Below are 57,671 nucleotides of genomic sequence, written 5' to 3' on the forward strand. Positions count from 1 at the left end.
AGAGGTAGTTCAGTTGGTTAACTTTCTATTGGGAAGCTTAGCAGCCTATCACGCCGAGGGTCGTGCTGATGTTCGGAATGGTAAATCCCGTCCACTCCGCCATTTTTAGAAAGAAGCCTGAATCTAACGATTCAGGTTTTTTTTCGTCTGTAGGAAATAGTAACGATAGAGAGGTAGTTCAGTTGGTTAACTCTTTCTATTGGGAAGCTTAGCGGCCTATCACGCCGAGGGTCGTGCTGATGTTCGGAATGGTAAATCCCGTCCACTTCACATTTTTAGAAAGAAACCTGAATCTAACGATTCAGGTTTTTTTTCGTCTGTAGGAAATTACTTTAACTCATAGAGACCGGTGTGAAAAATTTCACGTTGTTGTTGGTCACTAATATCTTGACGATGTGACCGATAACGTGAAACAAAATAAGTAATGACGACAGAGAAAAGGGCGTAGGCAACCAGAAAAGTAATCGGAGAATGAATAATATTGGCTGAAAATACCCAAATAACACCCGTAACAGTAATTGCTAATTTAGTCAGTACGGCGACAACTAAAAAACTCATTGTATATTGTGGTCGACGGATGGCTTGGTAAGCAATGAAGTAGCTACAACTGACAGCGATAATCGCTAGTGTAAATCCAACTGAGAATGAATGAAAATGTTCACTAAATAAAATAGCTAGCGCAATCATGGTGATAGCAATGATGGCCTTTTTCATAATAACTCCTTACCTTACGCAGAAAGTTTTATTTGGTGAGATAAGCATGGACTTTAATTGGATAATTGTATGTGATGTGATGCATTTTTTGATTAATTGATAACAGTAATGATGTAAAGTGTGATTAATGATTGGTTATTGTTAACTGTGAGTTTGTAGAAATGTAACAAATAAAAGGGTAGCCAGAAGACTACCCTGTGGCAAAGATCATAACAACTGATCTGCACAATGTAACAGCTATAAGGCGTGTTACTAGGACTTAGCAATGAAAATAACTAACTGTTATATCGCAAGAAATTGCTTAAATTGTAATAAAACAGCTTCTGCTTGAGTTTGATCTTCCATCTCTACAAACAAACGTAGTAATGGTTCTGTGCCAGAGAAACGTGCAATCGCCCAGCCACCATTTTTAAAGTAAACCTTGGCGCCATCGGCGTAGCTGACTTTTTCGATTTCATAATCAAATTCAGGCAGTGATTTTTCGATATAAATTTTATTATAAAGACGCTCACGCTCTGCCGCTTTAAAGGTACAGTCACCTTCGGCGGTATAGGCATAACCAAAACGGCCATAAATTTCATCTAGTAACTCAGATAACTTTTTACCCGTTGAGCTGATCATTTCAACGAGTAAGCTTGATGCGAAGATGCCATCTTTACCCTTGATGTGACCACGAATAGTGAGGCCTCCAGAGCTTTCACCGCCAAGTAATGAGTCATCGGCTTCCATTTGAGAACTGATATGTTTAAAGCCAACCGGTACTTCAAATGATTTTTCACCATAAGCCGCAGCGACTTTATCAAGTAAATGGGTGGTGGCGATATTACGTACCACTGAACCTTTCCAGCCTTTGTATTCTAATAAGTAGTAATACAGCAGCAATAGCACTTCATTTGGATGAATAAAGTTACCTTTTTCATCAATGATGCCTAAACGGTCAGCATCGCCATCAGTGCCGATACCAATGTCATAGCCTTCTTGAGCGACTAGGTGTTTAAGACGATAAAGTGTTGCCGCACTTGGTGATGGCATTAAGCCGCCAAAGCCTGGGTTTTCACCATCGTTGATAACATCAACATCACAACGACCGGTAATTAATACTGTCTGGAGGGCATTTTTTGCAACACCAAACATTGGATCAATAAGAACACGTAAGTTAGCTTGTTTAATTGCTTCTAAATCAAGTAAGGCAATAACCGAGTCAACAAACTCGTTCATTGGGTTGATGATTTCAATTAATTTATCATGTTGTGCTTGTTCAAAATCAACATGTTTAACATCAGCGGCAGTTAGAACCGCTACTTGTTGCTCAATTTTTTGAGTAATGATTTCATCAGCATCACGTCCGCCTTCGATAAAGACTTTAATGCCGTTATAGTCCGCAGGGTTATGCGAGGCAGTAATACAAGCAGAGTAAGTTGCACCTGTTTGTTTGGCTTTAAACATCACAATGGGTGTTGGCACAAAGCGATTGATAAAACTACATTTAATATTATTTCCCGCTAATACTTCAGCAAACCATGTCGCGGCTTTATCTGATAAAAAGCGACGGTCATAGCCGATAATAAAACCATTTTCTGTTACTGATTCTGTGATCATGATGTTAGCAATAGCTTGCGCTACTAAACGTACATTAGCTTGAGTAAACTCTTCACCAATAAAGGCACGCCAACCACCGGTTCCAAATTGAATCATGGAGGAACTCCTTTTTCTCTCGCAAAATAAAATGGGGAGTATATTGACTCCCCGAAAAGTGATTAGCCCATTACTACCGTAACAGTATTCACAGAGCCTTCAGCTTGAGGGACAATTGCGCCCTCTACTGATTGACCGTTGATCATAATAGATTTGATGCCTTTGCTAATATGATCTGGGTTAGTAACGTTAATATGGTACGTTGCCCCACGCCATTCACGCGTGACTTCAAATCCTGGCCATTCAGTTGGAATACATGGATTAATAGTTAAACCATCAAAGCCTGTTTGAATACCTAGAATAAAGTTAGTCACGGCAAAGTAAGCCCAACCAGACGTACCTGTTAACCATGGGTGGTTTGCTCGACCATGATCTTGGTGATCACGACCCATGATAAATTGCACGTAAGAATAGGGTTCAGCCAGACGCGTTTCAATCATGTCGTTTTGGTTGTATGGGTTGAGTGCATCATAGAATTTCATTGCACGGTCGCCACGACCTAGTTTTGCTTCTGCTACCCATGCCCAAGGGTTTGGATGTGAGAAGATAGCGCCATTTTCTTTAACACCTTGGTATACACGGGTTACGAAACCAATGTCGTCGTTAGGGGTTGAGAATGATGGTGCATTAAGGTGTAAGCCAAACTCTGAGTAAAGGTTTTCATCAACCGCATCCATTGCTTGCTCACCACGATCTTGTGATGCCATGCCAGATAGAACGGCAAGAGTATTTGACTCAAGGTGAATACGACCTTCAGTTTGTTGCGCGGTACCAATCTTGTCGCCATTTTTGGTTAAACCACGAATGTACCAGCCACCTTCGTCATCCCATAAATGGGTTTCACAGGCTTCACGAACATTGGCAGCCATTTCAGTGTATTTTTCAATATCGGCTGTTTTACCTTGGTATTTAGCCAGTTGAATAAATTCTTGTAGTGCCCAGAAGTGAAGGAACGATACCATTGCTGATTCACCGCCACCTAAGTTTAGGCAGTCGTTCCAATCGGCACGTAGACCTTTACAGATACCCGTTTGGCCCACATATTTAGCGGAGAAATCAAGTGCTGCTTTCATGTGATCATAAACAGTTGCATCGCCACCATCAGCGAATGGGATCACTTCATCAAGGAAGCTTTCTTCTCCTGTTTCAGTGACATATTTACAGATAGTGGGTACTAGCCATAAGTGATCATCTGAACACGTATCATCAATACCGTGGATCTTATCGGCATCACTTGGGGTTGGAACAACCGTTGGTGATTTTGATGGTTTAACATCGGCCATTTCAGGATCGAACCAATCAGGATCAAATAGGTGTAAACCGTAACCTGCTTTAACTTGACCACGAAGCAGATCAACTAAGCGCTTACGTGTCATTGCTGGGTTTGAATGCGGTACTGAGATAGCATCTTGAGCGGTATCACGGTAACCAAGACCTGTACGGCCACCGACTTCGATAAATGAAGCAAAACGAGACCATACAACACATGTTTCAGCTTGATATAGCGTCCAAGTGTTGATCATGGTATCTAAGCCTTCGTTTGGCGAGGTAACCTTGAACTTGTTACAACGGCTTTCCCAGTGGTGTTTGATTTCAGCAAATGCAGCATCAACAACAGCGCTATCTTGGTATTTTTGACGTAGACGTTGGCCTTCGTTTTTACCAATACCTAGAATGTAGTTAAAGCGCACTTCTTCACCCGGTTGAAGGGTAAATTGCTTGTGCAGTGAACCACAATGGTTGTAACAGGTTTGCACGTGATTAGAACAACGGCCATTTTCAACCGCGATTGGGTTTGACTCATCACGGTATGCACCAATGAAAGTATCACGTTGACCATCATAGCTATCAGGGTCGAAACTTGATGCTAAGTAGTAGTAACCTTCTTTAGTGTTAGTGTTGTAGTAAAGATCGTATTCAATCACACCATTTTGGTAAGAAGTGCCCGCAGAGTAAAGGCTCATCTGATGGTTTTGGTTATCAGATTGAATGTGGCTGAAAGAGAATTCAACAAAAGAGAATGCACTAATAGTACGCACTTCATCTGTGGTGTTTTTCAGGACAACATCCCAAATTTCAGCATCTTCACCAATTGGCACGAATAAGGTTTTCTGAGCTGAAATGCCGTTGTATTCACACGCAAATTTTGAGTATGACAAGCCGTGACGCACTTCATATTTCGCTTCATCAAGACTTTTAGCGACTGGCTGCCATGAAATAGACCAGTAATCACCTGTCGCATCATCACGTAAATAAACATAGTGTCCTGGGCGATCAAATGTCGCGTTGGGACGGAATTTAGTAACGCGATTATATTCTGGTGACTTATAAAAAGAGTAACCACCTGCATTTTGTGAAATCACCGTACAGAACTTTTCGGTACCAAGGTAGTTCGTCCATGGTGCTGGGACATCAGGTCGAGTGATAACGTACTCTTTGTTGCTATTGTCAAAATAACCGTATTTCATTATTTCTAATCCTTAAAATATTCACTTTACTGTGTGCGTGGTTATTCACAGTGGCGGTAATTAATACCCGCCTTGTCTAGATAGTTAAGTTGACCTTTCAAGCGAGCTTTAAAGTCATCCCAGTTACGATGTTGTGGTTTGCTCCAGCAGATCTCCGATACCGCTAATAAGCGCGGATAAATCATATATTCAAATCGACTTTGGTTATTTATTAATTCTGACCAAAGTGCTGTTTGAATACCTAAAATGTGCTGTCGCTCAGAATTTTCCGCAGCGATCATGCTAAGTGGGTGATAATTGTAAACTTTATCCAGTGGTAATTTACCTGCCCAATCGACGCCTGCTTCATCTGCTGAGTAACCTTGGGCTAGATCGAGGTAGGTAGATTGTGCGGGTTGCATTACCACATCAAACCCATTTTTAACGCATTCAAGGCCTGCTTCTTCACTAAGCCAAGAATAAATTACGGTGTTTTTGCTGACTTTATTACCATGGGTCGCTTCTTCCCAACCCATCATCCGTTTGCCTTTTTCGCGTAATACTTGTTCAGCAAAACGTAATATATGCCCTTGGAGTTCCATGGGGTCGTGGTAGTTATTTTCGGCCATTAATTGTTGGCAAGCGGCACTGTCAGACCACACCCCTTTTGGTACTTCATCTGCGCCAATATGTACAAATGGGGCAGGGAATAGAGCACAAATTTCATCTAATACTGTTTGAATAAAGGTGTAAGTACCTGCCAATGCTGGTGATAAAACATTGTCAGGGTAGTTTTGAATGCTGCGATATACCGAATGATCATCAGGATCTTTTAATAGTTTAGGCAAGGATAAAATGGCGGCGCGGCAGTGACCGGGCATATCAATTTCAGGAATAATAGTGATACCGCGATCGCTGGCGTAAGCAATCACATCGCGAATGTCTTGCTTGGTATAGAAACCACCATAACGTTGATCAATATGACTAAATTGTGGGGCGATAATTTCATTAGGGCCACGCCATGCACCAATTTCTGTTAATTGAGGGTAGGCATCAATTTCAATACGCCAACCTTCATCATCAGTGAGATGCCAATGGAAAGTATTAAATTTATAACGCGCAAGATGATCTAATAGATGTTTAATACGATCGACGGGGTGAAAATGACGACCACAGTCAAGCATCATGCCACGATAGCCATAATGTGGCTTATCGGTGATTTCTACCATAGGCACGCAATAAGTCGCATTGGCGGTATGACTTGGACTGTTAGGTAACAATTGTAATAATGTTGAAGTCGCATGCACAAATCCTGTTGAGGAACTGGCTTGGATCCAAATATTATCGGTTTCGATCAATAACTGATAACCGTGTTCGATAATGTCATTACTGACTTGATAATGAATATTTCCCTGAGGGTGAATAGGCATTGTTTCATTAAAATGTTTTTTACATTCAGCACTTAACCAATTGATCGCCCCTTGTGCTAAAGCTGGCGGGGTTTCAATTGCGGTGGTTTGATTAAAAACGAATTCACCGTGAAGACGAGTTAACTGGTTAGGTTGTGGGATTAATGCAATATCACAACCGACGTTAGGTAATGGGGTACAGTAACGCTCGATCGACTCTTGATCTAAGTTAATCGCGGTGGTGTAAACTTTTAATGGCGTAATCTGATGCTGATCATTATCAAGTGCAATAAAGGCTTCACGAATACCATCATCATGAAGATTAAATGGCATGGTTTTCATGGTAAATTCAGTGTAAAAGTGCCCATTAGCCGCTAACGGCGGTAATTGTGATAGGCAACTGTAGCTACCTATTTGGCTAATATTACCCACAGATACGGAGGCCGGATCAATGCAGCGGCTTATAAAGAAATACAGTGACCATCCATGCAGTGCTTGGTCGGTTAAGTTATGTAAACTTAATGCATAGCGGCAATAGCCTTCATATTTTTCTATTACTGTAAAATCAAGACGATAAGTCATTTATACTTCCCTAACGTACAAATAAATTGTGATTGCTGCGCGCCATTGCAATGGCACCATCCATTGCATCACCTTGTGGTGTCGCTAGACGATGTTGCATTGGTGGGGTTAGCCATGCTTGAATACGTTCACCAATGCCTCCCATTAGGCAAATGTTGTGCGCGCCACGGAATATTAATGCTTGCATCCACATTTCAATATCAGCAGCTGTTTGTTGTAGCAGTGAGATAGCGAGTGGATCATTGCGTTCAGCAAAGCTAAAAATAGCCGGTGAAAATTGACCATAATCACAAGGTCGAGCGGTTTTTGACCAGCTAACAATGGCATCAATATCATGATCAAAATGGGTTAATACATGGTGGGCTAATTCTGTTTTTGGCACGATACCATCAACACTGAGTAGCACTTGTTGGATTAGGTGCAACCCCATCACGGCTCCACTACCTTGATCTGAAATAGGAAATTCACGTCCGCCGACAATATGTTGGTTGCCATTCAGCAGTAAAATGCCGCAAGAGCCAGTCCCTGCAATTAAAATCGCGCCATCTTTACCGCCCCAAGCCCCTAAACAAGCACCGTAAGCATCAGTATTTAATGTGATCGCGCCATAAGGGTGAGGTTGTTGCATGAAAGCATGCCAAGCTTGTTGTTGTTCCGCGCCAGCCAGTGCCAACCCGACAGACATCGTTGGATAATCAGCGGTAGTTAATTGTGCTTGTTGAGCTGCAAGGGTAATCGCTTGTTGAATTGATGCCATGGCGATGTCACTACCAAGCAAAATATTAGCGCTACCCGTTTTGGCTTCACCTAAAATACTGCCATCTAAATCACAAATACGAGCGCGACAAGAAGTGCCACCACCATCAATACCCACGAGATAACGATAAGGGAAATTAACCATGGTGACGTTCCTTAAATTGCAGCGTAGTAGCTAATAAATACCAACCACCATGAGGGATCCATTGCTCTCCCCAGCGCCAATTTTGTAACATGTCATCTTTTTGTGCTGCTGGATTAAAGGCAATATCTTGTTCGTTCTCAAAACCTGAAGTAATGCCATTACAAACACCGCCTTTAGCATTGCTAAAACCAAGCAGCGGAAGGTAATCGGGGTTATTGTGGCCATGTCCATCTAACATGCACATATCAAATGGATTTAAGCCTAAAATCCAATTCATTAACTGTTGGCCATAGTCCATTAGATGCTGTTTTAATTTAGGATCGGTGAGGTGATCTTGTGCCATAAATGCCATGCTTGCTAAAGAGGCGATTCGAGCATTTTCACCTTGCCACCAATAGCCTGATTCATTGTTATGGGCGACAAAGAAAGCGGTTTGTTTATCGCCATCAACAGCCTTAGTGTATTGGCGTGGATAGCCAAACGGGTTGTTAACTTCAGCGGTTAACGTTAATTCAAAAGTAAGCGCATTCACCAGTATTGGGTGTAATTGTTGCTGCTGTTTTGTTTCTGGCTCTGCGGTTAAATATTGCATTAAGGCAATCGCAGGTAAGCCTGCTTCTGCGGCATGGAAATAAGGACGGCTACCATCAGCGGTTGCTGACCAGTAGTGATTAATGTGTTGATCCGACATTTGACGTTGGCTTAAACGGTGCGCCCACTCACGCATTTCCGTTAAGTAACGATCCTGTAATGTAGTTCGGTAAAGCTCAACTGCGGCTAATAATGCGCAGTATTCATCAATGATATTTTCAGTACCATCATTGAGATAATTGATATTGTGTTGTTTTAAATGCCAATAGCCACGTTCTGCTGCTTGCAAATATGACTCACTTTGTACGTTGTCATTATGGGGAATACGGTTACAAGACGGTAAGGTTGTTATTCGAGCGGCTGCGGCTAATGCTGCAATTGCAACGCCCCCACCTTGGCGGAAACCGGCTTGGTAGTCATCTGTTTTGACGCCATCTTGGGTTGCATAAGCGCAGATATCACGTTGTGCTGGCGACTTGCTCCATTTATCAAATACTGTCATATAGAAGAAACCGTCATCACTTTGCATACGCATTAAAAAGTCAGCGCCAAATAACGCTTCTTCTAATAAACGTACGCGGGTGAAATCGGCAACATCAGGTTGATCTTCTGCGATTTCATAAGCTTTGAGCATGTTCCAAACAATCATCGGTATCTGCTGGGGATTAAGATAATTGGCGTAAGAAAGATGACTTAAATATTTACTAACATCACCTGATGCATCATACCAACCGCCATGAACATCAACTTGAGTCTCGCTATTGAGTAATCGCGCTTGGCTGTCTGCGTGATCATAAATGCCGCTACAACGTTGTGATTTGAAATAATGTAGAACATCACTGAAAGTACGTTGCATTAATAGGCCTTCAGCAATGCTGAAAACCGTTGATTCAATATTGGCGTAACGAATGCGATATTCGCCTGCATCTTGGCAAGCAGAAAAATCAATCTGGTAAATATTGCCTGTATGCCATTGTGCGGTGGTGCCACATGCTGTTATTGGCAGTTGCATAATAGTTTGGTTAGTATGATTGCACACTAATTCGGCTTGACCTGATAGTGTTTGAGAGGTTGTTTGTAATAAAGCGTGCTTTGTATTAAAGCGTTCATAACCAAGGTGATTAATTAACAGCTGCATAAGGCCTCCAATGTCGCTAATAAGTGATGGCTCCTTGTGGGAACCATCACTGAACGGCTGGTGCGACAAATAACATGGAAATAAAAGTAAAAGTGTTATTAGTGCTTAATTTTGTAGCTTAAGTTTTATTGCTTAGTTTTCGTATAAGTAACAACGGACAAAGTGGTTGTCAGATAACTGCGTTATTTCAGGTAATTTTTCGCGACATTTCTCTGTTACCTGCATACAACGACCCGCAAACGGGCACCCAAAACTATCAGGCGTCCATAATGGAATTTCACCTTTATTACCTTTAAGTTTGGTGTGAATTGATTTGCTTGGATCAGGTACCGCTGAAACTAATAACTGGGTGTATGGGTGTTGTGGGTTATGGATAATTTGTTCAGTATCACCCCATTCAACCATGTGACCGACATACATAACTGCAAGATCTTCAGCAATGTAACGTGCTGTTGCGATATCGTGTGTGATGTAAAGTAGCGCCATTTCACGCTCAAATTTCATCTCTTCCATCAGGTTAAGAACACCCGCACGAATGGAAACATCCAGCATTGAGGTTGGTTCATCAGCCAGTACCACTTCTGCGCCGACTGCGATATTACGGGCTAAGTTAACACGTTGGCGTTGACCACCAGAAAGCTGGTGGGGGAATTTTTCTGCTGTTGCTTTTGGCGGAATCAAACCCACTTGCTCAAGTAAGCTGTAAACGGTTTCTTCAAGCTCTTTTTTATTACCGGGTGAGACTTTATTGTGGATCAGTAATGGACGCGCAATATGATGAAAAATAGTATGAGTAGGGTTTAAAGATCCAAACGGATCTTGCCATACCATTTGTACCCCTTGACGGTATTTCATTAGATCATCACGACTAGTAATGGTCTGAATATCACGTCCATAATAATCAATTTGACCGCCGCTAGGGGCGTACATTTTAGCAATCATTTTAGCGGTGGTTGATTTACCAGAGCCTGATTCGCCAACCACAGCTAAGCCACGGCTTTTGTACATTTTGAAAGACACATCGTTAATTGCACGCATCTTTGATTTTTTAAGTGAGTTACTGTTTACCGAAAAATCTTTAATTAGATTTATGCCTTCGATAATCGGTGTTCCAACAGGCTTGCTCATAGTGTCTCCTAAATACTGCCTATAAATGCGATGTGTTGCTGCTAATTACCTGTATTGGTAAATAGGTGGCAGTTTGATAAACGTCCTGGTTCAATCTGGCTTAACTGGGTTGGGGTGCTAAAACAGGCTGGGTGGGTTTTTCCACAGCGAGCTTGAAAGCGACAACCTTGTGGTATTTCAAGTAAATTCAAAGGATTACCTGGGATACCTGTCAAGCGTGTTTTAGGGCCTGTTAATGGTGGGAATGAACTTCCCAAGCCTTCGGTATATGGGTGGAACGGTGTTTCAAGAATTTGCTTAGATGGTGCCACTTCAATTAATTCACCTGAGTACATGATGCCGATACGATCAGAGAACTCGACCATCAGTGATAAATCATGGGTGATAAATAAAATTGAGAAGCCAAACTCTTCTTTTAGTGCATAAATTTTTTGTAGAATTTCACGTTGTACGACTACGTCTAATGCTGTGGTTGGCTCATCCATGATGATCATCTTTGGATTAAGTGCTAGTGCAATGGCGATCACTAAACGTTGACGCATACCACCTGAGAATTGGTGCGGATAATCACGTAAACGGCTTGGGTGAATATCAACAATTTCTAATAATCCCTCAGCACGGCGAATAGCTTGCTTACGGTTCATATTGGTATGACGCATGATTACGTCACAAAATTGCTCTTCCATGGTTAATACGGGATTCAATGCGTTCATCGCGCTTTGGAATACCATTGACATTTCACTCCAACGGAAGGCTGACATTGCCATCTCCGTTTTCTTTAAAATATCGCCATGACCATCAAAAATCACTTCACCGCCGGTAATGAATGCTGGTGGCTTATGCAGGCGCATCAGGGAGAAAGCAATGGTTGATTTACCACAGCCAGATTCACCAGCAAGACCAAAAATTTCACCTTTACCAATGTCAAAACTGACATTGTTAACCGCACGGACATCACCTGCGTCTGTAATATAATCAACACATAAATTACGAATTGAGATTTGTGGATCGGTCATTATTTAGTCCCGCCTTCTAGTACTGGTTGAGGAATAATATCAACCTGTTGTGCTTGTTTTGCTGTTTCTTTTGCAAGGTTTTTCCAACGGCGCATGCCTTTATGTGAACGTAACTGCGGGTTAGCTATTTCATCAACCGCAAAGTTCAACATAGCAAGGCCAATCGCGATAAATATCAGTGCGATACAAGGCGCTAATACTTCCCACCAAGCGCCGACTAACATTGAAGATGATGTTTGAACGTTGTATAGCATCACACCCCAGCTAATGCCGTTTGGATCACCAAGGCCTAAGAATGAAAGCGTTGCTTCTACGTTAATGGCGTACATGACTGAACCGATGAAGCTTGCACCCACGATAGAGATAAGGTTAGGTAAAATTTCAACAAAGATAATACGGCTTGATGATTCACCTAATACTTCAGCGGCTTTTACAAACTCTTTTTCTCTAATCGATAAGGTTTGAGCGCGTACTACACGAGCACCCCATGCCCAGGAGGTGACAGCAATAACAATGGCAATGGTCAGTGGTCCTGCTTGACCAACGAAGGCTGCGATAACAAATAGAATTGGTAGCTGTGGCATTACCAACATAATGTTCATACATGCCGTGAGAATTTCATCAATACGGCCACCAAAGTAGCCCGCTGAAATACCGATAATCGTTGCTAAGAAACAGACTAATAGACCCGCACCAAAGCCAACAGCGAGTGAAGTACGTGCGCCATAAACAAGTTGAGACCAGATATCACGACCCATGCGTGATGTACCTAATACGTGATCGGCGTCTTTTGACATCAATAACGTACGATTATTAGTCGCTAAGTTTGTAGCAATCCAACCCTCTGGATTATCTTGTGCTGCTTTTACAATAAAAGCAGGGTATTCATGTGGATTGCCAGTTCTTTTATCTGGCTCATATTGCGTAATTAAGGGGGCAAATACAGCGGCTAGAATAAAGAGAATAATAATTCCGAGACCAAACATTGCTTTAGGGTTGCTAGAGAGTAATTTAAATAAGGCTTTCATGATTACTTGCCTCCTTTACGTAGACGAGGGTCTAACGCAACAATTAGGATGTCGGCCATAAAGTTAAAGAACAACATAAACATCGTCATAATCAGTAACTGACCTTGCAGTACTTGATAATCACGAGAATGGATAGCATTTAACATTACCGTTCCCAAACCTGGGTAGTTGAAAATCATTTCGATAATAAGCTGACCACCGATCGCCATACCTAGCGCCATAGATAATGCTGTCACACTTGGTAGCATTGCGTTACGTGCTGCGTAGTTGAATACCACCCGGTTTTCACTGAGGCCTTTTCCTTTAGCCATCGTGATGTAGTCTTCGTTTAACAGGTTAATCATGTTGTTACGCATACCAATTAGAAAGCCGCCAATTTGAATAATCGTGGCACAGAAAAGGGGTAGGGCTGCGTGATAAAGTATATCTTTATAGAATGCAAAACTGCTCCAGTCAGGAACAAGACCAGCAGTATATGCATTACCTGTTGGGAACCACTGTAAGCCAATTGCAAAGGTAAACATTACCAGCATTGCAATAACAACAGGCGGGACGGCTTGAATAACTAACATTCCTGGGGAGATAAAAGTATCGTAACTGCTGCCACGTTTCCACGCTGCAAAAATACCAAAGACTGAACCGACACAGAATGAAATAATAACGGCAGAACCCGCTAAAAATAGCGACCAACCAATTGCACCACCGAGTAAATCATTTACTGATAATGGGTAAAATTTAATTGAAGTACCAAGGTTCCACGTAAATACGTTTGCTATATACGTGTAGTATTGCTCATACCAAGGACCATCAACAAAACCTAATAGTTTCTGCATAGCAGCGATACGCTCAGGGGTAACCTGTGCGGTTGCGTTTGCGAACATCATGGTAACTGGGTCACCTGGCATCGCACGCGGAAGAATAAAGTTTAGCGTTGCCGCGAAAATTAGCGCGATAAAATAAAACGATAAACGACGTAAAAAGAATCCCATAACTCACACCTTACACATCCAGCTTGCCTTCCTGAGCTGAATTCAGGACGTAAAACCCCCTGACGCAAACGCCATACCTTTGATTGCAAAAAGGATTAGAGGGAAGAGGCGGTGCACAAGGCGTGCACCGCAAATTTAAGCAGAAATTATGCTTTTGGTTTTAGGTCTAGAACTTGAAGTAGACGCTCTTGAACACCAGCCCATACCATTGGACGGCCTTTAGGGTTCTTCTCGTTCCACCAACCAGTGAAGCGACCTTCATTGTATTGGAAGTTGTTAGCACCAGAAATGATTGGGATTGTTACTTGGTTCTCCGCAATGATTTTCTGAATGCTATGAGCAATCTTGATTTGCTCACCCTTATCAGCTGTTTTGTAGAAGCTGTCTAATAGCGAATCTAACTGTGCATTTTGGAAGTAATGCATAGCGAAACGTGGCATACCGTCACCTTTCTGTAGACGTGAGTTGTATGCACTGTCCCAGTATAAGTGTGGATCTGCACCGTGGAAGTAGTTAGTAAATGCTACATCGTAAGTGCCTTTTAGCATTGACTCGTTGTAAACAGCGAAATCAGGCGTACGTGCTTTAGCATTAATACCTGCTTCTTGAAGCTGCTCAACACCTAGCTGTACGGTGTTGTTAAAGTCAGTCCAACCGTTTGGTGATTGAACTTCAAGCTCAATTTTTTCACCTTTTGGTGACTCAACAAATCCGTCACCATCAAGGTCTTTAAAGCCCGCTTTGGTAAGAAGGTCTTTAGCGCCTTTGATGTTGTATGTATTGAAAGCTTTGTACTTATTATGTACCGCTTCGTCAGACCATGACTTGAAGCTATCACCTAGACCTGAAGCGTAATCGTTTGGTGTTCCCGCGCCGTAGAACGCGATGTCGATGATAGTTTGACGGTCAATTGCCATAGAGAATGCACGACGGAAATCAACATTATTGATGGCTTCGTTGTTACCCGCTTTTGGCGTTTTGTAGTTCAACATGAATGACATTGTGCCAGCAGCAGGATACCAGTATTTGTGGTTTGGATTTGCTGCAGCATAAGTGCTGTCGATATCAGGAATGAATGATGACGTCCAATCTAGCTCAGAATTAATGATCTTCGTTAGTAGTTGGTCGTTGTTTGCAATTTGAGGTACACGTAAACAATCAATGTCTAGATTTGCGTTATCCCAGTAGTTAGGGTTACGACATTGAACGTAAAGCTGAGGAGTAAATATCTCGATCTCTGTAAATGGACCAGTACCTACAGGGTTTTCGTTAGTGAACGTTGTAGGGTTCTTTACTTTGCTCCAAATATGCTTCGGAATAACAGGCACTTTAGATATTTCAAACGGTACGTTTGAGTTAGCTGCAGTTAGATCAAAGATAACCTTGTTACCATCTTGCTTAACTGATTTAACCCATTTGTTGATACCGATTTGGTCAAGTTCAGGCTTGTCTTTTACTAGCTCAAAAGAGTAAACAACATCTTCAGCTGTGAAGGCTTTACCGTCAGACCATTTCACGCCATCACGAATTTCAAATGTTACCTTCATTAGGTCATCAGACATGTAGTAGTCTTTTGCCAAACGCATAACAGGCTCGTTACCATGCATTTGGTTAAAGATAACCAATGGCTCATAAACGAACTCAGTTGTTGTACGAAGGTTTGTTGCTAAAAACGGGTTAAAGTTACGTACCATTGTAGGGTAAAAATCGGGCACGATTGTTAGCTGGCTTTTTTCTGATGCAGTAGCAACGGGTGCTGTAAAAGCGGTTGCTGCAGCAACGACTGCAAGTGCTAACTTAGTTTTGTTTATATTGGCAAGCATAGCTGTTCCTTACTCTTAGCTCTGTTTCACTAATGGAAATAAAAATGAGCTCCGTCATTGGAGCACTGTAAACCTACTTCACTGGAACTGAGTAACGCTGAACCATTGAATGGCCTTGTAGGTTCTCAGTGGCTTCAATATTGGCTGGATTGGTCTAATCGTCAACGTGGTCGCCCGTCAAAAACGTTAAAATTAATATATTTACCGTCAAAAACGTTAATTTTGCTGTTTTATATGATTGAGTATTTAGTAAATAGCGTGCTAAGTATCACAGATGAGAGGTGTTGTTACATTTCAAATGCTAGCGCTTACTATCTTTATATCCCTTTTTATATTGGTATTTCTTTCTGTAAAGAATAAGGTGTGATGTAACGCATATGATATTTTATGCTTATTTTTATGCGTAAAATTTGACGTGTTAGTTTGTTGTGATTCGGTTCTCATAAACTGAAAAAATTTATTCTGAGAGCTAAATAAAGGTATTTTTTGATGAATGTGATTCAATTTTAACCATTAATGAGAGTGTGGCATTGATCATTTATACGGATTTAACAGTGATTATTTTGAGTATTAAAAAAGTAATTATGGTTAATTGTTAGTGCGGATAATGTAGTAATCAGTACGTGGTGATTGTTTTTCTCATGATTATGTTCAGCTGTGTGGCCGTTATTTAATACGGTATCTTCAGGCGATAAAAAAGGCTCTTAGAGAGCCTTTTTAATGCAATGCTAGATGAGTGTCTTTATTTAATTATGACTAATAATGTGATGCAATTTATCGCGTATGACAACCAGTTCTTGGCGCGCTGTATTTGATTGTGGGCAGCGTTCTAATACGTAATCCATGGTATTTATTACGGTGCGCCAACGGGGTGTTTTAGGCAGTGTTTCAAGTTGAAGGTATTTATCTAAGGTGCGAGTTTGAAGGGTGCTGCGATCTAAATAAACACGCCATAAGCCACTTTCTTCGGCTAATTCAAACTTACTTTTGTGTGATTCAGCTTCCCAGAATACCAAGGTCGCTTTCATGGCATCGACTAATAATTGGCGAATTATTTCGGTTTTATTATGTTCACCATCACCTAATTTATCGGCTAAACGGGTGAATTCCCCTCCTAACTCTCGCAGTTGTTGAAGGTTATTTTTATCACCATTAAATGCAAATTCAGACAATACATCAATCGCATTTTCAAGCAGATTAATACGATGTTCAGCAGAGGGTCCTTGGCTATCAAAGACAAACATTTGTTTAAGGCCTGATTCAACGGGTAAGTTGATCACATCAGTCATTAACTGTTGTTTGTGATCACCAATGTAATAGCTAAGATGACCATTAAAATGATGATTATCAGTCACAATTTCAGGTAATGGGGTCGCTAGAATATCGTCAATGGTATAGCGTTCTAATAGCTCAGGCGCGCGTTTAAATAGCTTACCAGCAGCACTGTTGGCATAACGAATTCGACCTTCCTGTTGAACACAGATAATCGCCTCATTGGTTGAGTCGAGTAATCCAAGTAAGCGACTTTGAGTTTCAATTAGTCCCATTTCAACTTGTTCGCGGCGGTGAATTTCTTGCTCTAATGCGTGGTTTTTCTGACGCTCAATTTCAGTTTTTCCTGCCTGTAAATAAGCACGAATACGGGCAATTAATTCTTCTTTATTAAATGGTTTTGTTAAGTAGTCATTCGCGCCACACTCAAAGCCTTTTAAGCGGTCTTGTATTTGTCCAAGGGCTGATAACATAATAATGGGAAGGGCTAATAGAGAGTGATCTTTACGTAGTATCGTACATACTTCATAACCACTCATTTCTGGCATCATAATATCAAGTAAAACCAGATCGGGTTGTTGTTCAGCGATTAATGCCAATGCTTGCGGGCCGCTTTCTGCTGTTTGGACTCGGTAACCAGCAAGGCGTAAGAAACTGGTTAATATTTGTAAGTTGACGGGTTCGTCATCAACAATCAGTAATAATTCACCGTCTGGGTTTTCGGGTAAATCGGAGGCATCATAATTAGCAGTATTTAATAACGGAGCTTTAAAGTGATTATTATTTGGATTGGCAGCCATTGCTGCTATTTGGTTTGCATTGGCTAAATTTAGAGTGAAACTAAACGTAGTGCCGACCATTTGTTGACTGCTGACATATAAGCGTCCTCCCATCAGTTCAACTAATTGACGACTAATCGATAGCCCAAGCCCAGCGCCCTGACGGTAATTTGCCGATCCAGTATTGGCTTGAATGAGTGGCTCAAAAATATGCTCCAGTTGTTCGCTGGGAATACCTTGTCCTGTATCAACCACTTGAATTCGTAATTGATGCTCTAATACTGTTGCTGATAAAATAATTTTACCTTCAGAAGTATATTTAATCGCATTTCCGACTAAGTTATACAGCACTTGTTCTAGGCGCTGTTCATCTGCATCGACTAACGGTAGATCTGCGGGTATTTGATTAATAATTCTAATCGGCTTATTACCTAATAAGTGGCTAGATAATTCTAATACCAGTCGAATAGCGACCGACATATCAACTGCTTGATGGTTGATATCGAGATCACCATAGCGCATTTTATGGTAATCAAGCAGATCATCAACCAGTGTGGTTAAGCGTTGGCCACTATTGATGATCATTTCTAATTGGCGTCGTTGTGATTGATGTAATGCGCCGTTAGCACCTGCTAACAACGATTCTGCAATTCCTACCATACCGTGTAATGGGGTACGTAATTCATGCGAGGTGGTGGCAAGAAATTCATCTTTCATTTTATCTGCGGTTTGCAGTTCATTATTTTGTTGGCGAATAATGGTTAGATTATGTTCTAACTCTTTATTTTGTTGCTTAATTAGTCCGATTTTTTCACTGATTGAACGCTGCATACGGGCAAAACTGATCGCAAGACGACCAATTTCGTCGCGGCGTTCAGTACCATCAATTTTTTGTTCTAAATCACCACCAGATGCTTTTTCTGCCGCCCACGTTAAGCGTAATAACGGTGCAGTGATCGAGTTAGATAACCAATGTGAAGTAATAATAACTAAAATAATGGCAGTAACCATGGCTGCGACAAAAATTTTCTCTAATTCAAATATGCGCGCAAATGCTTCTTTTTCTGGAAATTCAACTACTAATGCCCAGTGATGACCTAGAATATTCAGCGGAGAAAAAGCACCTAAGACAGGGATGTTTTCGTAGTTGATAAAACTACCAATACCTGATTTACCCGCAAGTGCTTGATCAATACTTTGGCTTTGTAATTGTGTTGGTAATGGTGAATTAGTCTCAAAGCGTAGTTGATGATCGCTCCCGACTAATAGCGTTTGAATATGGTTAGTATTATCTTGAATGAGCTCAGTGACTTTTTTGTTACTAAGCTCCATAAAGACATAGCTATGAAGATAGCCTTGTTGAATGATTGGTGCGGCAAACCAAGCGGTAGTGTCATTATTATGACTATGAGCACTAAAATCTGTAAATACGACGGGTACTTGTTCGGGGCTATTTTGACTTTGTTTTGTTTTAGTCTTAATGGCTTTAAATGTTTGCTGTAATGCAAGATGTGACGTGTTGTTGGCTAATAGGTTAACACCAAAAAGATCATGATTTTTAACCGAGTAAACAATATCACCTGAGATATCGACCAACATAATATCTTTGAAATCGGAACGTTTAAGGTACTCGTTATACACGGCATTATAACGCTTAAACATTAATCGATACCGTTCGTGACCAATGTATCCACGATCGGAATTTTGATTACCTTTTGTGGTTAACGTTAAATTAAAATAATTAGCTCGCCCTTGGGCGTTAAGTTGCGAGTCAATATTACCCAGTTGATGGAATGCTCCGACTAAACCGTAAAATCTTCCGCCGCTGTTATTTGATAATTCTGAGCGTGCAAAGCTTTTTACTTCAGATTCTTTAGCCGTAAAGAAACTCTGTAATTGTTTATGTTTATTATCACGCAATGAAGCTAGGTGGTTGATGCTTTGTTCTGCTAAATCTTTAGTGTGAGAATTAAGAAAATAGAGTGCTGACAATATCAATGGGGTGATACTGAGGACTAAAAATGCCAGCATAAGCGTGTGCTGAAGACGTTTAAAGCGTTTAGTATTCTGCATTCCGGTGCCTGAATAAGATGTTAATATTTACGGTTTTAACGATAAATGTAACCACGTTAAAATAGACATTATTATATTAACGGTTGTCCTAATTGTTAATATCTTAATGTGATGAGTAAGCGTGTTTATACTGGATTTTTATTATGAATCAAGTTACTAGGAATGGAATCGTGTCAAGAGGCACAAAATTAACAAATTTAACGTTATAAAAAAGGGCAGTATTGACTGCCCTTTATAAAATAGAGATTTTGATTATTGCTTATGGTTAGTTATTTTTTTGCCGTATATACATTGAATTTATTAGTATGAGAACGGATTTCACATTGGCCAAGGCTAGCTTCAATTAATGGTGGGTATTGTAAAAAACAGTTAGCCACAATCACTAATTCACCACCATGACGTAAATACTGAGGGGCTTGATTAATAAACGTTTCAGTGGCAGCATAAAATGTTTTTAAGCCAGAATGAAATGGCGGGTTACTGATTAAATATCGGTAAGGACCATTAATGTTTTTATAAACATCAGTAGCAATAAAATTGGCGGTTAGATTATTAACCTTAAATGTTTCTTTCGCCGACTCAATAGCTAGTGCGCTAATATCACATAGATCTAGTTCAATCTGTGGATATTTGGCTTTCATTACGGCACCAATAACACCTGCACCACAACCAAAATCGAGTACACGGCCGTTAAGGGCTGGTAAATTATTAAGTAATAGTTCTGAGCCTTTATCAAACTCACCGTGGCTAAATACGCCCGGCAATGAACGCACTGTTAAATTAACACCTGCAATATTAATCGGATAGCTACGGAACCATTTATTGATATCAAAAGTGGGAGCGGGAGTATCACAACGTCCCCAATAGAAACTACAACGACGAGCAGAGTCGTATTTGGTTAGTGGACCGTATTGCGCAAACATTTTTTCTGCACTTCTGACGCCACAGCGGTTTTCACCTACGATACAAATTTCAATGCCAGCCGCAAACTTACTCAATAACATTGATAATAAATAATCAGCTTCGGCTTTTGCTTTTGGCCAATAAAGCAGAATCATATCAACATCTAGCTCTGCATTAAGTTCAGTACCAAAATGACAGTCAATTGCTTGATGGTGCTCAATGTCACCTACGTAACCATAATTGGTGGTAAATACTGTTACCGATTGTGCTGTTGTGAGTAATTCTGAGGCAAAGGTATCATTTAGTTCGCCAGCAATAAGGACTTTGCGATTTTCAAAAAATTCAGATTGACGAGCAACCACTTGGCTCGCAGGGGAATAAGACATTTAACTGGCCTCAAAATAGACATCATGGTTCAGGAGCGCGGATTGTTCCATAAATAGTGTCAGATGGAAAGGCGCAGCTAATAGAAGAGGTATAATCATAAGCCGCCGTTATTGTCGTTAAGAATAACGGCAAGCTAGTGAGTAATTACTTAGGATTAATTACTATCTTGTTGTTTTAGGAAGGATTGAAATTCAACTTCATACATTTTAAACAACACTAATGTTACGCCAAAAATAATTGGACCATAGATCATACCGATTAAGCCAAATAATTGAATACCACCAATAATTGAAAAGAAGATCAATAAGGTATTCATACTTGAACTACCTTGCATTAATAGTGGGCGAACAATGTTATCGATAGAACCGACAACAAGAACGCCCCAACAAGCAAGAAACAGTGACCATTCCCAATCACCCACCAACAGTAAATACAATGATGCAGGAATCCAGATCAGAGCAGTACCAACAACGGGGATTAATGAAGCAAAGGCCATCATTGAACCCCAGAATAAGCCTTGGAATCCGCATAGCCACATAGCGAATCCACCGGCAAGTCCTTGTGCTAGTGCTGTTAAGAAAGAACCGAGCACGGCAGATCGTGCCACTTGCTCTACCTCATTCATGATGGTGTCTTCTTGACTACGAGATAATGGAATAACGTGGCGAATGGCAGCGATCATTTTATCGTTATCACGAAGTAAGAAAAATAACACGAACAACATCATCATGAAGTTAACTAATAAATTCGTCGCATCACCTAATATTTTAGCGCTGATATTAAGTGCTTGTGAGCCAACTTGAGAGGCTGTGGTCGCTATTTTCTGAATGATCACTTGAGGATCAAAATCATGGAATGGTGAGTATTTATCGATTAGCGCGAGTGCTTTTTGGGCAAAAGGGTGGGCAAACAGTTCTTTCGGTCCGCCGGTTGTTAACCATGTATAGCTTTCTTTTGATACGGTAGTGCCTTGATGCACGATCGATGAAAAAACCACTAAAATAGGAATAACAATAATCACCGTCATAATAAAACATGACAGCATTGCTGCGGTATTTTCACGCGTTGGCATTCTGGCTAGTAAGCGTTTATGTAATGGTGTGAATAATAAAGAAATAATAAACGCTAACACAATCGGACCTAAATAAGGTTCAATCAATTTATAACTGGCATAAGAGGCGACAAAGAGTGCCACTATCAGCATCCAGTGACGTGGTTCTACCTTAAACGGGTGAGACACGGTATTTATCCTTTTTAAATCCATCGATAAAAGTCATTCTCACTGTAATTGATAAAGATTATCATTATAATCATCACTGGGAATTTGATGATTATAGCCTTTATCGAGGAGATAGCTTATGGGATGTTGTAATTGTGGTTGTGATGACAAAAAAAAACGTAAACCACCGTTAGTGCTAATTGTTTTAGTACTGGTTGTTGGGCTTTCAGTTTATTTTTGGCAGTAAATAGTAACCAATAGAATATATTATTCATTGGTTCTTATTGATTAACGTCATATTAAACGCCAGTCGTAAAAAAGGTCACTGCGAGTGACCTTTTTGCATAATAGCATTAATAAAATAATGTTTTTAACAACATTGTCTTATTTATTTTTTAAAAGAAGGCTATTTTGCTTCAGCAGCAAGTGTTGCAAATGCAAAATCTGCAGCCTCTAATGTGGCATCAATTTCTTTATCGTTATGTGCAAGGGACGTAAAGCAAGCTTCATAAGCTGAAGGTGCAAGGTACACGCCTTTATCTAACATTAAATTAAAGAAGCGTTTGAAACGTTCAATGTCACATTTAGTCACATCGTCATAGCAAGTCACACTGTCTTGATCAATAAAGAAGAAGCCAAACATTGCGCCAACTTGGTTTACAGCTAATGGAATGCCATGTTTGTCAGCTAGTGCTTTAAAGCCGTTTGCTAAGCGTTTAGTGGTATTAGCAAGGCGCTTTTCATTGCCTTCTTCTATTAATACGGTTAAACATGCATGACCTGCTGCCATCGCGACAGGGTTGCCTGATAGCGTGCCAGCTTGATATACAGGGCCTGTTGGTGCGATAAATTCCATCACATCACGACGACCACCAAAAGCACCCACTGGCATACCACCACCGATGATTTTACCTAACGTTGTGATATCAGGTTTAACATTGTAATACGCTTGAGCACCACCTTGTGCGACGCGGAAGCCTGTCATTACTTCATCTAAAATTAATAGTGCGCCAAATTCATCACAAATTTCACGTAGACCTTGAAGGAAGCCGGCTACCGGTGGAATACAGTTCATGTTGCCAGCAACAGGCTCAACGATAATACAAGCGATTTGATCTGGCTGCGCGGTAAAGGCTTCGCGAACTGAATCTAGATCGTTGTAAGTTGCGGTTAAAGTATGTTTAGCAAAATCAGCTGGAACACCCGGAGAGCTAGGTTGACCAAGCGTTAATGCACCTGAACCTGCTTTTACTAATAGGCAATCAGCATGACCATGGTAACAACCTTCAAATTTAAGAATATTATCACGACCAGTAAAGCCACGAGCAAGACGAATGGCACTCATGGTTGCTTCTGTACCTGAACTTACCATACGTACCATTTCCATCGACGGTACAAGTTCTGATACTAACTCAGCCATGGTTATTTCCATTGCTGTCGGTGCGCCAAAGCTTAAACCTTGCTGGGCTGCGTGAATAACGGCATCACGAATTGCCGCATGATTGTGACCCAGAATCATCGGTCCCCATGAACCAACGTAATCAATATACGCATTACCATCAGCATCAAAAATATAAGCGCCATCAGCGCGATCAATAAATAATGGTGTACCACCAACGCCAGCAAAAGCTCTCACTGGTGAGTTAACACCACCTGGGATTTTTTGTTGTGCTTTAGCAAATAAATCAGCTGACTTGCTCGTTTTGCTCATGTTAAATCCTATAAAAAAAGTAAGGCGATGATTTAATCCACAGAAATTTCGATCCTAATTAATTATAGGTAGGGAAGTGTGGAGAATGAAACTGCCTTATTGTACCTAAAGTGGTGCTGAAGATAGAGTCATTTTACTGTTTAAAATGAATGCTAATCTAAAAACAAACACTCTAATTTTGAGAAACATGTCACAGTTGCAAAGCTATTTTTCAACATTAGCAGTGTAAATCATAACCACATTGGATTAGGCTATAGTATTGATCCTATCTTCATCCTCCGCTGTAATGGCATTATATTTATATAAAACGGCTTTCTAATGACTGAAAAATCGCGCGGTTTTCATATACCTTCCCATCTCCAACCGAGTGGTTTGGTGAGGCGTTTTTTGACCAAAGATAAAACCCCTATTTCTGTTCTATTTCTTTCAGCTCTCGTTGGTAGTCTTGCTGGCTTGGTCGGTACACTATTTGAAATTGGTGTGCGATGGGTGAGTGAACAACGTACTGTCTGGCTACGTGATGAAATTACAAGTGTGCTGCCGTTATGGTTAGCTGCATTTATTGTCAGCGGTACATTAGCCTTTATTGGTTATTTTTTAGTGTGCCGTTTTGCCCCCGAAGCCGGCGGTTCTGGTATTCCTGAAATTGAAGGCGCAATGGATGAAATGCGTCCTGTCCGTTGGTGGCGAGTTATTCCTGTTAAATTCTTCGGTGGTTTAGGCGCGTTAGGTTCCGGTATGGTTTTAGGCCGCGAAGGTCCGACGGTACAAATGGGCGGTAATATCGGTCGTATGATTTCAGATATTTTCCGTTTAAAAGATAAAGAAGGCCGCCACTCGTTATTGGCTGCTGGTGCTGCTGGTGGTTTGGCTGCGGCCTTTAATGCCCCAATGGCGGGTATTATGTTTGTTATTGAAGAGATGCGACCACAATTTCGTTACAGTTTGATCTCTGTTAAATGTGTAATGATTTCAGCAATGATGTCGACCATCGTGTTCCGATTTATTTCGGGTCAAAGTGCGGTTATTACTATGCCGCAATATGATGCGCCAGCACTTAATTCGTTATGGCTATTCTTGGTGCTTGGGTTGTTATTCGGTGGTTTTGGGGTTGTTTTTAACCGCTTAATTATTTTTACATTAGATTGGTTTGTTACTATTCACCATAATAATCGCACTCGTTATTTAATTACTGGTGGCTTATTAGGTGGCTGTTTTGGTCTATTATTACTTTATTTTCCAGAGCTGACTGGCGGCGGTATTTTTCTTATTCCACCGGCAACTAATGGTGATTACAGTTTAAACATGTTGTTGCTGTTGTTTTTTGCGCGTGTTGCAACAACATTATTATGTTTTGGTTCTGGTGCTCCCGGTGGTATTTTTGCGCGATGCTGGCATTAGGAACATTGTTTGGTACGTTTTTTGGTATTGTGGTACAAGGTATTTATCCTCATTTAGATATTGCTCCTGGCTTATTTGCTATTGCAGGTATGGGGGCATTATTTGCAGCAACAGTGCGCGCACCGATTACGGGTATTTTGTTGGTTATCGAAATGACTAATAACTATCACCTTATTTTACCTTTAGTGGTGACAACATTGGGTGCGACTATGATGGCTCAAATGCTTGGTGGTCAACCGATTTACTCCCAATTACTTCACCGCACCATTAAAAAAGAAAAATTAGGTCACGATTCACCACATGATGCTCCAGTTGAGACGGCTAATACTTGAACAAAATAGTCAGGTATTAGATAATCACTTTTAATTAATGGAAGTATTTGAGAGGTTTTGTAATGAGCGATGTTAATTTGCCGCTGACTTTTTCTGATGTGGCTGCGAATAAAGTGAAAACGCTTATCGCTGAAGAAGAAAATCCAGAATTAAAACTACGGGTATATATTACTGGTGGTGGTTGTAGTGGGTTTCAATATGGCTTTACGTTTGACGAAAAAGTCAATGATGGCGATATGACGATAGAAAATAACGGTGTGACATTAGTTGTTGACCCAATGAGTTTACAGTATTTAGTCGGTGGTGTTGTTGACTATACTGAAGGCTTAGAAGGTTCACGCTTCTTTGTTAATAACCCGAATGCAACCACAACATGTGGTTGTGGCGCGTCATTTAGCGTTTAGTGCGTTGAGCATTATGTATTATAAAAAGCCGTCTATTGACGGCTTTTTTTGTTAGTAACGATCAATGTTGGTAATGATTAAGAATGAAAGCAATATATTAGCTTTGAGGTAATAAAATGGCATTTTTAGCTAATAAATGGCTGTAACTGTTAACTTGTTCAAGTTGCTTACTCGCTTGTTGTTTAAACACGGTTTGAGCCGAGCCTGCAAGCGAATGCTCTTGGGGTAAATCTACCGTCCGTGGGTTTTGATGGCTACCGTTGACTAGAAATTCATAATGTAAATGAGGACCGGTGACGCGCCCCGTACCACCGAGAGTACCAATCGTTTGTCCTTGCTTTATTCGTTGTCCTGTTTTGACCATCCGTTTAGTCATATGAAGGTATTTAGTGACATAGTTGCCATTATGACGAATAAAGACATAGTTACCGTTAAATTGGTTATAGCTTGATTCCATAACCATGCCATCACCCGCAGCCCAGATTGGTGTGCCCACAGGAGCGACATAATCAGTGCCACGGTGAGCTTTGACTTGTTTGGTTACCGGATGTAGTCGACGCGGATTAAAGTTAGAACTGACATAACGGAAGTTAATCGGGGAGCGTAGAAAGGCTTTACGCATTGCTAGGCCATTTTTATCATAATATTTACCGTCTTGATGGCGTACTGCAGTAAATGTTTGTCCCATATTGGTAAACGTGGCGGCAAGAATATTACCGTGATCAATCGCATTCCCATTAAGGTAATGTTGCTCAAATAGCACCTCAAATTTATCGCCAGCGCGAATATCGAGTGCAAAATCAATATCCCATCCAAACAGCGCGGCTATTTCCATGATTTGATTGGCTGTTAATCCCGCTTTATCTGCCGCACTCCAAAAGTTAGAGTTAATGGTTGCTTGAGCATAGTTAGCTTGGGTTTCAATCTGCTGTTTATCAATAGTTGCGCTAAAATCATCGTTATGATGTTTACGTTTTACCATTAAGGTTTCAAGATTATTTAATGGCTGATGTAATTCAATCAGTTGACCTGAACTGTTAAAGCCAAAACGCAAATTATCCCCTGGATTTAATGCGATCAGCTTTTTAGTTTTATTATTGGTGGTAACGACTTGATGTAATAGTCCACTATCTAAGCCTACTTTATCAAACGCGACGGCTAAGCTCTCACCATTTTTGATGGTGTGTGTTTTCCATATTAATGCTGAGTCTGCTAGCGGTTTGGTGGCTATCACTGATGTTTGAGATAAAACGAGCGGATAGTGTTGACCTAATTGATACGTAAACTCAGTTTTAGTGGGTGGCTCTGCATAAATATCAGGGGCCATAATAAGGGCAATAATCGCACTACTGATTATCCCTATCAGTATTTTATTTATTTTTGGCATACGAGGTGATGAGCTTCCATTCATTATGAGAGTAAATAAAAAACAAATAATATTGAGTGTAACGGCTTTCAATATTAGGTGCTATTGAAGTTAAAATAACCAATGTTGTTTTTTATAAATTTGTCGGAATGACCGAAAATAGTGACTTTTACAGCAGCGTTTAGTCATTACTGATTCTGTTGTAAAAAGTATTCTTATTTATTGAGAGCGGTTTTTTTTGAATAGGTTCATTTTAGTAAGCTTAATTTTTAGCTTTGATCGTTAGAGTCTTCATTAAATTCAGTCTATCATCACAAATCAACCCTTATTTTTCTGACATAGACTGACTAGCCATGGAATCGATTCAACATATTATTACTGAACTCACGCCATTGCTGCAGCAATATGGTTATTATATTTTAGCTCTTGCGATTGCGGTTGAGGGCATGGGGATCCCTGCGCCAGGACAGTCATTATTAGTAGTGGCAAGTTTATTGGCGGCATCAGGAAAAATGTCATTACCTGCAGTACTGATGGTTGGCTGGGGAGCTAGCTTTATTGGTAATAGCATCGGCTACTTTATTGGACGTCAATTTGGTCACGTGCTAACTCACAAGCAATGGATTAAACCTAAAACATTAACCAAACTGCATGGCTTTATTGATCGCTATGGCATGTTAGGACTGATTATTAGCCGTTTTGTCGAAGGCATTAAACAATTCATGTGTATTGGCTGTGGTATTGCCGCCATGCCCGCAAAATTATTTTTTACAGGAAACTTTTTAGCGGTAACCGTCTGGTTGCTTGTGTTTGGTGTTGCGCCTGCTTATTTACGTGATGAAGTTGCGCCTATTTTAGCGTTTTATCATAAATATCAAACTCAATGTTGGGTTGTCGTCGCAGTGATTATTATCGCAATAATATGGTTGGTTTACCGCCGTTTTCAGCGTAATAGAGTTGTGATTGAAAAATAAAAGTCTGCCATTTGAATGATAAAAAAACCGCCAGTATTTAACGCGAAAGAGTGTTAGCTGGCGGTTTTTTATTATAGACGTGTGATCGTTGTTTAGTTAATTACGCAGAGCAAAAGTAGGTAAAGAAAGATTCCAGCGAATAGCGGCTAAACGAATTGATAAGGTAGTAATAATCCCCATGATCGCTGCCATTGACGGTAATACCCCGAGTGATAAGCTTAGTGTGTGTATAATGCCGCCAATAATACACGCAGTAGCGTAAACCTCTGTGCGGAAAATCATCGGTACTTCACGACCTAAAACATCACGAATAACTCCCCCACCACATCCAGTGATCACCCCCATAATAACGGCCACTAATGGCGATGCACCATAACGTAATGATTTCTCAACGCCAATCGCAACAAACACAGCAAGTCCAATTGCATCGGCTACGGGTAAAAAATACCATGGCATTCGTTGTGGTCGTTGAGCGGCTATCATAGTGATAACGCAAGTAATAAAAATCACCCATAAATAGTTGGTATCGTGGATCCAAAAAACCGGTGTTGCCCCTAATGCCATATCTCGAATAGTACCACCGCCAATCGCTGTTACACTGGCAAGAACGACGACACCAAAAGGGTCCATGCGTAGCCGTCCGGCCATAAGTACACCTGATGCAGCAAAAATGGCAGTGCCAAACATATCGAGAAAATAAATAAGCATCTCTGTTCCTGCAAGAATAATGAAGTTGAGTTAAGCGGCAGAGATTGTACGAATAAATACGTAACGCACAACAGTAATAAAATGCTTTGTGACGTTATTCACAGGCTTTATATCCATACTGTGATTAGTGATCATCTCGTACTTGATTGAGTAATCCACAGACTTGTTTAATGGCAAGTAATGTTCGTGGTGTTGGTCTATTTAACCAATTAGTATTAAGTTGGTAAATATGGTGTTGTTTTATTGCAATTAGTTGGTGTTGCCATTGCGCCCATAATTGTTGAGTGTCAGCGATTGGTTGAGCACTAAATATCACTTGAGGTTGACGAACAATCACTTGCTCTTGGTTAACTTGTGGGTAGGCCACACTGCTATTTGCAAAAATATTTTCGCCACCACAAAATTGAAAAATCTGACTTGGCCAGCCACTATCGGCAACGGTCATTAACGGCGTTGAACCTAATTGATAAAAATAGCGTACTTTAGGTTTATTGTGATTGGCTATTTTTAATTGTTGTAACTGATGTCTAAATTCAGTGGCAGCTTGCTGTGCAGGTTGTGGTGAATCGGCATATTGCCCCAGTTGTTCTAATGTCTTGGGAATATCGGCCAATGTTTTTGGGTTTGAATAGAGTATTTTAATCCCAAGTTGTTCTAAACGGGCTAATTCTCGGCTAGGGTTTCCGCCTTGCCAAGCTAAAATCAAATCAGGTTTTAGGGCTAAAATACGCTCCATTTTAAGACCGCGATAATTTGCCACTCGCTCTAATTTTTCAGCTGCGGGAGGATAATCACTGTAAGCACTGGCGGCAATGAGTTTATTTCCTAATCCAGCCGCATAAGCCATTTCAGTGGTATGAGGTGATAAGCTAATTATACGTTGGGTTTGTTGGGCTAACGTTGCCGCAACGCTAGGTGTAATGGTACTTATAACGAATATAAGTAAACATAAGAATCGCACTATAAAACTCCATAAAAAAAATATAGTAATAAACTTTCAACTGCGAGCCACACATAAAGGCGTTGTGTTATGAGTTGTTGTATTTGTGCAAGATGCAGTATCGCCGAGAGACAAGGCGAGCTAATAATCGTTGTTATGAGTGGTTGACTCGTGCGGCAATTAATAATGCTAGACGGTGCCAGATACGCAATAGATGTAATGGAGAGGGAATGGGTAATAACCAATGTAGTAATAAAGCTCCCCATAAAGCGAGCAGGGAGCCATTGGTTGTTAATGAGGCGATAAATGCCGAAGTTGTCATCAGTAGTTATCATCTCATTGATGTTATTAGTTTAACAATTCAACCATTTTAGCAACCATTACAGAAGAACTCTGTGCTGCAAGTGGCAGGAACTCATCAAAGCTCATTGGTGATTCTTTGTCAGCAACATCAGAAATTGCACGAACAACCACAAATGGAACCTTGAATTGGTGACAAGCTTGCGCAATAGCAGCGGCTTCCATTTCAACCGCAACCACTGTTGGGAAATGGGTACGGATGAAGTTTTGTTTCTCAGCTGAACATACAAAAGCATCGCCAGTACAAATCAAACCACGAACCGCGTGTGGTGGTTGTGGCAATGCTGCTAGTGCTTGTTCTGCAACAGACATTAATTTTTCGTCAGACAGGAAAGCGGCAGGTTGTTGTGCCATTTGACCGATTTCGTAACCAAATGCTGTTACATCAGCATCGTGGTAACGTACTTCAGTTGAAATAACCACATCGCCTACGTTTAAACTTGATTCAAAACCGCCAGCAGAGCCGGTATTAATCACTACATCAGGCTTAAAGATTTCAAGTAAAATAGCTGTACCTACTGCTGCGGATACTTTACCAATACCTGATTGTAGTAATGCTACGTTCGCACCGTTTAGTTTACCAGTGTAGATAGTACAACCTGCTGTATTATGGGTTTCACAGTCAGTAAGTTGATCTTTAAGGATGGCAACTTCTTGTTCCATCGCGCCAATAATGCCGATTTTCATGAATGGTATCTCTTTATTGATGAGGTGCACTTGCCGTGCTGATATGGCTAAGATTGTAGCATGAGCCATAATCATTATTCCAAAACTCTCGTCTAAACACTGTTAACCATTGTAACGTCACAGCAGTTATTAGAGATAACTGCTGTGTTGATAACACGTGTTAATGGAGAGGTCAGTTACAGGTTTAAATAATCGAGAATACCATCAGCGGCTTTTCGACCTTCATCAATGGCAGTGACGACTAAATCAGAACCACGCACCGCATCACCACCAGCAAAGATCTTTGGGTTTGACGTTTGGAAAGCAAACTCAGTGTCAGCTGCTTTAATTCGACCCCATTGATCGAGCTCGACATCATAAGGTGTGAGCCAAGGCATGGCGTGTGGTTGAAAACCAAATGCCATAATCACCGCATCAGCCGCTAAGACATGTTCACTGTCGGCAACGGGTTCAGGGCGTCGACGACCCGCAGCATCAGCGTCACCTAAGGCGGTTTTTACGACTTTAACACCAATCACGTTACCTGAACTATCAACCTCAATACCTAATGGTTGCAGGTTAAACATAAAGTTAACCCCTTCTTCTCGCGCATTTTTCACTTCACGCTTCGATCCTGGCATATTGGCTTCGTCACGACGATAAGCACAAATAACGTTGTTTGCGCCTTGGCGAATTGAGGTACGAACACAATCCATTGCGGTATCACCACCACCAAGGACGACAACCCGTTTGCCTTGCATATCAATAAACGGTTGTGGTTGTGTAAGCGCCATCACTCGATAAGTGTTAGAGACTAAGAACGGTAGCGCATCGTAGACGCCATTTGCATCTTCGTTCGCGAGCCCAGCACGCATATTTTTATAGGTGCCGACACCTAAGAAAACCGCATCATAATCAGCGAGCAGAGTGTCAATACTGATATCTTTACCCACCTCAGTATTAAGCTGGAACTCAACCCCCATTTCACTAAAGACACGACGGCGATTGATCATGATATCTTTTTCTAATTTGAACGAAGGAATACCAAACGTCAATAAGCCGCCAATTTCAGGGTAGCGATCAAACACCACTGGTTTTACGCCGTTACGCACCAGAACATCAGCACATGATAATCCTGCTGGACCTGCACCAATGATGGCGACTTTTTTATCTGTTAGTTCAACGCCTGACATATCGGGTTTCCACCCCATTTCAAACGCTTTATCAGTAATGTATTTTTCAACATTACCGATAGTGACCGCACCAAAATCGTCATTAAGGGTACATGCCCCTTCACATAAGCGATCTTGTGGGCAAACGCGACCGCAGACTTCTGGCAGGGTATTGGTTTGATGCGATAACTCTACCGCTTCAATAATACGGCCTTCATTGGCAAGCTTTAACCATTGTGGAATGTAGTTATGCACGGGGCATTTCCACTCACAATAAGGGTTACCACAATCGAGGCAACGGTCTGCTTGTGCTCCTGCTTGTTGCTCTGTAAAAGGCTCATAAATTTCGACAAACTCGATTTTTCGAATTTGAATCGCTTTTTTAGGTGGGTCGATACGCTCGACATCAATAAATTGGTAAACATTCTGGCTCATTTGGTTTCCCTCCCTTATTGTGCCTGAAGACGCAGTTCAGATTCTGAACGACTTTGGTGACCTAACAGCGTATTGATATCCGCTGACTTTGGCTTCGCAAGATAGAATTTTGGTATCCATTGGTCAAAGTTAGCCAAAATTTCATTAGCACGGGTTGAGCCTGTTTCTTGCAGGTGACGATCAATTAATCCGCGTAAATGTTCTTGATGGATTTTGAGTTGATCAAGTGCGACTGCTTCAATTAACTCAGGGTTTACGCGTCCTGTAAAATCACCATCTTCATCTAAGATATACGCAAAACCACCCGTCATTCCGGCACCGAAGTTCACCCCTGTTTTACCTAAAATAGCCACAATACCGCCCGTCATGTATTCACACGCGTTATCACCAGCCCCTTCTACTACCGCAATCGTACCTGAGTTACGCACTGCAAAACGCTCGCCTGCTTTACCTGCGGCAAATAACTTGCCGCCTGTTGCACCGTATAAACAAGTATTACCGATAATAGTGGCATCACTGGATTTAAACGCTGAGCCGAGTGGTGGACGAATAGCAATCTTTCCTCCCGCCATGCCTTTACCGACATAATCGTTAGCATCGCCGGTTAAATTAAGGTTTAAACCGCCCGCATTCCAGACCCCAAAGGATTGCCCCGCCGTACCGATAAAGTGGAGCGTGATCGGTGTTGAAGCCATGCCTTGGTTACCATAACGAAGGGCAATTTCACCGGATAAGCGCGCACCAATTGAGCGATCGGTATTACAGATAGGGAAGTGATAATCACCGCCACTACGGTTTTCGATGGCACTCAGCGTATGTTCTAGTAACTGTTGGCTTAACTGTGCGTCATCAAATGGACTATTGGTTTCACTGTAATACACGGTTTTGCCAGCATGTGGTGTTGGTGCAACTAATAAAGGACTTAAATCCAGTTTTGATTGTTTGGCAGTAAAGCCCTCAAGTTGTTGCAATAAATCAGTGCGACCGATTAAGTCTATTAATTGTTTAACCCCAAGTTGGGCTAACAATTGACGAACTTCCTCGCCGACACCGATAAAGTAATTCATTACCTGTTCTGGCAAGCCTTTAAAGAAATCTCGGCGTAGTTTTTCATCTTGAGTCGCAACGCCCGTTGCACAGTTGTTTAGATGACAAATACGCAGATATTTACATCCAAGCGCCACCATTGGCGCAGTGCCAAAGCCAAAGCTTTCTGCCCCTAAAATCGTTGCTTTAACGACATCTAGGCCTGTTTTTAAGCCGCCATCCACTTGCAGACGAATTTTATGACGTAAGCCATTCGTCACCAATGCTTGTTGGGTTTCAGCCAATCCAAGTTCCCACGGGCTACCCGCATATTTGACTGACGTAAGTGGACTTGCGCCCGTACCACCGTCATAACCTGAAATAGTGATTAAATCGGCATAGGCTTTAGCAACACCCGTCGCGATAGTGCCGACGCCGGGTTCTGATACCAGTTTGACAGACACCAAGGCTTTTGGATTGACTTGCTTGAGATCAAAAATCAGCTGCGCCAGATCTTCAATCGAATAAATATCGTGATGTGGTGGCGGTGAAATTAAGGTTACGCCAGGTACAGCAAAGCGTAACTTGGCAATTTCTGTGGTGACTTTATGCCCTGGAAGCTGACCGCCTTCACCAGGTTTTGCCCCTTGCGCGACTTTAATTTGGATCACGTCAGCATTGACTAAATAATGCGGAGTGACGCCAAAGCGACCGGAAGCTACTTGTTTAATGCGTGAGTTACGCTCAGTACCAAAACGGCGTGGATCTTCACCACCTTCACCGGAGTTGGAACAGCCGCCTAAACGGTTCATCGCAATCGCTAAGGCTTCGTGTGCCTCTGGGCTTAGCGCGCCAATCGACATCGCTGCTGAGTCAAAGCGCTTATACAGTTCCGTTGCCGCTTCTACGTCTTCAATCGCAATTGAATCGTGGTTATCCGTCAAAGCTAATAAGTCACGAATCGCGGCCACTGGACGGTGATTTACTTGCTCTGCAAAAACAAGGTAATCTTGATAATCACCAGATTTTACTGCTTTTTGTAGCGTCGAAACCACATCAGGGTTATAAGCGTGGAACTCGCCGCCATGAACATATTTAAGTAAACCGCCGTGATCAATCGGTTTGCGTTTTAGCCATGCTGTACGTGCAAGGTTGTGCAAGTCTTGTTGAATATCACTAAAATCAGCGCCAGCAATACGGCTTGAAACCCCTTTGAAACACAGTTCAATAATGTCATTACCTAAACCAATCGCTTCAAATAACATTGAACAACGGTAAGAGGAAATGGTTGAGATGCCCATTTTGGACATGATCTTAAACAGGCCTTTATTGATCCCGTCGCGATAATTGGTCATCACCTCGCGGTATGGTTTATCAATCACCTTACTATCAACCATTTTTGCTAATGATTCATAGGCAAGGTAGGGGTAAACCGCCGTAGCACCAAAACCAAACAGCACTGCAAATTGATGTGGATCGCGTGCGGTAGCGGTTTCAACCACAATATTGGTATCACAACGTAAATTGTTATCGACTAATCGGCGTTGAATGGCACCCACAGCCATCGCTGCTGGAATGGGTAGGGTATCTTTGCTGATGGTGCGATCGGATAACACAATCAGAACTGCACCTTGTTCGACTAACTGCTGCGCTTTATCACAGAGGCTGACAATGGCTTGCTCAAGATCCGTTTGTTGCGGGTCAAAATTAATATGAAGCTGGTTACTGGCATAGTATTGCTGATCGAGATCGAGTAACTGTTTGAAATCAGAATAGAGTAAAACGGGTGATTTAAATGCCACTCGTTGAGCATGACTGTCGGTTTCACAGAACACATTAATCTCACGGCCAATACAACTCGCAAGCGACATCACATGTTTTTCACGCAAAGGATCGATCGGTGGGTTAGTCACTTGCGCAAACATTTGACGGAAATAATCGGTGATTGGACGCTGTTGCGATGACAATACTGCCATTGGTGCATCATCACCCATAGATCCTGTGGCTTCTTGACCATTTTCACCAATAACCCGCAGCACTTGATCGAGTTCTTCACGGCTGACATTAAATTGTTTGTGGTGAGTATTAAGCTGATTGTCATCCAAACTACGTTGGCTTATATGGCTATCATCTAACTGTTCAATGGGCACTAAATGTTGAACATGAGTATCCATCCATTGCTTATACGGATGGCGGCTCATCAGTTCGTTATCAATATCTTGTGAATGCCAGATTTTGGCGAATTTTGTATCGATAACCAATAACTCACCGGGGCCGACACGGCCTTTTTCTGCCACTTCATCAGGGGTGTAATCCCAAATGCCGACTTCAGAAGCGATGGTGATTAGTTTATCTTTAGTGATCACATAACGCGCAGGGCGTAAGCCATTACGATCAAGGTTACACGCCGCGTAACGACCATCTGACATCACAATGCCTGCGGGGCCATCCCATGGTTCCATGTGCTTGGAGTTAAAATCATAAAAAGCACGTAATGCGGGATCCATATCAGGGTGATTTTGCCATGCTGGTGGCACGAGCATTCGCATTGCACGGAAGAGATCCATACCGCCGGCTAAAAACAGCTCCAGCATATTATCAAGGCTTGATGAATCAGATCCGGTTTCATTAACAAATGGCGCCGCTGTTTTTAAATCAGGTAATAATGGTGAACTAAATTTATAAGCGCGTGCGCGTGCCCACTGACGATTACCGGTAATGGTATTGATTTCGCCATTGTGGGCTAAGTAACGGAAAGGCTGCGCTAATGGCCATCGTGGCTGAGTATTGGTTGAAAAACGTTGGTGGAATAAACAGATTGATGACTCTAACCGAATGTCCCCTAAATCTTGATAAAACTTAGGCAGATCAGCGGGCATGAATAACCCCTTGTAGACCGTAACTTGAGTTGAGAGGCTACAAATATAGAAATCTTTATCGTCTGTAATTCGTTTTTCAATTCGACGCCGAGCAATATAAAGCCGACGTTCAATGTCCCGTGGTTTCCATCCTGCTGGGGCATTGATAAACACTTGTTCAATGGTTGGCAGTGATTGTTGGGCAATCGGACCGAGAACACTGGCGTTGATCGGCACTTCACGCCAACCTGCAATGGATAAGGTTTCGGTGATCAACTCTTCGTTGATAATTTCACGTGCATGTTGAGCGAGAACAGGATCTTGACTGAGGAATATCATTCCTACTGCAAATTCACGCGATAAATTCCACTGCTTTTCTGCGGCAATAATACGATAAAAATTATCAGGTTTTTTAATTAATAAACCACAGCCATCGCCAGTTTTCCCATCCGCAGCAATTCCTCCTCGGTGGGTCATGCGATCGAGGGCAGATATTGCGGTACGAACAAGTTTATGGCTAGTTTCGCCTTCAATGTGGGCGATAAGACCGAAGCCACAGTTATCTTTTTCTAGTGATGGGTTATACAGTGACATTGCAATTCTCCCTTGCTCCTGTTTGCTATAAACAGTTTTACTGCAAAATGGAAATCAAGATTGATCGCGCATTTTGCCTCCTACGATATTTCAAATTAACGACAATTTACAAAAAGGTCAAATGTTGCTAACAAATGATATTTATACCCATTAACTGGTTTTTATTAACCTTAACTATCTGAAATAAAATTATATTCATTACAGCTGTAAGTTTTTTTGAGTGTTAATTAAGGGTTGGTTACTGTGTTTTTAGATTAAAAAATGGCTAAATTTGGTGGGTTACGAGGGTGGATGTTATAAATTTGTGTAATAAAATAATCGTCTGAGCTGTAATCAATAAAAAGCCAGCAGTAATGTGCTGGCTTTACATTTTTCAGTTGAATCAAATAATAATAAAGTTTACGAAAGCATCAAAGAATTCGCTTTCGCTTCGAGATGGGAGTTACCCATCAAGTAGTTATCAATTGACCGTGCTGATTCACGACCTTCGTTAATACAACGAACCACTAATGATTGTCCGGTTCGCATATCACCTGCGGCAAATACGCCAGCTTGGCTGGTGGCGAAATTCTGAGTGGCAACATTACCGCGATCATCAAGTTTAATATTCAATTGTGCTAACACGCCTGTTGGCTCTGGGTGTAAAAAGCCCATTGCTAAAAAGGCCATATCACAAGCGATGATGCGTTCAGTTCCTGCCACTTCTTCAAAGTTTGGTCTTGCACCGGGTTTTGCTTCTTGCCATGCAATATCAGCGATTCGTAACCCTTTAACATTGCCATTACCATCATCAATAAATTCTTTGGTAAGAATATTCCAATAACGATCACAACCTTCTTCATGCGATGTCGAAGTTTTCATGATCATCGGGTATGACGGCCACGGTTGGTTAGCAGGGCGTTGCTCTGGCGGCAATGGCATGATTTCAACTTGAGTAATACTTGCCGCACCATGGCGGTTGGAAGTGCCGACACAATCTGATCCTGTATCGCCACCACCAATGACAACGACATGCTTATCTTGCGCATGCACTTCAGCTGTTTTGAGATCCATATCATTTGCACGGCGGTTATTTTGGGCTAAAAAGTCCATCGCAAAATGAACCCCATTAAGCTCACGCCCAGGAATAGGTAAATTACGCGGGACAGTTGAACCACCGGTTAGCAAAATAACATCAAATTCTTGGCGTAACTGTTGGGCGTTAATATCGACCCCAATATGAGCATTGACTTCAAATTTCACACCAGCTTGCGCCATCAGGTCAATTTTACGATCAATAATATCCATTCCAAGCTTAAAGTCAGGAATACCAAATCGCAGTAAACCGCCCACTTTTTCATCGCGCTCAAACACGGTAACAGTGTGACCTGCACTGTTTAATTGTTCAGCGGCAGATAACCCCGCAGGACCAGAACCGATAATGGCGATGGTTTTACCCGTCCGCGAACGTGGAATTTTAGGTTTGGCGTAACCGTTACGATAAGCGGTTTCAACAATGGTTTTTTCAATATTACAGATGGTGATTGGATCTTGATTGATGCCAAGCACACAACCACTTTCACAAGGGGCTGGGCAGACGCGACCGGTAAATTCTGGGAAGTTATTGGTTGAACTTAAAATGTTCCACGCTTCTTCCCAGCTATCACGGTAAACCGCATCATTAAATTCAGGAATAATATTACCAATCGGACATGCGTTATGACAAAAAGGTACACCACAATCCATGCAACGTGATGATTGCTCTTGAATTTTGTCACCAAATTCTTCGTTAAGAACAAATTCTTTGTTGTCTTGAATACGAACACTTGGATCTAACTTACTTGGCAGTTCGCGGCCAAATTCTAAAAATCCCGTAGGCTTACCCATTGATGGCCTCCAACGTTTCCTTGTTGTGAGCGGCAGCTTGACGCTGTTGTAATACGGCTTTGTAATCCCTTGGCATCACTTTCATCATCTGTTTGAGATTAGCCTCAAAGTTAGACAAGAACAGTTCTGCGACCGTACTACCCGTTAATTCAATATGTTTGGTTAACATATCGAGCAATAGTTCTTTATCTTCAGTTTCAATAGGATCAAGGTCGACTAATTCAGCGTTGAGTTTGGTTTCAAAATCCCCAAATTGATCCCACACATAAGCGACCCCGCCACTCATGCCTGCGGCAAAGTTACGTCCGGTTTGACCCAGAATAACGGCTACACCGCCTGTCATGTATTCACAGCCGTGATCGCCAATGCCTTCAACGACAACGTTGGCTCCTGAGTTTCGAACACAGAAACGTTCACCTGCAAGGCCGCGAATATAAGATTCGCCAGAAGTAGCGCCATAGAAACAAACATTACCGACCACAATATTATCTTCGGCAATAATATCGGATTGACGATCAGGGTAGAGCACTAGCGTACCGCCAGAAAGGCCTTTACCCCAGTAATCATTGGCATCGCCTTCGACGGTAAAGTGGACCCCTTTTGCAAGGAAAGCCCCAAAACTTTGACCAGCAGAGCCGTTAAACTTGACCGTCATTGGCAGTGGTAAGCCTTGGTCTTTATAGACTTTTGATATTTCATTAGACAGCATAGTGCCGACACTACGATCAGTGTTGATGATCGGCAGTTGTGCCGTTACCGCTTCACCATCACTTAATGCGGGTTGTGCTAATCGAATCAAGGTGCGATCCAATACGTTTTCTAAGCCATGATCTTGTTGGCGTTGGTTATAAATGCCATCTTCAGCACGTGGCGGTTGAATGTGCAGTACTGGGCTAAGATCGAGGTTTTTGTATTTCCAGTGGCCGATATCATCACGCAATTTAAGCTTCTGCGCTTGGCCGACCATTTCATCAATGGTACGGAAACCAAGTTCAGCCATCACCTCACGTAAACCTTCACCCATGTATTGGAAGAAGGTGACGACATCTTCTACACGACCATCAAAGCGCTCACGGAGGGTTTTATTTTGAGTCGCAATCCCAACTGGACAGGTGTTTTTATGACATTTACGCATCATGATACAGCCTTCAACCACCAGTGCTGCGGTTGCTACGCCCCATTCTTCAGCGCCGAGTAAGGTCGCAATGGCAAGGTCACGTGGGGTTTTCATTTGCCCATCAGACTGCACCACTATTCGGTTACGTAAACCATTTTTAAGCAGTGTTTGGTGGGTTTCAGCTAAGCCAAGTTCCCATGGTAAACCGGTGTGGCGAATTGATGACATTGGTGATGCACCCGTACCGCCATCAAAGCCTGCAATAAGTACAACATCGGCTTTGGCTTTTGCAACGCCTGAAGCGATGGTTCCAACACCTGCTTCTGATACTAATTTGACATTAACGCGACCGTCACGGTTAGCATTTTTTAAATCAAAAATCAGCTGGGCTAAATCTTCAATAGAGTAGATGTCGTGGTGAGGTGGCGGTGAAATCAAGCCGACCCCAGGGGTTGAGTGACGGGTTGCGCCAATCCAGTCATCGACTTTGTCGCCGGGTAGTTGTCCACCTTCACCGGGTTTTGCGCCCTGTGCCATTTTGATTTGCAGTTCAGCAGCATTGGTGAGGTAATATGAGGTAACCCCAAAACGACCTGATGCCACCTGTTTAATCGCTGAACGTTCCCAATCGCCGTTATCTTTTTTATCAAAACGGGTAGGGTCTTCACCCCCTTCGCCTGAGTTAGATTTAGCGCCAATGCGGTTCATGGCTACAGCTAAAGTAGAGTGAGCTTCATAAGAAATCGAACCAAAACTCATTGCACCCGTTGCGAAGCGCTTGAGGATCTTCTCAAGTGATTCAACCTCTTCCAGTGCAATTGACGCGGTTGGATTGTTGACAAAATCTAACTGACTACGCAATGTCGCGGCATTGTCACCTTGATCATCAACCGCTTTGGCATATTGCTTAAATTGAGCATAATCTTTGTTACGGGTTGATTGTTGTAATAATGAAATCGTTTCAGGGTTAAACAGGTGCTTTTCACCGCGTTGTTTCCACTGATAGACGCCGCCCACGTCAAGGATTTGTAATGGGATTTCACGGGTTGGGTAACCAACACGGTGACGTACTAGTACTTCTTGAGCAATATCATCGATGGTTAACCCTTGAATACGGGTAACAGTACCGGTGAAGTATTTATCAACCACGGATTTGCTGATACCCAGCGCTTCAAAAATCTGTGCGCCATGGTAAGACTGCAACGTTGAAATTCCCATTTTAGAGAAGATTTTTAGCAGTCCGCCATTAACCCCTTTTCGGTAATTATCAAATAAAGTATCGGTTGGCAGCTCAGGGTCAAGTTTACGTTTATGTTGTAAATCAACCAGTGTTTCAGTGACTAAATAAGGGTTAATCGCATTGGCACCATAACCAATAAGAGTCGCAAAATGGTGGGTTTCACGGGCATCACCCGTTTCAACCACAATGTCACATTTAGCGCGTAAACCTTTGTGGATCAGGTGATGGTGAACAGCACCCACGGCAAGCATCGCGGGGATGGCGGCATGGTTAGAGTTAACCGCACGATCCGTTAAAATAATGATTGAATAACCATCAATCACCGCATCTTCAGAATACTGACAGATACGCTTTAAGGCGCGATCAAGTTTGCCTTGTTCACCACTGGCTCGAAACACAATATCCAATGTTTTTGATTGCAGATGTTCATTATCAATCGCGCGAATTTTTTCTAACTCAGCGTTTGATAGTACCGGTGATTCAAGTTCGACTTTATGGCAATGCTCAGAGGTTTCTGTCAGTAAATTCTGATCTTTACCAAGGTAGGTATTGAGTGACATCACCATTCGTTCACGGATAGGATCTATCGGTGGGTTGGTTACCTGTGCGAACAGTTGCTTAAAGTAATTCGATAAGTGTTGTGATTGGTGTGACAACACCGCTAATGGCCAGTCAGCACCCATTGCGCTAAGTGGTTCATAGCCTGTATTGGCTAACGGTACGATAATATCGTTAACTTCTTCTGAGCTAACGCCAAAAGCTTGTTGATGATGCAATAAACGCTCAGGGGTTGGCTGGTGGTACATGTTGTCAGCATCTGGCAGTGTTTTTAGTGTCAGTAAATTATCTTTGATCCATTGCTCATATGGCTGTGAGGTCGCGATACTATCTTTGACTTCTTCATCTGAAATAATACGACCTTGTTCAAGATCGGCAACGAAGATGCGCCCCGGTTGTAAACGGCCACGGAACTGAATATTTTCTGGGGCAATTTTTACCACTCCTGATTCTGATGCCATGATCAGGAAATCATCTTTAGTGACGGTATAACGTGATGGACGTAACCCATTACGATCTAGGGTTGCACCCACTTGTACGCCATCAGTAAAACAGATAGACGCAGGGCCATCCCACGGTTCCATAATATTGGCGTGGTATTGATAAAAAGCGCGTCGCTTAGGATCCATACTGGTGTTTTCTTGCCATGCTTCAGGGATCAACATCATCAAAGCATGCGGCAAACTACGGCCAGAAAGCACTAATAGCTCAAGTGCCATATCAAAGTTGGACGAATCTGAACTGCCTTCCTGACAAATTGGCAGCAACATACTGATTTCTTGGTGGCTAAATAAGTCAGATTCAAGAATGGCTTCACGGGCTTTCATCCAATTAAGATTACCGCGAACGGTATTTATTTCACCGTTGTGGGCAATGTAACGGAAAGGTTGTGCTAATCGCCAGCGAGGAAAAGTGTTAGTTGAAAAACGGGAATGAACTAACGCTAAGGCGGTTACCATTGCTGGATTGTGTAAATCAAGGAAGTATTGTGGTACTTGGGCAGTTGTTAACTGACCTTTATAAACTAATGTTTTATAAGACAGTGAGTTGATGTAGAAATCATCACCAATATTAGACACGCTTTCTAAGCACACGCGTACGGTATAGTTACGTAATACGTAAAGTTTACGTTCTAATACGGCGGGATCTAAATTGACGCCACCGGTAATAAACACATGTTCAAATTGAGGTTCAGTACTTAGTGGATCTTCGCCGATCATTGAATTATCAACCGGAAGTACACGGTAACCGATAATTTCTAGATCAAGACGTTTGGCATTGCGCTCAAGAATATCACGACATTGCTGACGTTTATGTTCGTCTTTAGGGAATAAGACCACGCCCACACCATATTGTGCAAAAGCGGGTAATTTTATCCCTAGCTTAACGGTTTCTTCTAATAAAAATTCGTGGGGTTTTTGCAGTAAGATGCCGGCCCCATCACCACTACTCGGGTCACAACCTTGACCACCACGGTGCTCCATACGCGCAAGCATATCGAGAGCTTGGGTGACAATTTGGTGAGATTTACGGTTTTTAAGGTGGGCAACAAAGCCGATACCACAGGCATCGTGCTCTAATTCAGGTACATAAAGTCCCTGAGCGTTATGCTCTTGAGCTGTCATAGATACATCCTTCCAGTTACATCAAGCCATATTCCTAAGACTTGGTTATCCCTAATTTATTTGCACAATCAATGTACATTGAGATGGACTCCTGTCCTGTATCATTGAGAGCGTGTTTATGACGATGAAATTGGCTTTATTCACAAACTTAATTCTGTTGTATTACGGTTAACTGCCATAAACACGTTACTTATGGTTCAATAACCAGATTAATCACGTCAAAATAGCGTAATTGCAGGGCTTTTTTTGTTTATAAATTAAACGCAAGTGTAACCATCCTACAATTTTGATACATTAATTACCAATAAAAATTAACATAATCAATGTATAAATGAAGCCTGTTAAAATGTAATTATGTTGTTTAAATGAGAGCGTAAAGTGATGACGAAACCCCATAGAGAGGGCGTTCTTTGTTTTAGCACAATCTACGCTATGGTGATTGATGATATGTTGCGGCTCTTTTGTTTATTGGTCTGCGTTGACGTAGATTATTCATTGTTTTAAACGCTAGGTAATACTATGCAATTGCATCAACTCGTCAATACTTTTGGGCAAGATCTTCAACATCGTTATGGTGAGAAAGTTCATAAACTCACCTTACACGGTGGCTTTAGCTGTCCTAATCGTGATGGCACTATTGGTCGTGGAGGCTGTACATTTTGTAATGTTGCATCATTTGCAGATGAAAATAATCAGTTTGTACCAATCCAACAACAATTAACGGCTCGTGCTGGAGAGATCCATCGTGCAAAACGTTATTTAGCGTATTTTCAGGCTTACACCAGTACTTATGCTGAAGTTCAAAGCTTAAAAATGATGTATGAACAAGCATTAACATCAGCTGATATTGTTGGCTTATGTGTGGGTACTCGTCCCGATTGTGTGCCTGATGCAGTATTAGAATTGCTTGCTGGTTATGTAGAACAGGGCTATGAAATTTGGCTTGAACTTGGTTTGCAAACTGCGAATGACAAAACCCTTAAACGGATTAATCGAGGTCATGATTTTGCTTGTTATGCTGATATTACTCAGCGTGCGCGTGCATTAGGTATTAAAGTTTGTACCCATTTAATTGTTGGGTTGCCTGGTGATACTAAGGCCGATAATTTGATGACATTAAATAAAGTGGTTGAGGTCGGTGTTGATGGGATTAAATTGCACCCGTTACATATAGTTGAAGGTAGTAAAATGGGACAAGCCTTTAAAGCGGGGCGATTACAACCGATCAGTATTGAAACTTATACCGATATTGCGAGTGAGATGATCCGTTTTACGCCGCCAGAGGTGATTTATCATCGTGTCGCGGCAAGTGCACGTCGACCAACACTGCTGGCGCCAATGTGGTGTGAAAATCGTTGGTTAGCGATGATGGATATTGAGAGTCTTCTTAATAAGCATGGCGCTCAAGGGAGTGGCTTAGATAATCCCTTCGTGTATCAATTACCTATATTGCATAATAATAATTAAATGAAGCCTACTTTAAAGTAGGCTTTTTTTTGTGCGTCATAATAAAACTTTATTGTTTTCGCTTAGGTACTGACGGCGAGAGCGATTATTATTAACAATAGTATTCGCCATCGTGGCGAGGCTCTTTTTATTGGTATTCATTGATGAAGCAAGTCAAAATTTTAGCCCAATTTTATGTCGATTTATTAGTGAAATTAGGCATCTTCCGTTTTAGCTTATTATTGGCGGCAGCATTAGTTGCGTTAGCGTTGGTTGTACAAATTAGCGTAACGCTTTTATTGCAAGGAACAATGCGTGACGTTGAAATTATTCGTTCAGTTACGTTTGGTTTATGTATTACCCCATGGGCGGTGTATTTTCTGTCAGTAGTGGTCGATCAATTAGAAGACTCACGGCAACGATTATCTAAATTAGTGACTAAACTTGAACAAATGCGTGCGCGGGATATGGAGCTAAATCAACAGTTACAAGCGAATGTTTCGCGGCTAAATTCTGAAATTGAAGAGCGAGAAAAAGCCGAAGAAGCGCGCGAAGAAGCAATGCAAGATTTAGAAAATGAAGTCTATCAACGTGAGAATGCGCAATTGGCTGTTGCTGAAAAAAGTGCATTATTAAAATCATTTTTAGATGCCTCTCCTGATTTGATTTACTACCGTAATGAGAAGAATCAATTTTCAGGTTGTAACCGTGCGATGGCTGAATTAGTCGGTAAGAGTGAAAAAGAATTAGTTGGACTAACACCATGGGATGTTTATCCGGCAGAGGTTGCTAAGCATATTCTCAAAACAGACCAAGAATTATTTGATGATAATACTGCCATGACCGATGAACAGTGGTTGGATTATCCTAATGGTAAAAAAGCGTTGTTTGAATTACGTAAAGTGCCTCTTTATGACCGTAATGGTAAACGTTTAGGTCTGATGGGGTTTGGACGCGATATTACTGAACGCAAGCAATACGAAGACGCACAAGAAAAAGCCAGTAGTGATAAAACCGCTTTTATTTCGACGATTAGCCATGAACTACGTACACCACTAAATGGCATTGTCGGACTAAGCCGTATGTTATTAGAAACTGAGTTAACCGATGAACAACGTGGTTATTTAAGAACGGTGCATGTTAGTGCGATTACTTTAGGTAATATTTTTAATGATATTATAGATTTAGATAAATCAGATCGTCGTCGTTTAGAATTGTTGCCTCAGCCATTAGATCTGCATGAGTTTATTGAAGACATTGGTAATATTTCACAATTAATGGCCGAGCAAAAAGGACTACGATTTGATTTAGAATGTTTGACTGAACTTCCACAAAATATTGAAGTTGATAGTACTCGATTACGACAAGTGTTATGGAATTTGATTGGTAATGCGACCAAATTTACTAAACAAGGTGGTGTTGTATTATCTGTTAGTAGTGAAATCCATGATCATGATGCGAATATTATTTTTGAAGTAGAAGATAGTGGTATTGGTATTCCTAAAACTGAAATTAATAATATTTTTGCAATGTATTATCAAGTCCAACAAGGTGACGATAATTTACATGCGGTAGGTACTGGGATTGGTTTAGCTGTTTCACAGCAATTAGTTCACTTAATGGGCGGCGAGATTAGTGTCGACTCTGAAGTAGGTGCTGGTAGTACATTTACCGTTAAAATTAAGGTGCCATTAGTTGAAGCTGCTGTTGAACAACATGTGGTGACTGAAGTCCGTCCAGAAATGACGGGTTTAAGTATTTTCATGGTAGAAGATATTGAACTGAATATTGTCGTGGCTAAATCATTGCTTGAGCGCTTAGGGCATGAGGTGACGGTAGCTATGCGCGGTGATCAAGCGTTAGCGATGTTTAAACCAGAAGATTATGATTTAGTGTTATTGGACATTCAGTTACCTGATATGACAGGATTTGATGTTGCTCAAAAATTACGTCAACAGTATCAAGATCTACCTGCATTAGTAGCATTAACGGCTAATGTTGTTAACGATAAAACGGAGTATCTTGCTAAAGGCATGGATGAAGTATTGAATAAACCGTTGAGTGTTAAAGCCATTACTAATGTTATTGAAAATCTTGTATTAAGTTGTAGCCATGAAATTCAAGTAACAGATTTAGATGTTATTGATAATAGTAATATGACGCATAGCAGTGTGATTGACACATTATTAGATTTAGAAATGTTAACCTCATATGTTGAAATCGTTGGTACTGAGCCGGTATATACCAGTATTGCGATGTTTGAGAAAATGATGCCAGATTATCTTGCGATTTTAGATTCAAATATGACAGCAAAAGATCAAGATGGGATTAAATTTGAAGCGCACAAGATCAAAGGTGCTGCGGGCTCTATCGGTCTGAAACATATTCAGCAAATAGCTCAGAAAGCACAATCACCAGAGTTACCTGCATGGTGGGAGAATATTAATGATTGGGTTGATGAGATTAAATATAGCTATCAAGATGACATTAATGTACTCAAAACATGGCTAAATCAGCAGTAACGAGCAATAAAAAAGGCGACCATGGTCGCCTTTTTATTTAACTCTTTGATTAGGAAAGAGATTACTCTTCGCCTAAATCGCCACAAAAGCGGTAACCTTCACCGTGAATAGTTGCGATAATCTCTGGAGTATCAGCTACTGATTCAAAGTGTTTGCGGATGCGACGAATAGTCACATCAACAGTACGATCATGTGGTTTTAGTTCACGACCCGTCATTTTCTTTAGTAAATCAGCGCGTGTTTGAATCTTACCTGGGTTTTCACAGAAGTGCAGTAGAGCACGGAACTCTGAACGAGGTAATTTGAATTGTTCACCGCTTGGGCTTACTAAAGAACGGCTGTTGATTTCTAATGACCAACCATTGAACTCGTAACGTTCAACCAATTTTTTGTCTTCAGCTGGAAGACCTTGGTTCATTGCGCGAGTTAATAGGTTACGAGCACGAATTGTTAATTCACGCGGGTTGAATGGTTTTGTGATGTAATCATCAGCACCAATTTCAAGGCCTAAAATTTTATCAACTTCGTTATCACGACCAGTTAAGAACATTAATGCCATATCGCCTTGTTCGCGAAGTTCGCGCGCAAGTAGAAGACCGTTCTTTCCTGGAAGATTAATATCCATAATAACGAGATGCACAGGGTTTTCAGAAAGCATCTGATGCATTTCTGCGCCATCATTTGCTTCGAATACAGTGTAACCCTCTGCTTCAAAAATACTTTTTAGAGTGTTACGTGTTACGTGCTCGTCTTCTACAATCAGAATGTGAGGGGTTTGCATTTTGGCAGTACCTAATATCAGAAACTAAATCTGGTTAATCACAGAATAGTTAAATTCTATAAAAAAAATTCACATATAGGCAAAATGTTTTAAATAAACACTTTATTGTTACAACCTATGTGGTACACCATCCGTTCATTCAACATGTATTAGATGTTGAAATCCCCCATAAAGCTTGGGGTGCTGGCTACAATCTCCCTGATAATGTAACAATTGTATTCACTTAACAGCTCGCTAACAATGTGGAGAGCTTATTTGATGTTGATTATTTATATATTTGTTGATTTATATCAAACAGCGAGAGGAACAGTTGTTATATTTCAGAGTTTAGTTAACTTTTATCTTTAAGTAGATAAAAAGTGTCATGATAGTAATCATAATATACAAAACTCAATACCATTGACTAATATTTAAGCTTAACGATAATAAAAAACACAACATATAGTTCATCTTTCTCTAAATATTGTAACAGTATCAATTAGGGTTGGCACTCATTATGGTTGATAGATACCAGTAAAAAATATCTCATAAATTAATATTGTGGTCATTGTTAAGAAATACGGTCAGTTTTACATGTTTTTGTTTGTTTTACCGTGATAGGAGAAGATTAATGAAGGATTTATTACCAGATTTATGCGACTACTATGCGCAAGATATTCGTTTGCTACCGTTAACATTACGTGATTATGGTTGTAATTCGCCATTTTGGGGGCAAATAGTGACATTACGTTGTTTTGAAGATAACAGTTTAGTTCGTGATTTATTATCAATCGACGGTAGTGGTAAGGTATTGTTTATTGATGGTCATGGTAGTTGTCGCCGAGCGTTATTTGGTGATCAATTAGCGTTATTAGCCATCAAAAACAATTGGCAAGGAATTATTGTGCATGGTGCTATTAGAGATGTTGAGATATTGGCACAATTACCATTAGGTATTAAAGCTCTTGCGGCATGCCCAATTAAAACAGATAAGCGTCAGATGGGTGAAAATAATGTTGTATTAAATATTGCAGATACTCCAATTTATCCAAATGATTATATTTATGCTGATTTAAATGGGATTATTTTGGCAAGTAAAGCGCTAGATTTGAGCGTATTAAAAACTGAACCCTAAGCCTAGCTCAATGATTTTTTCAAGTTCAGCATAATCAACCGTTGCTCGTACATTTACTTTTTGTGAGACATCATATTGGCTACTTAGCTCTAGCCCTAATGAGGTGTGATTATTAACGGTGTCTGATGTGATCGCGCTATTAATACTGATGCGTGGTGATACAGAGTATTTAATCCCAGATGTTAATCCACTTGATGCTGGTTGAGCGTTGGTACTGGTGGTTAAATGGGTGCTGACATACAGTTGCGTATTGTCCGTGACTGAATAAGCGTAGCCGCTGTCTATTTGCCATACATCAAAACGTTGTTGGCGTGATTGTGATGATAAAAACCACCCCGATGTGAGTTTTTTACCCCCATTATAAGTTAGGTTGGTCTCTATCGGTGTTGCCGCTGATGCTGTTATTGGCATGGCTAAAAACATAAGTACTCCTACAATACTTATATAATATTTGATCATGCTCACTCCCATCACACCGACATTATTTTAAATAGTAGGCCATATTACAAGGGGAGTAAGTGTTATAAGTAATAAATATTTATCAAGTAGTGTATTCATGATCGTTGCCACAACTTAGTCGTAATCTCTTCTTTATTACAGCCACTAATGGCGGTTATTTTTTAGTGATATGCATATGTAGGCGATGACGGGCGTGATAAGGGAAAACATCAGGATATAATTCTTGGCTTATATTGTTTTGTAAATGCTGCCAGTAACTGGCTTCAAATAGATCTTGATGTAATTCATTAAACAATGTTTTTACTTTAGGATTGATCAATAAAAAAGTACGGAACTCTTCTGGGAAAACATCATTAATCCCAACGCTATACCAAGGTTCAGCTGCCATTTCATCTTCAGGATAACGCGCTACAGGAATCTTTCGAAAATTCATTTCACTCATATAAGTAATTTCATCATAATCGTAAAACACTACGCGTTTATGACGGGTAACCCCAAAGTTCTTAAATAGCATATCTCCTGGAAATATATTGGCGGCAGCTAATTGTTTAATCGCGTTGCCATATTCATTTACCGCGTAACGTAAATCTGCATCATTAGCAGTTTCAATATAAATATTGAACGGGATCATCCGCCGTTCCATATAAAGGTGTTCAATAATCACATCATCATCGGTGACCGTAACAATTGATGGGGCAATGGTTAATAGCTCATGAATTAATTCGTCGCTAAATCGGTGACGAGGAAAACTGAAATGACGGTATTCTTGCGTGTCCGCCATTCTGCCAACGCGATCATGCTCTTTTACCAGTTGATATTTTTGTTTAACAACTTGAGGGCTAATGTCTTTTTGTGGTGCAAATTTATCTTTAATTATTTTAAATACAAAATCATAAGAAGGTAGTGTGAAGACTGACATCACCATGCCTTTGATGCCCGGTGCGATAATAAACTGGTCGTCTGAGTGTGCTAAATGATCTAAAAATTGGCGATAAAATTCTGTTTTTCCATGCTTTTGGCAGCCAATTGCCGTATAGAGTTCGGCTAAATTTTTATTGGGTAGAAGTTGGGCTAAAAATCGCACTAAGGCAGCTGGTGCGGGACTATAAACCATAAAATAAGAACGGGCGAAGCCAAAAATAACACTGACATCATTAACGTTACAGATGCCCGCATCCAGTAATAACTGTCCCTTATGATTGAGTATGGGGAGCACTAAAGGCAATGACTTACCGTTTGCAAAAGTCAGTTTTCCAACCAGATAAGCGGCTTTATTACGATAAAAAGGTTCGCGAATTTGCTCTAAGGTTACTTGTTGATCAAGCTTATCACCTAGTTCTGTTGCTAAGTGGGTAACCAATAATTGAATATCCCGCTGTTTATCATTCCAATTAAGTGTAAATGGTTGATCATCAAGCATTCTTTCTATCATTGCCGCTACTGTTGTTTGGACACGATAATGACGGGTTAATGTGCTTGGGTAAGTTGGAATACGGTGCTGTTGTGAGCTATGAATAAAGATATTATCGCGGTTGATATTACGGTGTTTAAAGATACGGCAATAGACCGAATTAAAAAAACTTTCAGCAATATCATAACGAGGATAATCAACCAATAAATTCTGATAAGCCTGTTTTACGGAGGTTAAACAAATCTGATTAGCATATTGGCCACCAAGCATGATTTGAATTTGGTTAGTGACTAACTCAACATGATGATCATAAAAACTGATGCGGGTTTTTAATGCTTGGTGTACTTGTGACCATTGTTGGTGTTCAAAACGTTGTTGCGCTTCGGCAGTTACGTCAAGAAAGCGGCCAAACATGGCGTCAGAGCCTTGTAAAATAGTATGTGCTATTAGTGACTCCATGGCTGCACTCATCAGTTTATCCTTAAATGATGACAATATTATGGTTCGTTATTTATTTACTATGCAACGCTCTGTAGTGGACTGCAAATATTATTGTTGTTTTTTTGAGCATTAAAAGGCTTAAGATAGCAGAATGCGATAACGTAATTTTTATGTGATAATTGTAAAAACTTTATTGACTCTATATTGTTATTCATGCAATCGTAAGGTAACAGCATGTAAAGAGAAATGACAATAATGGTAAATGTATCCCGTATCACTAGCATCACAACCACGATTATGACCATTAACATTACCGGTGTTGGTGCGGGCTGATATGCGCAGAATTACAACAAGCCCGCAACTCATAAAGAGCTGCGGGTTTTTTTTAAATTTAAATTCATCAATTGAGTAATATTTGTCGGTAGGCAAGTAGTTCAGGATAGTCACTCGGGAGTAGGGAATGCGAGTATTTAAATTTGGCGGATCGTCACTAGCAGATGCAGAGCGATTTTTAAGAGCAGCAGATATTATTGCCAGTAATGCCAAACAAGGTGAAGTTGCGGTGGTGCTATCAGCACCAGGTAAGGTTACTAATAATTTGGTTGCTGTGATTGAAAGTGCGGTAACTTCAGGCATTGCTACTCAGCAAATAGCGACATTAGAAACCGTTTTTAATGATCTTTTTAATGGGCTTAAAGCACTTGAACCTGCTTTTGAACAACCATTATTAATGGCTAAATTAGCAACGACTATTGAGCAATTACAGCAATATGTTCATGGAATTAGACTGTTAGGGTTATGCCCTGATAACGTGTACGCCAAAGTGATCAGTAAAGGTGAGCGGTTATCGATTGCAACAATGAAATCATTATTAGAAGCTAAAGGTCAGGCGGCAAGTTTGATTGATCCGATACAGTATTTACATGCTGACGGTGATTACCTTGAAGCGCATGTTGATATTGAAGTTTCAACACAGCATTTTCTTAATAACCCATTACCCGCCGGTCACGTTTGTATTATGCCGGGCTTTACTGCGGGTAATGCTCAAGGTGAGTTAGTGACTTTAGGTCGTAATGGTTCTGACTATTCAGCGGCAGTGTTAGCGGCTTGTTTACGGGCTGATTGTTGTGAAATCTGGACTGATGTTGATGGTGTTTATAGCTGTGATCCGCGTTTAGTGCCTGATGCTCGCTTATTGAAATCATTAAGCTATCAAGAAGCGATGGAGCTCTCTTATTTTGGCGCGTCAGTATTACATCCCAAAACCATTGCTCCGATCGCTCAATTTCAAATCCCGTGTTTAATTAAAAACAGTTTTAACCCTCAAGGTGCTGGCACGCTCATTGGTCAAGATACGGGTGAAGATCAGCTCGATATTAAAGGCATTACTACTTTAAAAGATTTGACCATGGTTAACGTTTCCGGTCCGGGAATGAAAGGCATGGTTGGCATGGCTGCGCGTGTGTTTGGCGCGATGTCGACGGCTGGTGTGTCCGTCGTTCTGATTACGCAATCCTCATCTGAATATAGCATTAGTTTTTGTATTGAAACGGCCGATAAGATTGTGGCAAAAAAAGCATTAATTGCCAGTTTTGAACTTGAATTAAAAGAAGGTTTATTAGAACCGGTTGAGTTCAGTGATGATTTATCGATTGTGACGTTAGTCGGTGATGGTATGCGAACGTCACACGGTGTGGCATCGCGATTCTTTACGGCATTAGCGGAAGTCGATGTCAATATTGTGGCGATTGCACAAGGTTCTTCTGAACGCGCTATTTCTGCGGTTATTCCTCAAAATAAAGTATCAGAAGCGGTTAAAGCCTGTCATGAGAATTTATTCAATAGCCAACATACGTTAGATGTGTTTGTTGTCGGTGTCGGTGGCGTAGGTGGTGAATTGATCGATCAAATCCACCGTCAGCAACAAAAATTAGCTCAAAAAGGGATTGTGATCCGTGTTTGTGGTATGGCGAACAGTAAAGGGTTATTACTTAACAGTAATGGTTTTGTATTGGATAGCTGGCGTGATTTGATGGGGGCGATTAATGAGCCATTGCAATTACAACGTATGGTTGAGTTAGTGCGCCATAACCATATTATTAATCCGGTTATTATTGATTGTACGTCTGATCAAACCATTGCTGAGCAATATGCTGATTATCTAGCGGCGGGTTTCCACGTTATTACACCGAATAAAAAAGCCAATACTGCCAGCATGGCGTACTACCAACAATTGCGTCAAGCTGCGCGAGTGGGTCATCGTAAGTTTATGTATGACACCACGGTTGGTGCAGGTTTGCCGGTGATTGAAAATCTGCAAAACTTGCTGGCTGCGGGTGATGAGTTAATGCGTTTCTCGGGGATTTTATCTGGCTCTTTATCTTATATTTTTGGTAAGTTAGATGATGGCATGAGTTTCAGTGAAGCGACCACGGTAGCGCGTAATAATGGCTTTACTGAGCCTGATGCGCGAGATGATCTTTCTGGTATGGATGTTGCGCGTAAGCTACTGATTTTAGCTCGTGAAGCTGGATTAGAATTAGAGCTTGACGATGTAGTGGTAGAACAAGCATTACCACCAGGTTTTGATGCTTCGGGTTCTGTTGATGAATTTATGGCTCGTTTACCCGAAGCGGACGCGTATTTCTCTGAGCTGGCTGCGACTGCGGCAAAAGAAGATAAAGTATTACGTTATGTGGGTGAGATTGATCATGGTAAGTGTAACGTCAAGATTGTAGCTGTGAATCCTGATGATCCGATGTTTAAAATTAAAGATGGTGAAAATGCATTAGCGTTTTACAGCCGTTACTACCAACCGATTCCTTTAGTGCTACGTGGTTATGGCGCGGGTACTGAAGTGACTGCCGCCGGTGTATTTGCCGATCTAATGCGTACTTTAGGTTGGAAGCGAGGTATATAACATGAGTGTTGTTGTTTATGCGCCAGCATCTATTGGTAATGTCAGTGTTGGTTTTGATGTGTTAGGTGCTGCGGTTTCTCCTATTGATGGTTCGTTATTAGGGGATCGGGTTGAAGTTGCAGCGGGAACGTCGGCATTTAGTTTGCGATGTATTGGCGCTTTTGTGGATAAGTTACCGCCACAAGCACAAGACAATATTGTGTATCGCTGTTGGCAAGTGTTTGCTCGTGAATTGGATTATAAAGGTATTACGTTATTGCCAGTGGCTGTCACATTAGAAAAGAACATGCCGATTGGTTCTGGCTTAGGTTCAAGTGCCTGTTCCATTGTGGCGGCGCTTGATGCTTTAAATCAATATCATCAACAACCATTAACCAGTAATGAATTGCTGACCTTAATGGGGGAGATGGAAGGCGAAGTTTCTGGCAGTGTTCATTATGATAATGTTGCGCCTTGCTTCTTAGGCGGGCTGCAATTTATGGTCCAAGAAATGGATATTATCAGCCAAGAGATCCCTTGTTTTGATGATTGGTATTGGGTGATGGCATATCCGGGGATTAAAGTGCCGACCGCAGAAGCGCGGGCAATTTTACCTGCTCAATATCGTCGCCAAGATGTGATTGCACATGGACGTTATCTGGGGGGATTTATCCATGCTTGCCACTCACAACAACCCTTGTTAGCCGCCAAAATGATCCATGATGTTGTGGCAGAGCCTTATCGTGAAAAGTTATTACCACGTTTTAATCAAGCTCGAAAATATGCGTTAGAAGCGGGTGCGATTGCGAGTGGTATCTCAGGTTCTGGACCAACGATGTTTAGTGTTTGTACTAATCTTGAGGTCGCACAGCGGTTAGCTAAATGGCTGGCTGATAATTATATTCAAAATGATCAAGGATTTGTGCATGTTTGTCAGCTAGATAAACAAGGTGCAAAAGTCACAGGGAGTGAATTATAGCGATGAAGTTATATAATTTGAAACAACACCAACAGCAAGTGTCATTTGCTCAGGCAGTGCGTCAAGGTTTAGGTCGTCAACAAGGGTTATTTTTTCCAGCACAATTACCACAACTGGGTGACATTGATGCGTTGCTCGCGATGGATTTTGTGAGCCGCAGCAGCAAGATTTTATCGGCTTTGATTGGTGAAGAACTCAATACTGATACCGTAACCCAAATGGTTGATAGCGCTTTTCAGTTTCCAGTACCGCTTAAACAGGTTAAATCTGGTGTGTATGCATTGGAGCTGTTTCATGGTCCGACATTAGCTTTTAAAGACTTTGGTGGCCGTTTTATGGCGCAATCTTTAGCGGTGGTAACAGATGTCGATGATAATATCACGATCCTAACGGCAACCTCTGGTGATACGGGAGCAGCCGTTGCTCATGCTTTTTATGGGATGAATAATATTCAAGTGGTGATTTTGTATCCGAAAGGAAAAATAAGCCCATTGCAAGAAAAGCTATTTTGTACATTAGGTCATAACATTACCACGGTGGCGGTGAATGGTACTTTTGATGATTGCCAGGCATTAGTTAAGCAAGCTTTTGATGATGCACCGTTACGGGCTGATATTGGTTTGAATTCCGCAAACTCAATTAATATCAGTCGTCTAATGGCGCAGATTTGTTATTACTTTGAGGCGGTCTCACAATTATCAAAAGCAGAGCGTGAACAATTAGTGATTTCAGTGCCGAGTGGTAATTTTGGTAATTTAACTGCGGGTCTATTAGCTAAATCATTAGGCTTACCGGTTAAACGCTTTATTGCGGCGACTAATGTTAATGATACGGTTCCGCGTTATTTACAAACCGGAGAGTGGACACCAAAGGCGACGGTTGCCACGATTTCAAATGCGATGGACGTTAGTCAGCCCAATAACTGGCCACGTATTGAAGAGTTATGTCAGCTTAAAGGGTGGGGATTAGACGAGCTAGGCTATGGCGTGGTTGATGACCAACAAACGGCGGTGACATTAAAGCAAATGTATGCCGATGGTTATTTGTGTGAGCCACATGGTGCGATTGCTTATAATGTGCTTGAGCAACAATTAGCAGAAGGTGAAACGGGTTTATTCTTGTGTACCGCGCATCCGGCAAAGTTTAAAGACGTGGTTGATGACATTCTTGGTACTGATCTGCCACTGCCTGTGCCACTCGCTAAACATAATGCATTGCCGCTATTATCTTTAGATGCTGCTAATAATTTTGCTGCGATTAAGGCTGTTTTGTATTCTGTTCAGCCATTATTATAATAAGCTTGAAGTGCAAAATAATACAAAAAAGGAGCCTCAGGGCTCCTTTTTTATTACAGCATCTTGCTCAAATCAAGACACTTACACTAGGCTAAAAATTATAGGCTGCTAGTGAAAGTACGAGCGATAACGTCTTGCTGTTGTTCTGTTGTTAGTGAGTTGAAACGTACAGCGTAACCCGATACACGGATTGTTAGCTGTGGGTATTTTTCTGGGTGAGCAGCAGCATCTTGTAGTGTTTCACGCTTAAGAACGTTAACGTTTAAGTGTTGACCACCTTCAATTTTAGTTGGTGCTTCGATAGCTAGTTCACGGTACTCAATGTCACCAAGATCTGCTTGTGCAATAATTTGGTCAGCATCGTAGCTGCCAGGTGCACAAACACAACGTGCTTCATTAGACTCGCTATCTAGGATCCAGATTGAGTTTAGTAGATCATCGTTTGCTGCTTTAGTAATTTGAATACCAGTAATCATAACTTTTCTCCAAGAAAATGGTTGTTAATTTATTCGTTTTAGTATTGAGCTTTCTATTATATAGCGTTCAATGCATATTTGTGTATTGATCTAGATCAAGTTACAACAAAAAACCTTAAATATAATAGGGCTGTTTTATTGAGCTAGGTCAATCTAACTGCATTTTACTGGGGAATCAACTAAAAATATCAAATTTAAAAAATAAGTTGAATGTTATTTTGTTGTAAAATAACAACATTATAGTGTGTGCTTATATGCTCATGGTGAATAAAATGTCACTTTTTATGGATTTATATGTTAAGTGTCGCCACTGCTATTAGTGTTATTAATATGTTGTTTGGTTATTATTTGTAGGAGTTATTATGAAACTAATTGGTGCACATGTATCGGCTGCTGGTGGT

At 41.1% G+C, this 57,671-nt stretch carries 37 protein-coding genes and 1 pseudogene (1 of these 38 running past the window's edge); 10 read left to right on the forward strand and 28 right to left on the reverse strand.

What is annotated here, in order from left to right:
- Nucleotides 1–327: 327 nt before the first annotated feature.
- From GLP24_RS08605 to hemL, 15 genes are all read right to left on the reverse strand, one after another.
- Nucleotides 328–714 (reverse strand): hypothetical protein, encoded by a 387-nt coding sequence (locus GLP24_RS08605; protein ID WP_232615868.1) that lies wholly within the window; start codon nt 712–714, stop codon nt 328–330.
- A gap of 282 nt (nt 715–996) precedes the next feature.
- Nucleotides 997–2,409: a phosphoglucomutase/phosphomannomutase family protein gene (locus tag GLP24_RS08610; protein ID WP_101768319.1), complete on the reverse strand. Its 1,413-nt coding sequence runs from the start codon at nt 2,407–2,409 to the stop codon at nt 997–999.
- A 62-nt stretch (nt 2,410–2,471) separates the two neighbouring features.
- The gene (locus GLP24_RS08615; RefSeq protein ID WP_232579085.1) at nt 2,472–4,877 is read right to left on the reverse strand and encodes a GH36-type glycosyl hydrolase domain-containing protein; all 2,406 of its coding nucleotides are present in this window, start codon (nt 4,875–4,877) and stop codon (nt 2,472–2,474) included.
- A 41-nt stretch (nt 4,878–4,918) separates the two neighbouring features.
- The gene (locus tag GLP24_RS08620) at nt 4,919–6,847 is read right to left on the reverse strand and encodes a beta-N-acetylhexosaminidase (protein ID WP_232575950.1); all 1,929 of its coding nucleotides are present in this window, start codon (nt 6,845–6,847) and stop codon (nt 4,919–4,921) included.
- A gap of 10 nt (nt 6,848–6,857) precedes the next feature.
- The gene (locus GLP24_RS08625; protein WP_232575951.1) at nt 6,858–7,748 is read right to left on the reverse strand and encodes an N-acetylglucosamine kinase; all 891 of its coding nucleotides are present in this window, start codon (nt 7,746–7,748) and stop codon (nt 6,858–6,860) included.
- Nucleotides 7,741–9,477 carry a glycoside hydrolase family 9 protein gene (locus GLP24_RS08630; protein ID WP_232575952.1) on the reverse strand — a complete coding sequence of 579 codons (1,737 nt, stop codon included), beginning with the start codon at nt 9,475–9,477 and terminating at the stop codon, nt 7,741–7,743. The genes GLP24_RS08625 and GLP24_RS08630 overlap by 8 nt, the downstream gene beginning before the upstream one ends.
- A 132-nt stretch (nt 9,478–9,609) precedes the next feature.
- Nucleotides 9,610–10,605, reverse strand: a complete 996-nt coding sequence (locus tag GLP24_RS08635) for an ABC transporter ATP-binding protein (RefSeq protein WP_232615869.1) — start codon at nt 10,603–10,605, stop codon at nt 9,610–9,612.
- 41 nt (nt 10,606–10,646) lie between these two features.
- Entirely contained in the window at nt 10,647–11,621 is a 975-nt protein-coding gene (locus GLP24_RS08640) for an ABC transporter ATP-binding protein (RefSeq protein WP_101768313.1), read from the reverse strand.
- On the reverse strand, nt 11,621–12,649 hold the full coding sequence (locus GLP24_RS08645; RefSeq protein ID WP_101768312.1) for an ABC transporter permease: 1,029 nt from the start codon (nt 12,647–12,649) through the stop codon (nt 11,621–11,623). Before GLP24_RS08645 ends, GLP24_RS08640 begins: the two co-directional genes overlap by 1 nt.
- 2 nt (nt 12,650–12,651) lie before the next feature.
- A complete protein-coding gene (locus GLP24_RS08650; protein ID WP_101768311.1) occupies nt 12,652–13,638 on the reverse strand; it encodes an ABC transporter permease in 987 nt (328 codons plus the stop codon).
- Nucleotides 13,639–13,784: 146 nt separating this feature from the next.
- Entirely contained in the window at nt 13,785–15,461 is a 1,677-nt protein-coding gene (locus tag GLP24_RS08655) for an ABC transporter substrate-binding protein (protein WP_101768310.1), read from the reverse strand.
- 746 nt (nt 15,462–16,207) lie between these two features.
- On the reverse strand, nt 16,208–19,585 hold the full coding sequence (locus GLP24_RS08660; RefSeq protein ID WP_232615870.1) for a response regulator: 3,378 nt from the start codon (nt 19,583–19,585) through the stop codon (nt 16,208–16,210).
- A 269-nt stretch (nt 19,586–19,854) separates the two neighbouring features.
- Nucleotides 19,855–20,874: a 16S rRNA (guanine(1207)-N(2))-methyltransferase RsmC gene (gene rsmC / locus GLP24_RS08665; RefSeq protein ID WP_101768308.1), complete on the reverse strand. Its 1,020-nt coding sequence runs from the start codon at nt 20,872–20,874 to the stop codon at nt 19,855–19,857.
- Nucleotides 20,875–21,029: 155 nt separating this feature from the next.
- The gene (locus tag GLP24_RS08670; protein ID WP_101768307.1) at nt 21,030–22,115 is read right to left on the reverse strand and encodes an AI-2E family transporter; all 1,086 of its coding nucleotides are present in this window, start codon (nt 22,113–22,115) and stop codon (nt 21,030–21,032) included.
- Nucleotides 22,116–22,500: 385 nt separating this feature from the next.
- Nucleotides 22,501–23,805 carry a glutamate-1-semialdehyde 2,1-aminomutase gene (hemL, locus tag GLP24_RS08675; protein WP_101768306.1) on the reverse strand — a complete coding sequence of 435 codons (1,305 nt, stop codon included), beginning with the start codon at nt 23,803–23,805 and terminating at the stop codon, nt 22,501–22,503.
- A gap of 318 nt (nt 23,806–24,123) precedes the next feature.
- Here hemL and clcA point away from each other — a divergent pair.
- Nucleotides 24,124–25,538, forward strand: a pseudogene (gene clcA, locus GLP24_RS08680) (H(+)/Cl(-) exchange transporter ClcA).
- A 62-nt stretch (nt 25,539–25,600) separates the two neighbouring features.
- On the forward strand, nt 25,601–25,942 hold the full coding sequence (erpA, locus tag GLP24_RS08685) for an iron-sulfur cluster insertion protein ErpA (RefSeq protein ID WP_045036017.1): 342 nt from the start codon (nt 25,601–25,603) through the stop codon (nt 25,940–25,942).
- A 97-nt stretch (nt 25,943–26,039) separates the two neighbouring features.
- On the opposite strand, the gene GLP24_RS08690 is transcribed toward erpA, so the two are convergent.
- The gene (locus GLP24_RS08690; protein WP_232615871.1) at nt 26,040–27,329 is read right to left on the reverse strand and encodes a peptidoglycan DD-metalloendopeptidase family protein; all 1,290 of its coding nucleotides are present in this window, start codon (nt 27,327–27,329) and stop codon (nt 26,040–26,042) included.
- A 332-nt stretch (nt 27,330–27,661) separates the two neighbouring features.
- Between GLP24_RS08690 and GLP24_RS08695 the strand changes: the two genes are divergently transcribed.
- Nucleotides 27,662–28,282: a DedA family protein gene (locus GLP24_RS08695; protein ID WP_101768303.1), complete on the forward strand. Its 621-nt coding sequence runs from the start codon at nt 27,662–27,664 to the stop codon at nt 28,280–28,282.
- Nucleotides 28,283–28,378: 96 nt separating this feature from the next.
- On the opposite strand, the gene GLP24_RS08700 is transcribed toward GLP24_RS08695, so the two are convergent.
- The 8 genes from GLP24_RS08700 to gltB (GLP24_RS08735) form a co-directional block, all read right to left on the reverse strand.
- On the reverse strand, nt 28,379–28,990 hold the full coding sequence (locus tag GLP24_RS08700) for a trimeric intracellular cation channel family protein (RefSeq protein ID WP_152653701.1): 612 nt from the start codon (nt 28,988–28,990) through the stop codon (nt 28,379–28,381).
- Between the two features lie 124 nt (nt 28,991–29,114).
- A complete protein-coding gene (btuF, locus tag GLP24_RS08705) occupies nt 29,115–29,951 on the reverse strand; it encodes a vitamin B12 ABC transporter substrate-binding protein BtuF (protein ID WP_152653702.1) in 837 nt (278 codons plus the stop codon).
- Nucleotides 29,952–30,084: 133 nt separating this feature from the next.
- Nucleotides 30,085–30,252 (reverse strand): hypothetical protein, encoded by a 168-nt coding sequence (locus GLP24_RS08710; protein ID WP_227990422.1) that lies wholly within the window; start codon nt 30,250–30,252, stop codon nt 30,085–30,087.
- A 26-nt stretch (nt 30,253–30,278) separates the two neighbouring features.
- The gene (gene mtnN / locus GLP24_RS08715; protein ID WP_045039538.1) at nt 30,279–30,977 is read right to left on the reverse strand and encodes a 5'-methylthioadenosine/S-adenosylhomocysteine nucleosidase; all 699 of its coding nucleotides are present in this window, start codon (nt 30,975–30,977) and stop codon (nt 30,279–30,281) included.
- A gap of 176 nt (nt 30,978–31,153) precedes the next feature.
- On the reverse strand, nt 31,154–32,563 hold the full coding sequence (locus GLP24_RS08720; RefSeq protein ID WP_232615872.1) for an FAD-dependent oxidoreductase: 1,410 nt from the start codon (nt 32,561–32,563) through the stop codon (nt 31,154–31,156).
- Nucleotides 32,564–32,577: 14 nt separating this feature from the next.
- Nucleotides 32,578–37,041, reverse strand: coding sequence for a glutamate synthase large subunit (gltB, locus tag GLP24_RS08725; protein ID WP_232615873.1), 4,464 nt, complete (start codon nt 37,039–37,041; stop codon nt 32,578–32,580).
- 399 nt (nt 37,042–37,440) lie between these two features.
- Entirely contained in the window at nt 37,441–38,907 is a 1,467-nt protein-coding gene (locus GLP24_RS08730; RefSeq protein WP_232615874.1) for a glutamate synthase subunit beta, read from the reverse strand.
- On the reverse strand, nt 38,900–43,447 hold the full coding sequence (gene gltB / locus GLP24_RS08735; protein ID WP_232614454.1) for a glutamate synthase large subunit: 4,548 nt from the start codon (nt 43,445–43,447) through the stop codon (nt 38,900–38,902). Before gltB (GLP24_RS08735) ends, GLP24_RS08730 begins: the two co-directional genes overlap by 8 nt.
- Nucleotides 43,448–43,966: 519 nt before the next feature.
- Between gltB (GLP24_RS08735) and GLP24_RS08740 the strand changes: the two genes are divergently transcribed.
- Entirely contained in the window at nt 43,967–44,914 is a 948-nt protein-coding gene (locus GLP24_RS08740; RefSeq protein WP_232615875.1) for a TIGR01212 family radical SAM protein, read from the forward strand.
- A gap of 143 nt (nt 44,915–45,057) precedes the next feature.
- Nucleotides 45,058–47,415, forward strand: coding sequence for an aerobic respiration two-component sensor histidine kinase ArcB (arcB, locus tag GLP24_RS08745; RefSeq protein WP_232615876.1), 2,358 nt, complete (start codon nt 45,058–45,060; stop codon nt 47,413–47,415).
- Nucleotides 47,416–47,476: 61 nt separating this feature from the next.
- On the opposite strand, the gene arcA is transcribed toward arcB, so the two are convergent.
- A complete protein-coding gene (gene arcA, locus GLP24_RS08750; RefSeq protein ID WP_101768294.1) occupies nt 47,477–48,196 on the reverse strand; it encodes a two-component system response regulator ArcA in 720 nt (239 codons plus the stop codon).
- A gap of 610 nt (nt 48,197–48,806) precedes the next feature.
- Between arcA and GLP24_RS08755 the strand changes: the two genes are divergently transcribed.
- A complete protein-coding gene (locus GLP24_RS08755) occupies nt 48,807–49,310 on the forward strand; it encodes a putative 4-hydroxy-4-methyl-2-oxoglutarate aldolase (RefSeq protein ID WP_101768293.1) in 504 nt (167 codons plus the stop codon).
- Here the strand turns inward: GLP24_RS08755 and GLP24_RS08760 are convergent.
- Nucleotides 49,293–49,733: a hypothetical protein gene (locus GLP24_RS08760; RefSeq protein WP_232615877.1), complete on the reverse strand. Its 441-nt coding sequence runs from the start codon at nt 49,731–49,733 to the stop codon at nt 49,293–49,295. The genes GLP24_RS08755 and GLP24_RS08760 overlap by 18 nt on opposite strands.
- Nucleotides 49,734–49,923: 190 nt before the next feature.
- Nucleotides 49,924–51,651, reverse strand: coding sequence for a bifunctional isocitrate dehydrogenase kinase/phosphatase (aceK, locus tag GLP24_RS08765; protein ID WP_232615878.1), 1,728 nt, complete (start codon nt 51,649–51,651; stop codon nt 49,924–49,926).
- Nucleotides 51,652–52,081: 430 nt separating this feature from the next.
- Between aceK and thrA the strand changes: the two genes are divergently transcribed.
- Genes thrA through thrC form a run of 3 tightly spaced genes read left to right on the forward strand, consistent with a single transcriptional unit; the run spans nt 52,082 to nt 56,794 of the window.
- Complete coding sequence (gene thrA, locus GLP24_RS08770) at nt 52,082–54,541, forward strand: bifunctional aspartate kinase/homoserine dehydrogenase I (RefSeq protein WP_232615879.1); 2,460 nt, start codon at nt 52,082–52,084, stop codon at nt 54,539–54,541.
- Between the two features lies 1 nt (nt 54,542).
- Nucleotides 54,543–55,499 carry a homoserine kinase gene (thrB, locus tag GLP24_RS08775; RefSeq protein ID WP_232583816.1) on the forward strand — a complete coding sequence of 319 codons (957 nt, stop codon included), beginning with the start codon at nt 54,543–54,545 and terminating at the stop codon, nt 55,497–55,499.
- Nucleotides 55,500–55,501: 2 nt separating this feature from the next.
- Nucleotides 55,502–56,794: a threonine synthase gene (thrC, locus tag GLP24_RS08780; protein ID WP_232615880.1), complete on the forward strand. Its 1,293-nt coding sequence runs from the start codon at nt 55,502–55,504 to the stop codon at nt 56,792–56,794.
- A 98-nt stretch (nt 56,795–56,892) separates the two neighbouring features.
- Here thrC and grcA read toward each other — a convergent pair whose 3' ends face one another.
- The gene (gene grcA / locus GLP24_RS08785) at nt 56,893–57,270 is read right to left on the reverse strand and encodes an autonomous glycyl radical cofactor GrcA (protein WP_045039507.1); all 378 of its coding nucleotides are present in this window, start codon (nt 57,268–57,270) and stop codon (nt 56,893–56,895) included.
- Nucleotides 57,271–57,632: 362 nt separating this feature from the next.
- Here grcA and nfo point away from each other — a divergent pair, with 362 nt between their 5' ends.
- A protein-coding gene (gene nfo, locus GLP24_RS08790; protein WP_232615881.1) for a deoxyribonuclease IV crosses the window boundary here: on the forward strand, nt 57,633–57,671 show its beginning. It continues 810 nt past the right edge of the window; 39 of the gene's 849 nt are visible here — the first part of the coding sequence; the start codon lies at nt 57,633–57,635; its stop codon lies off the right edge, out of view.

The sequence above is a fragment of the Photobacterium carnosum genome, assembly GCF_021236965.1.
In the GTDB taxonomy this organism is placed as follows: Bacteria; Pseudomonadota; Gammaproteobacteria; order Enterobacterales; family Vibrionaceae; genus Photobacterium; species Photobacterium carnosum.

Excerpts from the sequence above, each read along its gene's own strand:
- GLP24_RS08605 (WP_232615868.1), bottom strand. The coding sequence starts at position 714 with ATGAAAAAGGCCATCATTGCTATCACCATGATTGCGCTAGCTATTTTA.
- GLP24_RS08610 (WP_101768319.1), bottom strand. The coding sequence starts at position 2,409 with ATGATTCAATTTGGAACCGGTGGTTGGCGTGCCTTTATTGGTGAAGAG.
- GLP24_RS08615 (WP_232579085.1), bottom strand. The coding sequence starts at position 4,877 with ATGAAATACGGTTATTTTGACAATAGCAACAAAGAGTACGTTATCACT.
- GLP24_RS08620 (WP_232575950.1), bottom strand. The coding sequence starts at position 6,847 with ATGACTTATCGTCTTGATTTTACAGTAATAGAAAAATATGAAGGCTAT.
- GLP24_RS08625 (WP_232575951.1), bottom strand. The coding sequence starts at position 7,748 with ATGGTTAATTTCCCTTATCGTTATCTCGTGGGTATTGATGGTGGTGGC.
- GLP24_RS08630 (WP_232575952.1), bottom strand. The coding sequence starts at position 9,477 with ATGCAGCTGTTAATTAATCACCTTGGTTATGAACGCTTTAATACAAAG.
- GLP24_RS08635 (WP_232615869.1), bottom strand. The coding sequence starts at position 10,605 with ATGAGCAAGCCTGTTGGAACACCGATTATCGAAGGCATAAATCTAATT.
- GLP24_RS08640 (WP_101768313.1), bottom strand. The coding sequence starts at position 11,621 with ATGACCGATCCACAAATCTCAATTCGTAATTTATGTGTTGATTATATT.
- GLP24_RS08645 (WP_101768312.1), bottom strand. The coding sequence starts at position 12,649 with ATGAAAGCCTTATTTAAATTACTCTCTAGCAACCCTAAAGCAATGTTT.
- GLP24_RS08650 (WP_101768311.1), bottom strand. The coding sequence starts at position 13,638 with ATGGGATTCTTTTTACGTCGTTTATCGTTTTATTTTATCGCGCTAATT.
- GLP24_RS08655 (WP_101768310.1), bottom strand. The coding sequence starts at position 15,461 with ATGCTTGCCAATATAAACAAAACTAAGTTAGCACTTGCAGTCGTTGCT.
- GLP24_RS08660 (WP_232615870.1), bottom strand. The coding sequence starts at position 19,585 with ATGCAGAATACTAAACGCTTTAAACGTCTTCAGCACACGCTTATGCTG.
- rsmC (WP_101768308.1), bottom strand. The coding sequence starts at position 20,874 with ATGTCTTATTCCCCTGCGAGCCAAGTGGTTGCTCGTCAATCTGAATTT.
- hemL (WP_101768306.1), bottom strand. The coding sequence starts at position 23,805 with ATGAGCAAAACGAGCAAGTCAGCTGATTTATTTGCTAAAGCACAACAA.
- erpA (WP_045036017.1), top strand. The coding sequence starts at position 25,601 with ATGAGCGATGTTAATTTGCCGCTGACTTTTTCTGATGTGGCTGCGAAT.
- GLP24_RS08690 (WP_232615871.1), bottom strand. The coding sequence starts at position 27,329 with ATGCCAAAAATAAATAAAATACTGATAGGGATAATCAGTAGTGCGATT.
- GLP24_RS08695 (WP_101768303.1), top strand. The coding sequence starts at position 27,662 with ATGGAATCGATTCAACATATTATTACTGAACTCACGCCATTGCTGCAG.
- GLP24_RS08700 (WP_152653701.1), bottom strand. The coding sequence starts at position 28,990 with ATGCTTATTTATTTTCTCGATATGTTTGGCACTGCCATTTTTGCTGCA.
- GLP24_RS08710 (WP_227990422.1), bottom strand. The coding sequence starts at position 30,252 with ATGACAACTTCGGCATTTATCGCCTCATTAACAACCAATGGCTCCCTG.
- mtnN (WP_045039538.1), bottom strand. The coding sequence starts at position 30,977 with ATGAAAATCGGCATTATTGGCGCGATGGAACAAGAAGTTGCCATCCTT.
- GLP24_RS08720 (WP_232615872.1), bottom strand. The coding sequence starts at position 32,563 with ATGAGCCAGAATGTTTACCAATTTATTGATGTCGAGCGTATCGACCCA.
- gltB (WP_232615873.1), bottom strand. The coding sequence starts at position 37,041 with ATGTCACTGTATAACCCATCACTAGAAAAAGATAACTGTGGCTTCGGT.
- GLP24_RS08730 (WP_232615874.1), bottom strand. The coding sequence starts at position 38,907 with ATGGGTAAGCCTACGGGATTTTTAGAATTTGGCCGCGAACTGCCAAGT.
- gltB (WP_232614454.1), bottom strand. The coding sequence starts at position 43,447 with ATGACAGCTCAAGAGCATAACGCTCAGGGACTTTATGTACCTGAATTA.
- GLP24_RS08740 (WP_232615875.1), top strand. The coding sequence starts at position 43,967 with ATGCAATTGCATCAACTCGTCAATACTTTTGGGCAAGATCTTCAACAT.
- arcB (WP_232615876.1), top strand. The coding sequence starts at position 45,058 with ATGAAGCAAGTCAAAATTTTAGCCCAATTTTATGTCGATTTATTAGTG.
- arcA (WP_101768294.1), bottom strand. The coding sequence starts at position 48,196 with ATGCAAACCCCTCACATTCTGATTGTAGAAGACGAGCACGTAACACGT.
- GLP24_RS08755 (WP_101768293.1), top strand. The coding sequence starts at position 48,807 with ATGAAGGATTTATTACCAGATTTATGCGACTACTATGCGCAAGATATT.
- GLP24_RS08760 (WP_232615877.1), bottom strand. The coding sequence starts at position 49,733 with ATGTTTTTAGCCATGCCAATAACAGCATCAGCGGCAACACCGATAGAG.
- aceK (WP_232615878.1), bottom strand. The coding sequence starts at position 51,651 with ATGAGTGCAGCCATGGAGTCACTAATAGCACATACTATTTTACAAGGC.
- thrA (WP_232615879.1), top strand. The coding sequence starts at position 52,082 with ATGCGAGTATTTAAATTTGGCGGATCGTCACTAGCAGATGCAGAGCGA.
- thrB (WP_232583816.1), top strand. The coding sequence starts at position 54,543 with ATGAGTGTTGTTGTTTATGCGCCAGCATCTATTGGTAATGTCAGTGTT.
- thrC (WP_232615880.1), top strand. The coding sequence starts at position 55,502 with ATGAAGTTATATAATTTGAAACAACACCAACAGCAAGTGTCATTTGCT.
- grcA (WP_045039507.1), bottom strand. The coding sequence starts at position 57,270 with ATGATTACTGGTATTCAAATTACTAAAGCAGCAAACGATGATCTACTA.